Raw genomic sequence first — 57,671 nt, 5'->3', positions numbered from 1 at the left:
CGAATCCGAGCCCCCACAAATCGCAGTAGGACGATCCTCTAAATTCTTCAGCTTTTCAAAAGCCAAGGCAATATCCTGTTTGGAAGTATCCGTATTAAAAATATACCTCTCAGATACATTTAGTTTAAAATCCTCCACAGCCTTCTTGTAGCCAAGATAACGATTATGGAAGGTACTAACAGACAATGGACCACCAACCCACGCAATCCTTGTATGACCCAGCTCCACCATATGCTGGACTGCTAAATAACCAGCTTGAAAATTATCGATTTCCACAAAATACTCATTGTTTTTATGCTTGCGGTTATAGGTGATAAATGGAATATTCATCCGCTTGAGCTTATCAAAAATAGGGTCATCTAATAAAATACAAGATAAAATAATGCCGTCAATTTTATGCTCAAAGGCAGTCGCATACGCCTCACTAAGCTTTTCATCGTTTACAAACTGTACGCTTACACGATATCCCATTTCATTCGCATAATTGACAATAGCAGTAGTACTGTCCACAAAAAATGGGTTATGTAGCGGTCCAGATAGAAGGGCAATCGACCCTGTCTTATTTTGAACCAAAGAGCGCGCATGAAGATTCGGCATATAGTTTAACTCATCAATCGCCTTCATTACTTTTTCAAGTGTGGGCTTCTTAACTAACTCCGGTGTATTTAAAACACGAGATACTGTCGTTTGGGAAACACCAGCATGCTTTGCAACGTCTTTCGATGATACCAAGACAAAACCTCCTTTTAGGTCTATTCTATATCGTTTCTCCCAGAAAAAGAAGGATTATAAATAAGCTTGTGGAAATAAAGGAAGGAGGGGAGAGGAAGAAATGTTCCAAACTATAATAGAACCAAGAGTCTCAGAAACCGATGGAGTAGGGCATATCAACAACACCACCATTCCGATTTGGCTAGAGGGTGGCAGAAACCAATTATTTACCCTCTTCAACCCGGATTTAAGCTTTCAAAATTGGAAAATGATTATCCTAAAAACAACCGTAGAATATAAAGCACAAATCTATTACGGAAAACAAGTAGAAATCAAATGCTGGATCAAACGAATCGGCAACTCCAGCCTCGAGCTATACGAGGAAATCTGGCAGGAAGGAAAACTAACCGTAGAAGCCAGTACAATCTATGTAAACTATAATGTGCAGGAGAATAAAAGCGAGGCAATCCCAGACGAGATTCGAAGAGAGCTGGAGAAGCATTTGTATGTGGGAGATTGAAGAAAATTGATCGGCATCAAACTCTTTAAAATCTAATCGGTGCATTCGAGCAAGCTCGAATGGCATTTCAGTCGTTGTTTTTAAGGTATATCTGGGCACTCCATTTCGAATCCATGTAATATATTACATAAATATCCCTGCGATACTACTTAATAGATACATAGGAATGACCTAGTATTATCATAGTAGTCTTTGTGATATAATGTCTATATAGTTCGAATTTTGAAGGGAATGTTTTCATGTTTAAACCAAACCAACCAAAGACATCCAATAGATTAAAAACAATACTAGAGTTCAGTGACCTATGGGAATTAGATCAACAGGAGCGCTATGTTTTCCAATACTATCACAATAAGCTAAAGGGATTAGACCCAAACCAAATTAACATCCATGGTGTGGCATTGCATAAAAATGATAACGGGTTTATTATGACTGCAATCATTCGTCACTCCCTACAAAAAACATTGAATATGGAAGTCATTAGATTAGTAGTTAGAGATAAGGATGGCAACGATATAGCCCGTAAGGAGTTCAATATGGAGGTATTCGGTCTATTAAACTCTTTAAGAGCACGTCCTTGGATATTTGAATTCGACAAGGATTCCTTGCTAGTGCCAGAGGAAGAAATCAAAGACAAAATGGAATTCGAAGTACTGTTTGAATACCAGCAGCCAGTTGTATCTGATTTTACATTACAATTAGACGAGAACTGGTCTAATGGGCTATCTCCAGAGCAGATTGCTTCACTTGAGGCTTCTTTAACTGCCATGGAGGCAGTTGAAGAAAACTCCTTATCAGTTAATGCCTTTCATTTTGCAGAAGTAGAAGACGGCGTCGAGGTATACGTATTACTACGCAACGGATACAAAGAAGAAATCACAATCAGCAACCTACCAGTTCAACTATTAGACGCGGCAGGCGATGTAGTTGCAAAACTAGGCTTCCCACTAGAACAATTTGCTGTAGGATCTCATCAGGCTAGACCAGTAAGTCTTCACTTCCCGAAAAACGTATTCCAAAAAGAATCACCAGACTTCAGTAGCTGGAACGTTCAGCTAACACCACAAAACTAATTCAAAACTCCCTACCGTTCACTTGGTGGGGAGTTTTTTTGTGGGAAAGATATAACTGGCAACGAAATTTCATGATATAATCCCTTTATTGTAAGAATATTGTAAAATAACTAATATCAATCATACAGGGCGATGAGCTCATTTACTCAGCGAGCAAGATTTAGAACAATCAAAGTAAAATTTACGACAATCAAGGCAAAATTTACGACAATAGGCAGCTAGATTACTACAATGAGCGTCTATTTTACTACAATGCTAACCCAGCTCGACCTACCAAGCTAGATTTACGACAATCCCGGCATATTTTACGACAATAGGTAGCTAGATTACAACAATCAAACGATATTTTACTACAATCAAATCCCAGCTCTCCAAGTGGAGCCTGATTTACAATAATCTCGGCATATTTTACAACAATAGGCAGCTAGATTACTACAATGAGCGTCTACTTTATTACAATGGCAACCCAGATCTACCCGCCAAGCTAGATTTACGACAATCTCGGCATAGTTTACAACAATAGGCAGCTAGATTACAACAATCAAGCGATATTTTACTACAATCAAGTCCCAGCTCTCCAAGTGGACCCGAATTTACGACAATCAAGGCAAAATTTACGACAATGGCCAGTTAGATTACGATAATCAAGCGATATTTTACTACAATCAAATCCCAACTCTCCAAGTCGAGCCCGATTTACGACAATCCCGGCATATTTTACGACAATAGGCAGCTAAATTACTACAATCAGCGTCTACTTTACTACAATCCAGCATTACTTTACTACAATCACGAGCTAACACGAAAAGAAGCACTTCAACGAGAGTGCTACTACTAAAAGTGATGCTCTTCAAGAGACAATCCCAATGAGGAGGACGACCATGACACACATTTTATACATAGAAGATGAAATAGATATAGGTACCTGGGTGACGAAGGATTTAACGGAAAGAGGATATGAGGTGACGTGGCTGAAATCTGGGGAGGATGCGGAGAAGTATGTTTCGCAGGTGGATCTTGCTATTTTGGATGTGATGATTCCAGGGCTGGATGGCTTTTCGATTGGAAGGCGGATGAAGAAGGAGAAGGGGGACCTGCCCATTTTAATGCTTTCGGCGCGGACGGCGGTGGAGGATAAGATAGAGGGGCTTCATTTTGCGGATGATTATTTGACGAAGCCGTTTCATCCGGATGAGCTGGTTGCTCGTGTCGAGGTCCTTTTACGGAGATACCAAAAGAATGAAGATGTATTGAAGCTTCAGCATCTGACCATACATACTAAGGATATGCGCATAGTGGACAATGAGACGAATGAAGAAATCCAGTTAACCGGTAAGCAATATCACCTGCTACAATTTTTTATTCGGCATCTCAATCAAATCCTAACGAAGGAACAGCTGTATGAAGGGGTTTGGGGAGAACGATATATCGAGGGGGATAAGACGCTGATGGTTCATATACGTTATTTGCGCGAAAGAATTGAGCGGAACCCGGCGAAGCCGACCATCATTGAAACTATCCGTGGAATTGGATACAGGGTAAAACTATGAAGAGATTATTCCAATCCTTATTAGCGAAGTATATGCTACTGATTTTGTTAGCGATGTTTATCGTTCAGGCTGCTTACTTGATTATTGCCTTGTTTGTGTTTGGGGTTTCCTATAATTCTGGGGAAACGCAAAATAAAGGTGCGGTTGAGGAAAGTGCAGTAGAGGACAAATGGCATCAGGAAGCAAACGCAATGCAAAACGCCACAACCGAATCCGTTCAACAGGTTTTTGAACGTTGGAAGGAGCAGTATCCACGAGCATCCATGTTTTGGGTGGATGGACAAGGGAAACTCGCGAGCCAAAAGGATGCACAGGATGGGCTTCCTGCAGAGTGGTCGCCTGCCTATACGGCAAAGTTTATCAAACAGCGTTATGGAGGGAACCCTTTTACGGTTATTGCGTTTGTTGGACAAGATGAGACGAACGGCTTCGTTGTACTCGAGCTGCCAAGGTCCGAGTTTGATCCGCCACTTGCCAATATGTATGACAGATATGGACTCATTTTCATAACAGGTGTGATGGCTATCATTTTCCTGTTCCTATTCATGTCCTTTCTATTCTTTAGAAGCATTCGAAAGCGGTTATTGCATTTACAGGAGGCAATGGAAATACGGGATGTAGACGGGCTGCCAATTGGGATTCCGGTGAAAAAGAAGGACGAGATCGGACAGCTTGAAAAGACATTCAATCAAATGGTAGGTGAGCTGAGGGAGAGCAAGCAGCGCGAACAGAAAGAGGAGCAGCTACGTCGAGAGCTGATCGCCAATCTGTCTCATGATTTGCGAACTCCGTTAACGAAAATAAGAGCTCAAGCGTATTCGATTGCAAAAGAGGATTTATCTGACGAAGGAAAGAAAGCGATCCAATCGCTTGAGTCCTCGGTTGTGAATGTGGACAGACTCATTGAAAATCTGATGTCGTATACGCTACTCATGGCTAGTAAATACAAATTTGAGTCGAAGGAAATGGACGTTGTCCGCTATGTAAAGGAATGTCTAGCTTTATGGTATCCCGTATTCGAAAAGGAAGGGTTTGAAGTGGACGTCCACTTAGTTCCTTTTGAACAAAAGAACTGGAGGATCGACCCGATTTGGTTAGGGAGCATACTAGATAATTTATTGCAAAACGTGCTTCGACATGCAAAAAATGGGGCTTATGTTTACGTCAAAACGGAAACTACCGACCAATACGATGCTATTGTTATTTCCGACAGAGGAAAAGGCATGAAAAACGAATCCGATGAAGCTGGAGCAGGAATCGGCTTGTCCATCGTCGATATGATGGTGAAGGGCATGAAGCTGGACTGGGACATGGAGTCTAGTGAAAATGGAACGACTATCAAATTGAAAAAATACAAGTAATGGTGTAGGAGAATAACTGAATAAGTAACCGAAAAACGCATAGATCCTTACGTCTATGCGTTTTATTCTGCATATTTCACATTGTACAATCGGGATTCTTGTTAACACTCTAGGTACCAGAATCTACAAGGGTGATAAGCCTACCAAGGTGGCCTTTTTAATTGGAATCGGTCGGTTTTTGCTCATAATCGGTCGGTTCGGGTCAAAAATCGGTCGGTTTCCTCGAATAATCGGTCGGTTCGGATCAATAATCGGTCGGTTTTCTCGAATAATCGGTCGGTCGACGAAGATCAAATAAAAGAGAAAAAATATAACTGAATAAGTAACCGAAAAACGCATAGATTATTACGTCTATGCGTTTAAGTCGTGACCTTTGTTCAGATATAGCCAACCAATAGTATACAAAAGAATATACAATAGGCTCCAAGATCGACAAGGGTGATCATATATTGTCTTTCTTCTCGTTCGTATTTATATGATACAAAAGCCCGGAGACACAATAAAACAACGAGAACAGCCATTATTAAATAGACGAATACCCAATCCTCCATAATCCAAAAAAGAACAAAGAGAATGCAGCTTAAAACAAGTAAGATTATTTCTATCCATTTTTGTGTAGTATTCACAAATAACCTTTGATGAGTAGAAATGTTATATTTCTGTCTTATGAAGTACCGCAGCACCAAATAGATAACCATTAGTAAAAAAAGTAAAGCAATATACATATCGACAGTCATCATTCAACACCCCTTTCTACCAGTACCGTTCATTTCTATATAATATATTTTAACACAATAAATATTGGAATATTAAAATACTTCAAACATCATTGAACAGCACCCCATTCCACCATTTTTAAACAAAATTTAACCTTACCTCTTACGTTCTTTTAACCTTTCATCTTTAACATAGATAAAGAGGTGAGGGAAATGGAATATGTAGTACAAACAAACAATTTATCGAAAAGTTTTGGAAAGGAAGTAGCCGTAGAAGGGCTAAATATGAAAATACGTAAAGGAGAGATTTACGGGTTTTTAGGACCGAATGGAGCAGGGAAAACAACGACCATCCGTATGCTGTTAGGGCTGATGAAGGCGTCGTCCGGCACAATTCAAATCTTTGAAAAGGATTTACATAAAGAGCGTATCAATATTTTGAAAAGAGTGGGCTCCCTAGTAGAGAACCCATCCTATTATCCCCATTTAACGGCGTATGAAAACTTAGAAGCATTACGGAAGATCCTAGGGGTACCGACATCAAGAATCTATGAGGTATTAGAAATTGTCCGATTATCTGAAGTAGCCAATAAAAAGGTCAAAGGATTCTCGCTAGGAATGAAACAACGTTTAGGAATAGCGGCATCCCTATTGAACAGTCCGGAGCTTTTAATCCTAGATGAGCCAACAAACGGATTAGACCCATCCGGCATTATAGAAATTCGCAATCTGATCAAACAGCTTCCCGCTGAAACAGGGATGACTATTTTAATATCCAGTCATTTATTATCCGAGATCGACCAAATGGCGACGACCGTTGGAATCGTGACAAAAGGAAAAATGATTTACCAGGATTCCATCGAGGCTCTCCGCATGCATGCCAAGCAAAAGATTTTACTGAAGGTGAGCAACAGCGAGCAGGCATGGCGATCGTTATTAGGGAACGGGATAAAAGCAGAATGGCTGGAAGGGGTTATCCTACTGTCCGAGCATTCCGATGAAAAAGTAGCGAAGGCAATCCATACCCTCGTGCACGGTGGCTACTCCATTTACCGAGTGGAAGAGGAAAAAAGATCGTTAGAAGATACGTTCCTTCAAATGACCGCAGAGGTGAAGGTCGTATGATTGGAAAACTAATAAAGGCAGACTTTTTGAAGATAAAACGAAAAGGATTATGGTTTCTAGCATTTTTAGGGCCGTTCGGAGTGATTGCCCTGCAAATGGTCAACTACGGCGTTCGGAAAGATTATTTACTAAAGCAAAGTGATGATGATTGGGGCTATTATTTAGCAAACGTACACTCGTTTACCCCATTAGCACTTGTATTAGGAATCGCTATTTTAACTTCATTTATAGCAAGTATAGAAAATGAGACGAATGCTTGGAAGCAGCTGATTTCATTGCCGGTCTCCAAAATGGGCGTGTATTTATCGAAGTTCACGGTTCTCGCAAGCCTGCTATTTGTATCCTCCTTGCTTGTAGGCATATTTTCTTTAGTATATGGCATTTTTCTGAACTTGGGAGATGACATTCCTTACTTGGAGCTACTCAAATATAGCTTCTACCCTTATTTGGCAGCTCTGCCAGTACTAGCGCTACAGCTATGGATTGCGTCCGTCAGTCAAAACCAAGGTATTCCCATTACAACAGCAGTGCTAGGTGTCATTTTTACCTATTCGGCCTTCGTTTTACCAGACTGGATGATTTGGAAGTGGCCATCTTTGATGAACGAGTGGGATGAACCAATCATTAATGTCCTGCTTGGGGTAGGGGTAGGGCTTGTATTGTATATCGCAGGAATGCTCGACTTTATGAGAAGGGACGTGAAATAAATGCTGTCGATTTTACAATCAGAATGGTTTAAGTTTAGACATTCCAAAATTTTTTTCATCATTTTGACCGTGCCCCTTGTTGGTATATTTCTTGGAATGACTAACGGTTTTTCAGATGACCGTGTAAATGAATGGTATCTATCCTTACTAACGATGAATTTTACGTATGGCCTACTATTTTTACCTCTGTTAACTGGAGTTTTAGCAAGTGTGATTTGTAGATATGAGCATCAAGCAGGGGGCTGGAAGCAGCTGCTGGCATTGCCAGTGACAAGAGGAAAAGTATTTGCGGCGAAGTATATATTGTTACTATTGCTAGTGCTTGTCATTCAATTATTATTTTTCGCTTCCCTTTACGTAGTAGGTATCATGCAAGGGTTTACCGATCCATTTCCCATGCAAATTGTATGGAAAAGCTTAGTCGGGGGATGGGTGGCGACATTGCCGTTAGTCGCATTACAGCTATGGATGGCTATCATGTTCAAGAGCTTTGCGGCACCGTTCGCGGTTAATGTGATTTTAACATTGCCTACGATACTAGTTGTAAACTCTGAGCGTTTAGGGTCCTTCTATCCGTGGGCTCAGCCATTTTTGATGATGTATATCGGAGGGGACACGAGTGATACGTTCTTCGTTCCATGGGATCAATTATTAACGGTAGTGGGCGGAAGCTTTTTATTATTCTTCATTGGAGGATATATCTATTTTCAAAGGAAGGCGGTATAAAAAATGGAACGGAATTTTATAGTAGTTATGGTTATCTTGCTTGCAGTTTTATTGACAGGGTGCAGCAGTAAAGCAGCCGATAATGCAGAATCATTTATTTCAACCATAGAAGCGATGAATATTCCAGACGGTGTGAAGGTAATCGGCTTAGGGGAAGCGACACATGGGAATGTGGAGTTTCAAGAGCTGAAAAAAGATGTATTTGAATCGCTAATCAAACAAGAAAACGTTCGAGTATTTGTCATAGAGGGTGACTTTGGTGGCGGCCAGCAAATAAACGATTTCATCTTAAATGGAACGGGCACAGCCGAAGAAGCGGTAAACACGCTAGACTACACTATTTATAAAACAGAGCAAATGGTTGATCTCGTACAATGGATGCATGATTATAACGCAACCACAAGCGAGGAAGAGAAGATTTACTTTTACGGAAACGATATGCAGCGCTATGACTATAGCAAAAAAGGCGTGCTGGACTTTTACCAAACGGTTAACGAAAATGCGTTCATTGACTATGAATCAAAGCTCGAGCACGTTTCTAATGAGAACATGCGTGAGCTAACAACTGATCAATTAAATGATATCAATCAAACAATAGAAGAGATTATTCAAGATTTACAATCTAACGAAGCAGCTTATATAGAGAAATCAAATAAAGAAGCTCACACGCTTGCGCTACAATACGCTCAAATCATGAGGCAGCGTACTCAGCTATTCTTAAATGAAAAGGATTATATGCAGCTACGAGATGAATACCTGGCTCAAAATTTGCAATGGATCATGGAGTTCGAAACAGCCCGTGGCAACGAGAAGGTTTTCTTTAACGGACATAATGGACATGTGGAAAAAACGTCCGCATCGTTAGCCGGCTACAAGTCGATGGGACATTATTTAGACGAGCAATATGGAGAAGCGTACTTTGCAATTGGAACGGACTTCACCAAGAGCAAGTTTCAGTCCAAAAATGGCAGTGGAGAGCGTAAAACCTATAAAGTAAAAAACAACAATGACTTAACCGATGCCTTTAGCAAGGTAGAGTCCAACATTTTCTATGTGGATTTTGAAATAGCAGAAGAGTCGGAGGTATTAAAGGATATTATATCGAAGGAGCAAAAGATGGCTAATATCGGAGATGACTTCCGTTACTGGTACAAGTTTTTGAAGATGTTCTACACAATCGAAATGACGCCAAATGAAGCATATGATGGTGTCATTATCGTTAAAGAAGCAACACCGACAAGAGTGAATGAATAGAAATAGCAAGAATCCATTTTATTTTAGAATGGATTCTTTCTTTCTATTCCACGATAATCGAAAAAGCATAGTTCCCATCTCCATTGTTCCAGAAAGCTGTCAGATTGTAGAGATAGAGCCCTTTTTCTTTTGGAGCTACGAAGATATGATCATGAATCGGAATTTGAGTGACATTATTTTTGCCTTGCTCCACCTTCAGGGATTCCGCAACTGGTTTCATCCTAAATTCTATGTTAATTTCTTCTCCTGGCGAAACCGAGGTAGGAGAGTCTAACGGTCTGACTGGGTTAGCGCAGGCAGTAGACAGGATTCCACTCCAACAATAGTAACCTTGTGTAGTAGAGATATGTGTGTCGCCTGCCGTAATAGAAGGTAAGGGAGGCTCGGTACGAAAAGGCTCGAATACAAGCAACCCCATGATTATCAATCCAATTATACTAATGACAGTGAATATCTCTCTAATTGAAATCGCCTCTTTATCTACAGTAGAAGTTTATTTATCTATCACTTTAGTTTATTGGGCAATTACCTTTGCAGGCTCGATGTCTTCAAAATGTACTGCACCGCTTCTAGTTAGCTTGTTCCAATTGGTTCTGCTTCCGAAAAAGTATAAAATAGTGCCGTAAGTAAAGAAAAAGGTGTCCAGAAAGCGATAGGTGATAGATTCCCACATCGTGAATAGGATGATACGCAGCCAGTGTAAAACAGAAAATTTGTAGCCGTAATGTCCTGCACGTTGAACTGCCACTAAACGGAGTATAAATTCGCTTAACCAAGCGATAGCCATCAACAGGATCGTAATGCCAGATATGTTCCCGAGTATGATGGAAAGGGGAAGAATAATCATTGCCAGCATACCAATGACACTAAGAGTAACTGACTCAAATAAGAGAAAACCCGAAAACTTCTTGCCCAAGCTAGTGAAAAAGTCTTTCTTGTATAAATTAATACAATCGATAAATCCTTTTTGCCAGCGAATGCGCTGGTGCATAAGGGATGCAAAATTCTCTGGAACCTCTGTGTAACAGACAGCCTCCGGTATAAAAATCATTTTTTCTCCCATATTTCTTTTGTGCATATATTTTTGAAGACGGAAGGTGATTTCCATGTCCTCTCCAAGCGTATCTCGATAACCACCAATATGTTGAAGAACATCTCTTCTGAAAGCCCCGAAGGCCCCAGATACTACATTTAAAACATTTAGTTTCGCTTGAGTGACCTTCCTTACATAAAAGGAGGAGAGATAACCAGAAGTCTGATACTTAATAATCCAGTTTTTAGAGTAATTAATAAGGCCTTGCTTATTGATGAGCTGACCAACGTGGACCATGCCGCCTCCAGCTATCACCTTTGGATCCACAAATGCTTCATTAATCTTGTTTAAGCTATTTTTTTCTAATATTGAATCGGCATCCAAGGTGATGACAATCTCACCAGTGGCAATAGCAATCCCTGTATTTAAGGCTGCTGATTTTCCACCGTTATACTGATCTACAACTAGAATGTCAGGATATTTCTTACTTAGGTAAATATTTTTAATGCCCCTAGTATTTAAGAGGACAGTAGAGTCTCTAGTAGTCACCTCTAAATCAAGCATTTCCTGTAATACGTGTAAGGTAGCATCCGTCGAACCATCATTTATAAATATGGCCTCTTTATCCGTATAATCCAACCGAAACCAGCTATCTAAGCATTGTTTTAAAACGAGCTCCTCATTGTAGGCAGGTATCAATACAGAAATCTTTTTCTCTGGCAAAATTAGAAGCTTCGTTTTAGTGGTGTTCAGAGAGCTGTATATATACTTCAATTGTAGTAACAGATAAAGTGCAAAGATTATTGTTAAGCTAATTGATATTAAATCCAAATGAATCCTTCTTTCTCAAATTATTATTTTTGATATATCCTTACATAATCCACTTCCATACTAGAAGGGAATTCTGTTGAAGAGTCAGGGTCACCAACCCAAGTACCACCCACTGTTACATTCATGAGTAAATACATTTCTGTATGAGAAACATTACTTGTTCGGAAGGTTACTTCGTCATCTATATAAAAAATGAGCTCATCCTGTGACCAATTGAGCGTATACGTATGCCACTCGGAACCATTTATATGTTCATTCAAGTGAAATGCACGGTTACCTTCCTTCTGATGAGCGACATGCCAAAGCTCATTAGGCAATTGGCCAAGCATCTCCACTATGTCGATTTCCGGATAAGACGAATGGTCAGTAGGGAGCAGCCAAATAGCAGGGAATAGCCCCTGACCTTTTGGAAATTTAGCCCTTATTTCAAACTTTCCATACATTTGCTCGTGTAAGCCCTGTGTCGTAACGGCTCCGGAACGATAAGGGTAGCTTTGATAGGGGGTATCGCTAACCTCTAGCTTTAAAACACCAGAATCGGAGGTTACCTGTTCTGGTAAGTAGTGATGTAGTCTACCATGATCTTTGTAGCCGCTATTTAATAGGTTCCAGTTAGAAGAGGAGACCTGATCCAGGTCAAATTCATCCCGAAAGGTAAGCTTCCAGCCAGCTTCTGTGTGCTGATCCTCATATGGAACTTCTACTATTGCTGGCTCGGTTGGATGCTTGATGATCTCCACCTCTTCTTCTTGTGCTTTTTCTGTGTGTACTTGTTCCTCTTCTATAGTCACTGGAGTATCGCTTATAGGCACACTACATCCAGCTAAGAAAAATATAAATAGAATCATAAATACCCTCATGGTTAGCTCCTCCTTGCAAGAGAAGTATATTCATATAGTAGAAATTTAATACCTCAAATTAGGAATTTAAGCATATAAATTTTAATGCATAAAGTATTAAATATCAGAAAAGTTAATGTATTTAGTTTATTTCAATCTTTTTCACCTTCCTTTATCAGATCTACTTGCTAATGGTAGTTCCATTTACTTAATAAAAAATGATGATTGCTCAATAGGCAGGAAAGAACCAAAATCATTTGTATAAGGAGAACAACTCGAAACTAATATGAAATGACTCGTTATTTTAAATAAATAGTAAAAGCTGCATCCAAACTGTATTACTAATATTAAGATAATTTTATTTTTAGAAATACTGAGGAATGTTATGAGTTTTTTTTATAATATACTGAGGAATGTTAAGGAATTATAGAGGACTTTTGAAAAATAGCATAAAGTTTTTAGTGTAATTTTTTACTATTTTAATATAATTAAAATAGAGGTATTTAGTTGAAATTTGTCTTGTTTTGTTGAAAAATGGAGGCATTACATTTAGTTACGTAAAAAACCTCTCACAATTGAATTGTGAGAGGCTAAGTATTGTAATCTATTAGTCTAATTATCCTAAAACGAATTGCTCTGGTGGTTCAGTATCAGTCAAAAACTCGTACGTGAAATCGTCTTAGCTATATGAGTTCGAAACCATGTCAATTTGTATAATCTGACTCGATAATATAGGTACACGGTACAAAGTCAACTTGCCAAATGTTATTTTCTGAGAGAAAGAATTTATGTCCTTCATTGTGCATTTGTTGTGAAAGCACCCTTAAAACGACAGCTTTACCATGCCTACTCCCAACCTGTAATGCAGTTTCGGCATCTTCGGATAGATGGACATACAACCTATTCATTTTCTTGATCCCTTGTAACGTTATTTGGTTAAGTGAAGCTTTAGAAGTGCCATGATATAAAAACTCTGGTGGCTCAACTTCTTTCATAGGAACCTTCACACGAATAGAGTGACCTTGATTAGCTCGGATTAATGTGGAGGTTTCATCAAAGCTATATCTCTTTTTCCTATCGGTCCTTACAATCTCTTGTAATATATGAAAATCAATCAGCTTACCGCTGTTATTTATACCCTCTAGTAATTCCTCCACATTTGCATAACCAAATTCATCTAATGTAATACCTATTGTTTCTGGCTTATGCCTAAGAATTAAACTAATAAATACACTTAAATGATCATGTGTAGACATAAATTTACCCCGCCCTTCAATCTATTAATCCAAATATCTCCGAGCACCTGCATAATTCGTTTTAAAGGTCCCAGCATTCATCGACTCGATTCTTACTTTTAAGGAAGAGCTCGGTGCATGCAGCATTTTACCCTCGCCTACGTAAAGCCCTACGTGATATACCTTTCCTTTCCCACGGTTGCCAGCGAAGAATACTAGATCCCCCGGCTGGAGGTTGGCTTTCTTTACAGCAGTCCCTTTTGTCGCTTGAACGAAGGAATCCCTTGGAATGATGATTCCATGGTTTTTATAAACAGAATAGATGATACCTGAGCAATCATAGCCGTAAGAGGATGTTCCAGCCCATAAGTATGGGAGGTTAAGGAACATTTTAGCGCTGTTTACGATATCCTTTTGAGTCGGCTTCGGAATAGATTTGTAGTTTTTGAAAACCTTCGCGTCTTTCTTTTGCATATACTTTACACCGTTTTGCGGAGTCTGTACATGTAGCCAATCACCTTCCTCTTTAATTACTGGAAGGATAGTAGAATAGCTGATACTAATGTATTTATTCTTTTTCACCATATCACTGTAGAGTGTAGGGCTTTTCGCGTTTACTACGGCAATAGAGCAATCCGTATAGTCCTTTGTTGTTTCAAAAATATGTGATTTAGGAACCCAGCCTGGATAGCCTTCCTTTTGGTGAGGGACATACTGATCTTTGATGGCAATTTTGACCCAGCTGCCACTTGTCTTTAAAATGGTTACCTCGTCACCAAACAGTGCTTGGGTGTCGACTTTATTTACTAGCCACCATTTTTCCTTGATGCTCATATTTTTTGTCCATTTATGGATATCCACTGGAGCAGAAATCGACGGCTTATCTACTGCACGATACACGTTTGGTGTCTTCCAAAGGGAGGTGACCTGGACGTTTACCTTCACTATTTTCTTGTTGCTTGGCTTCTCGCAAGATTTTGCAGGAGGGACGGGTTGGGCTGGTGGAGCAGTGACCTTACGTAAACTTGGCTCCATACTGCGAGCTAACCAAACGACGAAATCTCCTTTTGTCACGTTTTCGAGTGGTCGAAATGTATTGTCGGTAGTCGAGCTTATAATGTTGTGAGAGTGAAGAGTTTTAATGGCATCCGATACCCAATACTCCGGTAATACGTCTTGAAAAGTCTTCGAAACCGTTCCAGTCAAACCAAAGCCTTGAACTAAAAAGGCGGCAGCCTCGCCACGAGAAAATGGCTGATCTCTATTAAACGCATGATCTCCATCGAGATTCATAATCCCTTTTTCAACTAAAGCAGCAACTATTGGGTAGCTTGGGTGGTCTCGATCAAAATCTGATATGAGTACATCAAATTGCTTTGACGTATCGATATCTAATGCTTCGACAAGTAGCTCGGCAGCCTCTAATCGAGTTATTTCCTTGGTGACTCCAAAATTACTAGTGGCGTTAGTGACAATAAGACCCTTTGTAGCTAGAAAATCGTAGGCGGCTTTGTCTGGATGGGAGTCATCCACATCCTTGAACAATGCAGAGGCAGAGGCAGTAGTGAAGGTAGATAATAGCAAAATAAACAAGGTGATGATCATGGTGAGTTTTTTCAAAAGTAAGGTTCCTCCTATAAATGAATTACCTCTAATATTACTATAAAATTATTACATAATGTAACCTAAAATGGTAAAAATTCACTTTTGATATATACATATAATGAAGTAGTAGTAAGTTCAATCTTAATAGCGACCCTCTTTTTTCAAGCAAGTCGTAATAACTTAATATAATTAGCTAAAAAACTATAAATTTCCCCAAAGTTCCCCATTTTTCTTTAAAACGATAATAAAAATCACATAATATGTAATTTTATAAGTATTTTTGTAATATATTATTATGTTATAAGTTGAATAGTTTTAAAATTAAGGGTATTATTGAAATGTGAACTTAGAGGTAATTTTTTCATAATTACCCAAAATTAAAAGGAGGAGTTTTATGAGTAAAAATTTCGTAAAAAAATCAGTAGCAGCAGCTTTATTAACTACATCGGTATTATCTTTTGCACCTGCTGCACTGGGGGCAACTTCGGTTGACCAAACAGTAAACAAAGTAAAAACAGAGTTGAACAAGGCAACTACACACTATGTCTATCCTTCTTTGGATCGTAAACTAGCACCGAGCAGTGCACTATATCCTGCGCTAAACAGTGCAAAGAAAAATTACCAAAACGCTAGAAAATCCATTCAAGGAGCTTCTGGACTTTCAACAGCTCAAAAGAATGCAAAGCTGGGTGAAATCGATTCCCTTTACAATGAAAAAATTTCTGGAGGATTAGTGCCATATATTGATGCACATAACTATGCAACGAAATACTTGGTGCCAATCATGAATGAATTAAACGAAGCGCAAGCAAGAAATGACTTTGCAGCAGTAGAAAAAGCGTACCATAAGCTTTCTTATCAGCTAAAAGGCAGAACTGCAATTCTATACCGTTTCTCTGGTAAAGCAGCTCGCGATCTATTGTTAGAGCAGTATAAAAAACCTGCAGATGCAAAACGTGATGAGTTAATGGTTCCTGTAACAATTTACATGGAACTAGTAAAAATTAATGATTTCTTAGCTACTAATAAATTGAGAGAAGCTAAAGCTTCTCTTGCAGAAATCGAAGCAATTTTACATCGTTTGCCAAGCCCATCTACTGATAAATTCGTGGCAGCGCTTATGGTAGAAGTAGAGAAGGCTAGAAAAGCTGTAAACGGCACAGTTACACCAGCTCCAACGCCACCAATCACTAACCCTGGCAATCCACCAGCTGATGGGGGAGGAGATACAACAACTCCAGCTCAACAGCAACAAATTTTAGATACAAAAGTTGCGTCTATTATTGCCACTTTAAATGCAACTCAATCTGATATTGCAACAGTGGAGAAAACTGGAGCAAATGCTTACACAGTAACTATTAAAGAAGATGTAAAGCCTGAAGCGATTAATAACTATTTAGGCAAAGGTCTTTTTGCACAGCTTGTTACTCAAGTGGGCGTAACACATGTGAATGGTCTAAATCCACTTTCATCAGAAGGTATTGATTACCTGAAAAAACAAATTCCTACAGATATTAAATCTGCAGATGAATTAAAAGGTAAAACATATTCTCTTCCTGTGACTGTGAACAACGGATCTGCAATTAACGTTACTTTCTCTGTAACTTTTAAATAAGTTATTTAAATACAAAAGCCCATTACTTGTATAAAGTATGGGCTTTTATACATATTTTTACTAAAAACGACACTATATAACTAAAATCCGTGTTAAACTGGTTTTACTTTTTACTAGGAAGGGAGATAACTTATGAAAAAGCTTAAAATATTTTCTATAATAGCTCTTGCCGTAATTATCGCCGGTGGTAGTTACTTATTGTATATGTTTAAATTTAAAGAATATGACGTAGCGGACGAGGAGGTGAAAGAGATTGTAGAGAAGGAGCCATACAAGGTGGAACTACCAGGTGGCATCACAATCTTAATGGATGAAAACGGAGATGTGATTGAAGAAACTACTGAGGGAACTGAACCAGGTGGAAATTCAGGAGCTTCTAATAGTAATACGCAAACGGTATCCGGTCCTACAAGTACAGCTTCCAATTCTAATAATGCATCGACACCCTCTCAGAGTACTCAGAGTACTGGGAAAGGAGCAAGCTCTGGAAATGCAAGCTCTCCAAAACCAAGTGGGAGTGGCACGGATTCTACCTTAAAAAGTGAGTCGGTAGTTACGATCATGGAAAAATATCGTCCAGCAATGGAAGGTCTCGAAAGCCAAGCAGACACCAAGATTAATGCACTAGTTGGACGAGCTAAAACGGAGTACAGTACGAAAAAAGCCAATGGGGAAAGTATCGACTACGGTTACTTCTACAATAAATATATGGCGGCTGCCAAGGACTTAGAGGGAAATACAGATAAAGTATTTAACGCCGTGTTAAAAGCTGTTGAAAAAGACCTCGCAGCAAATGGGCATGATCAATCACAGGCTAAAGCAATGAAAAAAGAGTATGAAGCGAAGAAGAAGGCACGCCGTGACGGTATTCTAAGTAAGGCAATGGGAAATTAATATCAGACGAAAAGGCTGCCAGTATCTACTGGCAGCCCTCTTTATTATTTCATCGCAAGCTCACTCTTCAATGAAGCTTGTATAGTGTTAAGCTCGTTATCATCCATCATGTAGTACCATACACCATCAATCATTTTTCCTTTTCCATTTTGGATATAGAGCTGGTTTACATTACCTACAGCTCCACGGTAATTGGACTGGATAGATACCATTTCATCAAAGGTTAAATTTGTTCGAATATTTTTCCCTAACGCTGCAAAGATGGTCTTATAATTCATGATACTTCCGACAGAAGCACCTTGCTTCAAGACTCCTTGGATCACTTGCTTTTGTCGGTCCTGGCGACCGAAGTCTCCCCGTGGATCCTCATAGCGCATGCGTATAAAGGATAATGCCTCTTCACCGTCTAGAGATAGCTCTCCTTTGGAAAACGTATGACCGCCTGCAGCAAAGTCGATGTCGTTATTCACGGTAATACCACCAACTGCATCTACGATGTCCTGAAAGCTTTCCATGTTCACTTGAACGACATAGTCAATCGGGATATCTAGTAAGTTTTCGGCTGTTGCCATGGACATTTCAATCCCGCCAAAGGCATACGCATGGTTAATCTTGTCTTGAATGCCTTTTCCTACGATTTCTGTATACGTATCGCGAGGGATGCTTACCATTGTAGTTGTATTTGTTAAGGGGTTAACGATCATGACAATCATTGTATCGGAACGCCCCTTGTCATTGTCTCGCTCATCTACACCAAGCACTAATACAGAAAAGGGGTCCTTTTCCTTGAATGTAATAGGCTCCGTACGTTTCTCAGAAACCTTTCTATCTATCGGCTCATGCATGTCTTTCACTGTATCAGTGACATCTTTATATAGGAAATACCCTAACAAAACAGTACCAACTACTAATATCCCACTAATTCCAAGTATCCACGACCATATTTTTCGCTTGTTTTTCACTGTTTTCCTCCATTATTGACTGGTAAAGTATGAACTCAGAAAACTACTCCACAAATTAGCACCATCACTATTTGGGCTGTTATCTTCCGTCAGAAATTCTGTGATTGCCACATCATCCGTCGCTGGCCAGTCAGTCCAGTGATTAATATAAGGGATATCATTGTCGTTTGCAAATGTTTCCAATGCTCTAACTTGTGTTAAATAGAACTGAGCTTGATAGAAGGGATGTGGGGGCTGTAACATCACTATTGTATCCTCAACTTCCTCTCTCGCTCTTTCCTGTACGGCTAAAATATGATCATGCTCATCTTCGATTGTCACTAGACCGTTATTGTTTAGTGTGAATGGTTCCATTAGCACTAAGTCATATTCAGTATCCCAAGCGATTTCTTCTATATGCGTTTCCACGAACTTTTCTGAGGTGACGTCCCAAGGTGAAAGTGTAATCTCAAACAAGCTGCCATATGTATTCGTTAGTGCCTCACTAAGCTGCTGACCATATCCTGGACTGCCATCATTCATAACCGTAGAACCAACAATAAGCATTTGGATATTCTCGCTCTGGTCATATCGATCTAATACTAGCTCCTGTATTTTGGCATCAGCATTAATAAGTGCCGCGACCACTTCTTCTCGTGTTAACTCCCACTCTTCAGGTAAAGGATCTTCATTAGCAGCTGTATCCTCTGTTTGAACCTTTTCAGTCTGAGCATTTGGTATCGTTTTTGACATATTATGAGCATTTTCTAGTTTATCAGTCCACGTAAAATAGCTCAATACTAAAATTATTATACAGAGAATCGAGATTAGTAGCATAAAAGACTTATGTATATTCAAGTAATAACCTCCGTTTGGTTAAATAGGTATTATTTTATTTCATATGGTTTTATTATACTGCCCTATGATAGAATAATAAAGATAATATATGTTATACTGAGTCGAAATTAGTAAAAGTTAGATAAAAGGAGTTATAAATTAATGGAAGAAACAATCAGTCTCCAGGATCTTTTTAAGACGTTAAAGAAGAGATTAGCGCTCATCATCGTAATGACTATTCTTGCAGTGACGATTAGTGGTGTAGTTAGCTTTCTATTACTGACACCAGTTTATCAATCTTCGACACAAATTTTAGTGAACCAAGAGAAGACAGACGCAACCAATTTTAACTCTCAGGAAATACAAGCAAACCTACAGCTGATCAATACATATAATGTAATTATAAAAAGTCCAGCTATTCTTACCTTAGTAATTGAGGAACTAGATTTAGATACTACTACTGGTGCCTTAACAGAGCAAATTACAGTAAATAATGCGGAAAATTCGCAGGTAGTAAATATAACGGTTCAGGATCCAGACCCCAAAAGAGCGGTTGATATAGCGAATATGACTGCAGAGGTTTTCCAAACAGAGATTAAAAACTTGATGAAGGTAGACAACGTGAGTGTGTTGACACCTGCCATTCTATCAGACAATCCTTCACCGGTGAAACCGAATCCAATGCTTAATATGGCAATAGGAGCAGTAATTGGTTTAATGCTAGGAGTAGGGATTGCCTTCTTGTTAGAATACTTGGATACTACTGTAAAAAACGAACAGAACGTAGAGGACGTATTAAACTTACCGGTATTAGGACTCATCAGTGTTATTTCGGATAAGGATCTTAAAAGCACGAAGCTAGAAGTAACAAGCAGACGAAAGAGGGCTTAACATGGCTAAGAAAAAAAATAAAATCATTCAAACGGCAGCGAGAAAGCTCATCGCAGCAGCTAACCCTAAATCGATTGTTTCTGAGCAGTTTCGAACACTTCGAACAAATATCAATTTTTCCATGCCGGACAAGCCGATTAAAACACTACTATATACTTCCGCCTCTCCAGGTGAAGGGAAATCGACGGTCGCTGCAAACACAGCGGTAGTATTTGCACAGGAAGGTAAGAAGGTGCTGTTAATAGACGCGGATATGCGTAAACCGACCGTGCACTACACATTCCACTTAACAAATACAGTAGGGCTATCCAATTTGTTAACTAGACAAGTATTACTAGAGGATGCGCTAAAGCAGACCGAAACGGAAAACTTACACATTATTACGTGTGGTCCTATCCCTCCAAATCCGGCAGAGCTATTAAGCTCCAATACAATGGGAAAAGTAATTGAGCAATTAAAAGAAGAATATGACCTAATCATTTTCGATGCACCGCCGATATTATCTGTGACAGATGCACAAATACTTTCGAACATATGCGATGGAACGATTTTAGTAATGAGTTCTGGAGAAACGGAAAAAGAAGCGGTCGTAAAGGCGAAGGAAGCATTAGTTTCTTCCCAAGCAAACATATTAGGAGTCGTTTTGAATAATTTCGTTCTTCAAAAGGATCATTATTATCAATATTATGGTTCGGGAGAGTGATTGGCATGAAAACCAATCACTCTTTTAATTTACAATAAAGGGGATAAAGGTTATAAAATGGTAGATATACATGCTCATATACTCTATGGAGTGGATGACGGGCCAGCTACATTAGAAGAAGCGTTAGGTCTTTTATATCAAGCAGAAAAAGAAAGGCTAACTGATATTATCGTAACACCCCACGGCTATCATCCGCATTTTGATGTTCAAAGAGAAATCGTTGTGGAAAGATTTAATGAAATTCAAGAGTCAGCAAAGGATAGAGGCATTTCTATTAATTTGAAGTTAGGTCAGGAAATTAGAATTGGTGAATCTACTATTCAACAAGTAGAAACTGGAGAGGCTTTTACATTAGGTAGCTCCAAATATGTTCTATTAGAATTACCTTCCACTAGTATACCTGCGTACACCGTTCCAGTTATCCAAGGAATCTTAAGCTTAAACAAAGTCCCTGTTATTGCTCATCCAGAGAGAAACAAAGCGATTGCAGAAAATCCAGGGAGACTGTTAAAGCTTATTAATCACGGAGCAATTTCTCAAATAACAGCAGGAAGTCTAGCAGGGCATTTTGGTAAAAAAATCCAAAAACAATCGCTACAGCTAGTTGATTGCAATTTAGTCCACACCTATGGATCGGACGTACATAATCTTAAAGCAAGACCATTTTTATTTGATGCAGGCTTAAGCTACCTGGAAAAACATAAAAGGTTAAATGCAGTTGACATCTTCCTAGAAAACAATGCTCGAATTATGGAAAATGGGGAAGTAATCATTTTAGAGCCTGGGAATCCAAATACCAAAAATTGGTGGAACTTATTTTAATGTAAATGTAATATTCGTAAAATAATAAAAGAGAGAAGTGATGAGGCTAATCGGTTCATCACTTTTTTACTGCAAAAATATATATTTATGTTATAACAATAGATTGAAAGACCTTTTCAACAAACAAATAAAGGAAAAAATAAAATAAGTTCAAATGACCTATAAAAATAACATCTTTAACAAATAAATAATTTAAGAGTGCTGATTTACATATTTTTGATATATCTATTGATAAAAAATGTTAGTATAATAATTCATATTAGTAATAGAGGTAGTGAAAAAGTCATTGTTATGACAAGATGTTTCATTTGCATGACACTGAAACGACTAACTTCTTCTATCAAAAGTGCTATAATAATGTGTAACTGGAAAGTTGTAGATACACACTGGTACTAGAATGGGAGAGTGCTCCATGTCATTAAAAAGAAGAATGTCGATGTTAATTTTTGTAGATTCCTGTATAGTTTTGTTTTCCATCTATATAGGTTATTTTTTATTGCATCCAATCGACAACCCGTTTACAGATGTATTGCTGTTAGTTAGCTCCCTTTCCATATTTGTCGCCCACCATAGCTTTGCAATGTTTTATGGCCTTTATCGCAAGGTATGGGAATATGCCTCTATTAGAGAGCTTCTTTCCATTTTCAAGGCAGTAAGCTTCTCTATTCTCACAGTTGCAGTCATTCAATGGCTAGCAATGGGAGATGTTCTGTTTAGAGCTTTATTCATCACTTGGATGCTGCATTTACTGCTGATTGGTGGTACAAGGCTTTCGTGGAGAGTGTTCCGAGATACATTTATAACTGGGCAAAAAGCAAACGATACGAAAAAAAGAACACTAATCATTGGAGCCGGGGCGGCTGGAACTATGATTGCCCGACAGCTATTAAAAAATGTGAACTCTCCACTTAGACCGATCGCTTTTTTAGACGACGATGTGGCAAAAAAGGGATTAGACATTTTTAACATGCGTGTGCATGGTGGAACGGACGATGTGGAAGACATTGTGCTCGAGCATAACATAGAGCATATTATCATCGCCATACCGTCGATGGAAAAAACGCGTCGTGCCATGCTCCTACAGCGATGCTTAGACACAGGCATTCGAACACAAACGATGCCGCTGATCGAGGACCTACTAACTGGCAAGGTTTCGATTAATGAAATACGAGATGTAAAAATTGAAGATTTACTAGGTCGCGACGAGGTACAACTAGACTTGGCTACTATTTCGTCTAAACTGACTAATAAAAAAATCCTTGTCACGGGAGCGGGTGGCTCCATAGGCTCAGAGATTTGTAGACAGGTAGCTAGATTTAACCCTAGTCAAATCATTCTTCTCGGTCACGGAGAAAATTCTATCTATACAATAGACATGGAATTACGTCAAAAGGTTGCAGCTGAAACGAAAATAATTCCAATTATTGCAGATGTTCAGGATCGAAACCGCATATTCGACATTGTTTCGGAATACAAGCCGGACGTCATTTATCATGCCGCAGCGCATAAGCATGTCCCATTGATGGAATACAATCCTATGGAAGCAGTGAAAAACAATATTTTTGGAACGAAGAATATTGCGGAGGCCGCAGATGTGTTTGGAGTGGAATATTTCGTTATGGTTTCCACAGATAAAGCAGTGAACCCACCAAACGTCATGGGCGCAACAAAACGCTTTGCCGAAATGATCGTTCAAAACCTCGCAAAGGAAAGCAATACTAAGTTTGCCGCTGTACGCTTTGGTAATGTACTAGGATCTCGAGGTAGTGTCGTACCATTATTTAAAAAGCAAATTGCAGCTGGTGGACCAATAACAGTAACAGACCCTGAAATGACAAGATACTTTATGACGATACCCGAGGCATCGCGTTTAGTATTACAAGCGGGAAGTCTAGCAAGTGGTGGAGAAGTATTTGTGTTAGATATGGGAGAGCCAGTTAAAATTGTAGACTTAGCGAAAAACCTAATCAAGCTTTCTGGCTTTAGAGAAGGAGAAATTGGTATCGAATACTCCGGCATTAGACCAGGAGAAAAATTATTCGAGGAGCTTTTAAACGACAACGAGATTCAAAGTAGATTCGTCTTCCCAAAAATTCATGTAGGAAAAGCTAATCCAATAAGTGAAGCAGAGCTGAAATACGTGATGGAAAAGCTTCCGGAAATGGATAAAGCAACATTAAAAGAAACGTTAATAGGACTAGCAAATCATAAATTCGTAGATTCTCCTATTAAGGAACATGTCTAATATCAATTATCTGATAAATGAAGGAGATATCCGATGAAAAAAGTAAGAAAAGCTATCATTCCAGCAGCAGGTTTAGGGACTCGTTTCCTACCTGCTACAAAGGCAATGCCAAAGGAAATGCTACCTATTGTAGACAGACCTACTATTGAATATATCGTAGAAGAAGCTATCGCTTCTGGAATTGAAGATATTATTATAGTAACAGGTAAAGGCAAACGCTCTATTGAGGATCATTTTGACCGTAACTTTGAATTGGAGGAAAACCTTCGAGAAAAAGGAAAATACGAGCTACTAGATAAAATCAATCAATCATCTAAAGTAGAAATCCATTATATACGCCAAAAAGAACCCAAGGGATTGGGACATGCGGTATGGTGCGCTCGTAACTTTATAGGCGATGAACCATTCGCTGTTTTACTTGGAGATGACATTGTCCAAGCAGATAAACCATGTCTTCAACAACTAATGGAACAGTATGACGAAACTGGCTCATCTGTTATTGGAGTTCAACAAGTGGCCGAGGAAAATACTCATCGCTATGGAATCATTGACCCAAGTGGTCAAGAAGGTAGACGTTATCGGGTTAGTAATTTTGTTGAAAAACCAGACCAAGGAACAGCGCCTTCTAATCTAGCAATTATGGGTCGCTACGTTTTAACACCTGAAATTTTCAGGTTTTTAGATAAGCAGCAGGCTGGTGCGGGTGGAGAAATACAGTTAACGGATGCTATTCAAGAGTTAAATCAAGTTCAAGATGTGTATGCTTATGACTTTGAAGGTAAGCGATATGATGTCGGAGAAAAGTTAGGGTTTATACAGACTACGATTGAGTTTGCTCTACAACATGAAGAACTTAGAGATGACTTACTTCTATACTTGGATAGTTTAATGGCAAATAAAAAATTAAACAAATAAATAAAGGTAAGAATTGAAATATGTACATCCCTTAGAACGAAAGGAATTAATCTAATGAAAGAAAGAATTTTCTTATCTTCACCACATATGAGTGAAGAGGCTTACGAAATGCATTATGTACAAGAAGCATTTGATACAAACTGGATTGCACCTCTTGGAGAGAATGTTAACCAATTTGAAAAAGAACTAGCAGATAAGGTCGGTTCCAAAGCGGCAGCTGCACTTTCTTCTGGAACAGCTGCCATCCATTTAGCATTAAAAGCAGCAGGAGTTGGAAAAGGAGATATTGTATTCTGTCCAACTCTTACCTTCTCTGCAACTGCTAACCCTATTATTTATCAAAATGCAATACCAGTTTTTATAGATAGTGATTATAAAACATGGAATATGTGTCCCAAAGCTTTAGAAGAAGCATTTGTAAAATACCCAGGGGTTAAGGCTGTTATTGTAGTACATTTATATGGTTTAGCTGCAGATATGGATAAGATCATAGCACTATGTAAGGAACATAATGTTGCTTTAATTGAAGATGCAGCAGAATCTTTAGGCACGTATTATAGGGGACAACATACTGGAACATTTGGTGATTATGGCATTTTCTCATTTAACGGAAATAAAATAATTACTACTTCAGGTGGAGGTATGCTCGTATCGAATAACGAAGAGCGAATTGCGAAAGCACGATACTGGGCAACTCAATCGAGGGATCAAGCAAGACACTATCAGCATAGCGAACTAGGTTTTAACTATCGTATGAGTAATGTAGTTGCTGGAATTGGTAGAGGACAGCTAAAAGTTTTGGAAGACCGAGTTGCTAAAAAAAATTATATTTTTGCATTTTATAAAGAAGAACTTAGTGGGTTGGATGATATTGAGTTCATGCCTTACAATGAGTGGAATGAACCTAACTATTGGTTGAGTAGTATGACTCTATTAGGCAAGGTTAGGCCACTTAATGTAATGGAAGCTCTTGAAAAAGAGAATATTGAGTCCAGACCTATTTGGAAGCCAATGCATTTGCAGCCTTACTTTGAAAAGTATGATTTTGTTGGGACAGATGTATCGGAGAAATTATTTGAGAATGGCATTTGTTTGCCGAGTGATACGAAAATGACGGATGAGGATTTGGAAAGAGTCTGTAAAATTATTAAAGGTTTGTGGGTATAAAATAGTAGAGGTGGAATATTCAAATGACTGAGATAAATGTACTCATTTTAAGTGCCGGGAGAAGAGTAGAACTAATTCAAGCATTTCAAAAGGCAGGACAAAAACTAAATATTAAAAGTAATGTAGTTGCCGGTGACTGCTCTGATACGGCCCCAGCTTTATATTTTGCTGATAGAACCTATAAATTACCATTCATCCATGATCCTAATTATATTAATTCTATCATCAATGTTTGTAATAATGAAGATATTTCATTAATTATACCAACTATAGACACTGATTTATTATTACTTGCAGAGAATAAAATATATATTGAGAAAAAAACAAATGCAAAGGTTTTAATTTCAGATTTGGAAGTTATAGAAATATGTAGAGATAAAGTTAATACACAAAAGTTTTTAGAAAAAAATAATTTTAGTATTCCTAAAATGTATAACGATAGCGAATTACTCAGTGACAATGTAAAATACCCTTTATTTATTAAGCCTATTTCGGGTAGCTCAAGTATTAATACATTTAAAGTAAATAATAAAAAAGAACTAAATATTTATAGAGATATTATTAATAAGTCTATTATTCAGGATTACATTGAGGGAGAAGAATATACAGTTGATGTCTTTTTGGATTTTGAAAGTAATATAATTTCTATTGTTCCACGTCTAAGAATGGCAATTAGGAGTGGAGAAATATCAAAAGGGAAGATTCTTAAAGACAGGGAGATTATAGATAATATTACTCAACTTATGAAAATATTAAAGCCGATTGGCCATATAACAGTCCAACTTATGAAAACAAAAAATGGCATTCAATATATTGAAATAAATCCTAGATTTGGAGGAGGAGCTCCTATGAGTATTCAGAGTGGAGCGGACTCTTGCGAGAACCTATTTAGATTATTAATGGGGGAAAAATTAGAGTATAACGAAAATTATAAGGATAATATCACTTTTTTGAGATTTGATCAAAGTGTCTGCCTTGATGAAAATATGGAGTTATTGTGATGGTGAAGGCAGTTATATTTGATTTAGATGATACCTTAATTTCTGAAAGAGAATATATTGAGAGTGGCTATAGACATATATCAAAATTATTATGTGAAAAATTAAACATAGATGAGCTAGATATATATCTACTACTTATGGAGTTATTTAAAGAGAGTTCTGTTAAAGTGTTTAATAGATTTTTCGATAAATTGGAAGTTTCTTACTCAAGAAAAGATATTACAGAACTAGTGGAAGAGTATCGCAATCATTTACCTAATATTATGTTTAACGATGAAGTATTAGCATGCTTGGAATTCTTGAAAAGAAAGGGAATAAAAGTGGGTATTATTACGGATGGTTATGCAAATGCTCAAAGGCAAAAGCTGAAAGCAATTGGAGCGATTAATTACTTTGATCATATTATAGTTACAGATGAGTTGGGAAGGGATTATTGGAAGCCACATCCTAAAGCTTTCGAAATTATGAAAGAAGCTCTAGACATTGAGTATCGTGAAATTATTTATGTTGGGGATAATCCTAAAAAGGATTTTTATATAAGTAGTATATACCCTATTAAAACTATAAGAATTAAGAGAGAAAATGGCATTTATACTATAAATGAATATTTTCAAGGTATAAAAGAAAATATCACAATTTCTTCTTTTAAAGAAATTGTTGATTTGCTTAATTTAAAAACTCTTTAATGATTGGAGAACATTATGAATACAATTTCTAAAACAATTGCAATTACTGGACCATTTGCAGATGTTAACTTCGGTGACTATGCGATGCTTATTAATAATATTTACGACATAGATATTAAAGACGTAACATTATTTTCATATGATAATGATTTCCTGAGAACTATAAAGAAAGATTATTTAAATGATTACAATGTAGATATAGTTGAGGTCAAACTTACAGATGAAAATAGTAATTGTATGAAGAATAATTATACCTTGACACCAATAGAAATACAGTCACTGATTAGCAATTACAATGAGCTAGTAGCGAAAATAAAAAAAATTGATGTTTTAATAGTAAATGGTGGAGGTTATTTTAACGGACTTTGGAGTATGCCTCATAGAATAGTAAGATTAATTAAAATTATTGCACCAATACTTATTGCAAACCAATTAAATAAAAAAATCATGTTTACTGGTAATAGTTATGGACCTTTTGCAAAAGACTCAGACTTTTTTGCTTCTTTATTTAATGCTTTAACAAATGTAACTTTTGGATGTCGAGATAATTTATACTCACCAATGTGGGCGAGACAAATAGGAGTAAAAGACATTGATATAAAAAATATTCCGGATGACTTATTTATAATTAACAATAGAATCCTAAAGCAACAAATTACTACAACAGTAAAAAGTAATAATTATATCGTAATGGAAACTTATTTACCCTTAGATTTTATTAAAGAAAATATCAATTACTTTAAAGAATTTTCAAATAAAATGTATAAACGTTACGGTCTAGAAATAGTTTTCCTGCCGCTTAATATAGAGCATGGTGGAATGCAACAAGCAGTATATCTTAATGAAATCCTTGAAAACTTTGAGTATGTGGATATTTCAAAGAAGGGCTACCTTCCAATCCAAGATGCTGTAGATATAATTAGGAATGCAAAGTTAGTGGTTAGTTCTAGGTATCATGCTTTGGTAGTTGCATTAGGAACAGAAACGCCAACCATTAGCGTGTTGAAAGATGTCATGGGCGATAAAAGATACTATTATAACAAGAATAGTGGGATGTTAAGGCATGCTTTAAATGGTATTAACTTTGATGAAAAATATTACTTAAGAATTGATTATCTAGAAACTTTAGATTTCATTACAAATAATTTCTTGGAAATTGTTGAAGAACAGAAGAAAAACTATAATTCACAGTATATCTTAAATAAAGAATTTCTTAAGAGTATAAGAGAAGATTATCTATATGAAATAATTAATTAAAATCGATTCCTATAACTAGTTAGTGAGGTAGAATAGATGATTTATAGAAAATATCTTAAAAGAGCATTAGATATTATTTGCAGTGGATTAGCATTGTTAATTCTATCTCCAGTATTTTTAATAATTGCTTTAGCAATAAAGCTAGATACTAAAGGACCTGTAATTTTTACTCAGAAGAGAGTTGGAAAAGATAAGGAACCATTCAAAATTTACAAATTCAGAACAATGTTGACATTGGAAGATAGTTTTTATAATGATGGAACACCAATTGAGAACTATGACCGAATAACAAAAGTTGGGAATTTATTAAGGAAAACAAGTATGGATGAACTTCCCCAGCTAATCAATATTTTCTTAGGAGATATGTCAATTGTAGGACCTAGACCAACGTTGTCATATCAGGTTGAAAAATATAATGCAAATCAAGTAAAACGTTTAGAAGTAAAACCTGGCTTAACGGGGCATGCTCAAGTAAGTGGACGTAATAGCCTTAGTTGGGATGAAAAAATTCAATGTGATATAGATTATGTAGACCGTATCACCTTTTTAAGAGATGTAAAAATAATTTTAAAGACTGTATTGGTAGTATTAAAAACTGAAAAGGTTGAGTTTACAAAACCGGATGAAATAAGTAAGCACTCAGGTGATGTAAGGAAAGACATTTAGAATCGGAGGAGGTCAATTAACTTGTGAAAAAAGTTTTGGTATTAGCAAATCATATATTGGGAATTTATAGTTTTCGTAGAGAACTTATTCTAAACATGATTGACGAAGGGTATGAAGTAACGATTGCAGCACCTGCACATGAAAAGGTATCTTATTTTACTAACAAAGGGTGTAAATTCATTGAAACTCCAATTAATAGACGAGGGACTAATCCTATAGTAGATTTAAAATTAATAGCTAAGTATTTTAAAATAGTTAAAAAAAATAGTCCAGATATTATTTTAACATATACAATAAAACCTAATATATATGGCGGTATCATATCTAGGTTTATGAAGATTCCATATATAGCAAACATAACTGGTCTGGGAACTGTAGTAGAAAACAAAGGAATACTACAAAACCTTACGGTGTTGTTATATCGTATTTCTTTAAAAAACGTAAGTTGTTTATTTTTTCAGAATGAAGAAAACGAAAGATTTTTTAAAAATCAAAATATCGCATTAGATAGACATAGGTTAATTCCAGGGTCAGGAGTAAATCTTAATTACTTTGGCCTATTAGATTATCCAGATGATGAAAATGTAGAATTTTTATTTATCGCAAGAATCATGCAAGAAAAAGGGATTGATCAATACTTAGAGGCTGCTGAGTATATTAAAATTAAGTATCCTAAGACAGTGTTCCATATCCTTGGTAATTGTGAAGAAGCATATGTGGATAAATTAAAGAGAATGCAAGAAAAAGGTATAATAAAATATCATGGCAGACAAGATGACGTTCGAGAGTTTCATAAAATTTCCCATTGCACAATACATCCAACTTATTATCCAGAAGGGATGTCGAATGTTTTACTTGAAAGCGCTGCTTGTGGAAGACCTGTTATTACAACTAATAGGGCAGGGTGTAGAGAAATTGTAGATGACGGAATGAATGGATACATTATTGAACCTAAAAATACTCAACAGTTGATTGAAAAAATCGAATTATTTCTAACATTGAATCAAGATGCTAAGTCGAGAATGGGGAAATACAGTAGAAATAAGGTAGTACGAGAGTTTGATAGACAAATTGTAGTAAAAGCATATATAGAAGAAATGAATAACATTACAAACAAGATTTAAAAAACTTATTATTTCCTCAGAAAAAAAGGTGGTAATTATGAAAAGGAAAAGGGACAAAATTAAGAAATTATCAGGAACAATAGATATTGTAATAAAAATATCAAAAATTCTGCCTAAAAGTTTTTATATCTCTTTGCTAAAATTTGTAAGACATCATGACAACTATCTAGCGATGTTCATTCGATACATTTGCTTAAAGAATTGTGCTAAAAGTTGTGGGAATAACGTTGCAGTTTTCCCAGGGGTCTATTTACATAGGATTCACTTTTTAGATATAGGTGACAATGTTAGTATACATCCAATGTGTTATATAGATGCTTCTGGTGGGGTGGAAATTGGAAATGATGTTTCTATAGCTCACAATAGCACTATAATATCTGAAGAACACAGATATTCAAATTTAGATTTGAATATCAGAGATCAAGGATGTATATTGAAACCAACAACAATTCATAATAATGTTTGGATAGGTGCTGGGTGTAGAATATTAGCGGGAAGTATAATTAACTCTGGAAGTATTGTTGCTGCTGGAGCTGTTGTGAAAAATGAGATTCAAAGTAATTTGATTGTTGGGGGTATACCAGCTAAAACTATAAAGGAAAGGAAAATGTTATGAAGCTAATATTTGCACATGACCATATATTCTATAAGTTTAGTAATCAATTTTATAGTACAGGTGGACTCTCCAAAGAAATGTTAGAGCGATATACAGCGGTATTTGATGAGGTAATTGTTCTAAGCAGACAAAAACATATAAATACATACAACGATAAGCTTACTCTTGCCTCGACAGACAGAGTTAAATTTGTAGAAATCCCTGAATTTAAATCAATTTCTAAGTTGACTAGAATTTTTGAGGTCAAAAAAATTATAAACGCTGAGATAAAATTAGGGGACTCGGTAATAGCAAGATTACCAAGCTCTATAGGTTCTTTAGCAGTTAGTGCAGCTATAAAAAATAAGATACCATATCTACTAGAGGTTGTCGCTTGTCCATGGGATGCACTTTGGAATCATAGTTTTAAAGGAAAACTAGTTGCCCCTTATAAGTTTTTTAAAATGAAAAATCAAGTTTGGAATTCTAAATATTCTATATATGTAACTAATAAATTTTTACAAGAAAGATACCCTACAAAGGGTAAATCGGTAAATTGTTCAAATGTTGCTCTACAAGAATTTGATAACAATATTCTTGAAAAAAGGATAGAAAAGATATTAAATAAACTAGATACAAAATTAATTATTGGAACTACAGCAGCAATAGACGTAAAGTATAAAGGTCAACAGTATATTATCGAAGCATTAGGACAATTGAAAAAACAAGGAATTGCTAATTTTGAATATCAGTTAGTTGGTGGAGGCGATACGAAATATTTAAAATCAATAGCAGAGAAATACGATGTGAGTAATCAGGTAAAATTTTTAGGTACTCTTCCACATAATAAAATCTTTGAGTGGTTAGATGAAATTGATATCTATGCCCAACCTAGTAGACAGGAAGGTTTACCTCGTGCATTAATCGAAGCGATGAGCAGGGGGTTACCAGCAATGGGATCAAATACTGCAGGGATTCCTGAACTGTTAGAGAAGAATTTTATATTTACTAATTCTAGAGAGAATATTAAGGAAATAATAGAAATTTTAGGGCAATTCCAAAAAGAAAATAGAATTTTACAGGCCAAGAGAAATTATATTGAATCAAAAAAGTATGATAAACAAGTAATAGAGAATAGGAGGAATAAGTTTTTAAATCAATTTAAAGTAGAAAAAAGTATTTAAACTTTGATGGGCAGGGTTTAGAGTTAAAGGAGTGTATAGGAACACATAATGGATATTCATTATAAGAATAGAAAAATGATAAATGCAATTTATTTTTATATAATACTGACAGCATTACCTTTGCTATTGGAAAATTATTCTTTTAATACCTTTCTTACTCCAGGTTCTAGTTTGTATAGTATGTATATTAATCTATTGTACTTATTATTACCCATAATTCTTTTAAAGGTAAATAATTTTGAGTTGACTATTAATAAAAATCAGGTTTTTTTAATAGTTATATTATTAATATTAAGTTTAATATCCTTTTTTTTCGGTCTCCAAATATACACGGATTATAAACTATTTATTAACACAATTTTATTATCTGTAGGTGTTTTTACTATAATTTGTTTGTCAAATTCTTTTATACTCTCCGAAGAGGAATTAAATTTGTTCATGGTAAAAATGTTACACTTTGTTATATTTGCATGTTTATATAATGTAATAATTAATATTGATTTATTGTTGTTTGGAAGTTCCACGCTACATGTAAAAAGACAATTTGCATCGTTTTTTAGTAATAAAAATACTTTTGGTATTTTACTGGTGATTGGAATAATTGTTTGTACCTATTTATATATGCTTAATAAAAAGAGTAAATTTTTCTTTGTTTTTTTATTCTTTATTTTAAATTTAATTTGGACAGAATCGACTAATTCTTTAATTAGTGTAATTATATTTCTAGCTACTTTCTTTTTTATGTTTTATAAAATAAATTACATAAAAAGAACTCTAATAATTTTTGCTGGAGTTTCAATATCTTTCTTTTTATTGAGAAGTAATTTTTTTGAAGGTGTTGTAAATTTTATGAGGTTTGGGGATATTAGTGAGTTAAGTGGTAGAACCAATCTATGGTTAGCTGGTTTAAAAGTATTTTCAGAAAATATTATTTTCGGGATAGGATTAGGACACTCTCCTCGTATTCTGTCAAATTCCGGATATGAAAATGATCAATTCCATAATGGTTATATAGAAATTTTAGTTTCTGGAGGTATAGTCCTTTTTATTATTTATTTCCTATTAGCATCAATTTTTATATATAAATTAAGAATCCTTCGCCTAAAAAATAACTTAATGGGAAGTATTTATTTAGCCGGGTTCCTTTCATTATTATTTAGTACTTTCTTTGAATCTCTACTACTGTTTAGAGGAGGGTATTTTAGCGGGATAATTACCTTGTTTTATATTTTTATGCCTTTGACGTTAATAAACAGTATAAAAAGATTATAAAAAAATTAAGTAGACAAAGATTCATTCAAAAACATTAATGAATGGTTAGGAGATATAATGGATAGTCAATTAATTAGTGCTATTATTACAACATATAAAAGGGATAAAAAATACTTGAAAAGGGCTATTCTAAGCGTATTGAATCAGACTTATACAAATTTTGAATTAATAATTGTTGATGACAATGGCCAAAATGAATTTCAATATATAGTTGAAGAAACAATAAAGGAAATTAATCCTAATGTGCATATAAAGGTAATTAAACACGAGCAGAATATGGGAGCACAGGTTGCGAGAAATAATGGTATTAGGAGTGCAAATGGAAAATTTATAGCTTTTCTAGATGATGACGATGAATGGATTGAGAACAAATTAGATTTACAACTAAAAAAATTTAATACGAACAATAAATTAGGATTAGTATATTGTTGGTATAATATATGCAAAAATAATGAAAAGACAAAAAAAATAAGAAAACCTAGTAAGAATTTAAGAAAGGGTATAAGAGATTTATTAAGAACGAATTTTATTGGATCTACATCATTTCCTCTAATAAAGAAAGAGTGTTTTGACAAAGTTGGATTATTTGATGAGACACTAAAAGCTAAACAAGATTATGATATGTGGTTAAGGATATGTAAAGAATATCAAATTGATTTCGTTGAAGTACCTTTATGTAATTATTATATTCATTCAGATGAGAGAATAACAAGTAATGTGCAAAATAAACTTGAGAGTGAAGAGATATTTTTAAAGAAACATATTAATGACATAAATAAAGATAAAAAAGCACTGTCGTTTAAATATAGATTAATTGGTTCATATTATTTAAAGTTAAAGAATATCCATGCTGGTAGAAGATGTATATTGAAAAGTATTTTGATCTATCCCTTTAGTTATAAAACTTATATAAATTATCTGTTGTCTTTTCTGAAAAAAGAACATCAAAAATAAACTAGTGGAATTACTTTTGTATAATATTCTTACTAAAATGTATTGATTACAGAGAGGAAAAAAAAGTGAGAATGAAAAGTAAAATAGTAAAATTATTAAAAAGGCCATTTGTCAGGAATGTCATAATTATATCGACAGGAACTTTGGCAGCTCAAGCTATTACATTATTTTTAACCCCAGTTATTACTCGTTTATATGGACCAGAAGCTTATGGTTTGATGGGAGTTTTTGTATCTCTTTTAGGTATAGTAACGCCAATAGCTGCACTTACCTATCCTATTGCTATTGTGTTACCTAAAAAAGAGGAAGAAGCTCAAGGAATAATCCGACTATCTTTTTATATATCATTAATAACTTCTATGGTAGCTGTGTTAATTATTATCTTTTTAAGTGAACATATAGTTAAGTTATTTAATATTGAAGAAATTGAATCATATTTATTTTTGATACCAGTTGCTATTCTTCTTGCTGGATTTTCACAAATTATGCAACAATGGCTAATACGGACTAAACAATTCAGAATTACTGCCAAGACAACCTTTGTACAAGCTTTAGTGATGAATTCTGGAAAAGTTGGTGTAGGTGTTTTCTACCCTGTTGCACCGGTACTAATCTCTTTATCAGCAATAGCGCCGGGATTTAATGCTTTCCTGATGTATCTATTTCTGAAAAAGTCTAATGAGAAACAGGTCTTTTATTATAATAAATCTATTTCAATAAAGAAACTTGCTACTAATTATAAAGACTTTCCATTATTTAGAGCTCCTCAAGTATTCATAAATGCTATTTCAGATAATCTACCGGTAGTTTTGTTAACATCCTTCTTTGGTCCTGCATCTGTTGGGTTTTATTCTTTAGGAAGAACTGCATTAAGTATTCCAACAACACTTATCGGCAAATCAATTGGTGATGTATTTTATCCACGAATATCTGATGCTGGAAAGAATGGTGAAAATTTAACGAATTTAATAAAAAAAACAATGTTTTTACTTGGTATTATCGCAGTAATACCATTTGGGTTAATTATAATATTTGGACCTGGGTTGTTTAGTTTTGTTTTTGGAGCTGAATGGAGAGGAGCAGGTGAATATGCCAGATGGATAGCATTATGGCTTTTCTTTAAATTTATTTATCAACCATGTATTATAGCATTACCAGTACTATCGGCACAGGCTTTTCATCTTAAATTTACAATAATAAATTTGATGGTACGTTTATTATCATTAATAATAGGATTTTATGTGTTTTCAGATGATTTAATGGCTATAGCGTTATTTGGAATATCTGCAGCTATTTTAAGTATATGCTTAATATTTATTACACTTCAAATTAGTAAACGTTTTGATAATCGCTTAAATTAGAAGTGAAAAAAATTCTTACCATACTAGAGTAAAAGGAAGTCGATATTATGTACAAAATAGCAGTAGCCGGAACAGGATATGTAGGTTTAGTAGCAGGTGTATGTTTTGCAGAAATAGGTCATCAAGTAACTTGTGTTGATATTGATCAAGCTAAAGTAGAACTTATGAAAACTGGTAATTCTCCTATTTATGAAACAGGATTAGAAGAATTGATGCGAAAAAACTATGCTGCTGGAAGAATAAATTATTCTACAGATTATCAAGCAGCTTATAAAGACGCTGATGCAATATTTATAGGTGTGGGCACACCAGAACAGCCTGATGGATCTGCAAACCTTTCCTATATAGCAACAGTAGCAAGACAAATCGCAGAATCTATTGAGAAAGATTGCTTAGTTGTGGTTAAGTCAACAGTACCTGTTGGTACGAATGATAAAGTTGAACAGTTTATCCAAGACTTCTTAGTGAATGATGTTCGTGTAGAAGTAGCTTCCAATCCGGAGTTCTTAGCGCAAGGATCTGCTGTACATGATACATTACACGCAGAACGAATTATCATTGGTACTGAAAGCAAATGGGCTGAAGAAGTTTTGACTGATATATATAAACCTTTTAACTTACCAATCGTTTCTGTAAATAGAAGATCAGCAGAAATGATTAAATATGCTTCTAATGACTTCTTAGCACTTAAAATTTCGTATATGAATGATATTGCAAATCTTTGTGAATTGGTTGGTGCTGATATTCAAGATGTTGCCAAAGGGATGAGTTTTGATACTCGTATTGGAAGTAAGTTTTTAAATGCAGGTATTGGCTATGGGGGATCTTGTTTCCCAAAAGATACAAAGGCGTTAGAGAATTTAGCAAAACAAAATGGTTATGATTTAAAAACCGTTTCTGCGGCAATTGATATTAATAAAGAACAAAAAACTAAGTTATACAAAAAGGCTAGTAAAAGACTTATTACTTTCAACGGCTTAAAAGTAGCAGTATTAGGCTTAACCTTTAAACCTGGTACAGATGACTTACGAGAAGCTGCTTCCTTAGAAAATATCCCTCTTTTATTGGAACAAGGTGCGGATATTTATGCTTTTGATCCTGTAGGTGCAGAGAACTTTGCAAAAGTTCATCCAGAAGGCAAAAATGGTAAAGGCACTATTACATATGTATCTAACATAGAGCATGCCTTAGTAGATGCAAATGTTTGCTTTATCTTTACGGAGTGGGGAGAAGTAAAAGCTATCACTCCTGATAAATATAAAGAATTGATGAGAACTCCTTTAGTCTATGACGGAAGAAATATTTATCCAGTTGAAGACATGGAAACAGCGGGAGTAGAGTACTACTCTATTGGTAGAAAACCAGTAACTAGAGATGTATTAGAGCTACAAAAGGAGGCAAAGCTTAATGGGTCACCAACCACTCGACGTAAATAAAACCTATCTGGTCACAGGAGCAGCTGGTTTTATTGGCTACTATCTATCTAAAAAGCTTTTAGATGAAGGGTGCCAAGTCATTGGTTATGATAATATAAATGATTACTATGACGTCAACTTAAAATACACTCGTTTGGAAAAGCTTGAACCTTATGATAATTTTACTTTTATCAAAGGAGATCTTGCAGATAAGGACGCAATTACTAGCCTATTTGAAAAATATTCTCCTAATGTAGTAGTTAATCTAGCAGCTCAAGCTGGAGTTCGCTATTCCATAGAAAATCCAGATGTATATATACAAAGTAATATCATTGGTTTCTATAATATATTAGAAGCTTGCAGACATTATCCAGTTGACCATCTTGTATATGCATCCTCTAGCTCTGTATATGGTGCTAATAAAAAAGTGCCATTTGAGGAATCTGATTTCGTAGACAACCCCTTGTCTCTTTACGCTTCTACCAAGAAGTCTAATGAGTTAATGGCCCATACATATAGTCACCTTTACAAGATTCCAGCTACTGGTTTGCGTTTCTTCACTGTATATGGACCTATGGGTCGTCCCGATATGGCGTACTTCGGATTTACTAATAAGTTATTTGCCGGTGAACCTATCCAAATATTCAACAATGGAGACTTTGACAATGATTTATACAGAGACTTCACATACGTTGACGATATTGTAGAAGGCATTGAACGCCTATTAAATAATCCACCAGCTACTGACGGTGTACAACACGATGTGTTCAATATAGGAAATAACAATCCTGAAAAACTAATGGTCTTTATAGAATCATTAGAAAAAGCATTAAGTAATGCAGTTGGAAAAGAAATAACCTTTGTAAAAGAATTTCAGCCTTTAGTAGCTGGAGATGTACCTGCTACCTATGCTTCAACAGATCGCCTACAAGAAAAAGTAGGCTTTAAACCTAAAACTTCTATTCAAGAGGGCCTGCAGAAGTTCGCTGACTGGTATGTAGACTATTATCAAATTAATAAATAATAAGCAAGCAACTGAGAATTTTTCAGTTGCTTTTTTATTTGCCCGACAAAAATATCTAAAAACAATATTTATTCCATAAAATGTATTGACAGCGCTTTCATTATGTTTATAATCAAACATAAGATGTTGTTTATGAACATCTAGTGTTCGCGAAAAAAGAATATAGGGGGATTTTTTGTGAGAAAGTTGTTCGTGTTAATGATGGCGCTAGTTTTAATGTTAGTTGCATGTTCGGAAGATAACAACGGGGGGCAGGCATCCGGTGAAAAGCTGGAAGGGGTTCCCGATGGTGTTCAAGGTGGCATAAAGATAGCAATAATTCGTAACTTGCCATCCGATGATCACACTAAGCAATTCTTAGATGGTGCACGTCAAGAAGGGGAAGCGTTTGGTTTTAAAGTAGACACTATGATTGCAGATAATAATGATGCTCGTTTTCAAGAGCTAGTAGCTCAAGCTATTCAACAGGACTACGATGGGCTGATCATTTCGCATGGAAAAGCAGATTATTCTTATGACATGCTTAAGCCAGCACTTGATAAAGGTATGAAGGTAGTTACATTTGACACAGTAGCAGAAAAAGATGGAAAGACTTTAGAGGGTGTTACTTCCACCGTACAAGACGATCATAAATTAGCTGAGCTATCTTTAGATGAGGTTGCATCATTAGGGAAGCCAGTAAATGTGATTAAAGTTTGGTATGGACCAGGAATACCTCCGTTAGATTCTCGTCAAGAAATCTATAAAAAGTATGAAGAAGAAGGAAAGATTAATACCCTTGAAACAGTCGGACCTACTAACTTTCAAGATATTCAAGGAGATATAGCAACAAAAATGAATGCAATCTTAGCTAAATATCCAGAAGGTACAGTGGATGCCGTTTGGGGTTCATGGGATGAAATGGCTAAAGGTGCATATAAGGCAATGAAAGACAATAAACGCGATGATATTAAGTTAATATCTATAGATGTTTCTAACCAAGATATTAACCTAATGAGAGAAGAAGGTTCTAATTGGGTATCAACAGCAGCTGTAGATCCATACTTAATCGGCCAGATGAATATGAGAATTCTTGCTAAAAAGTTAGCTGGAGAAGAAACTCCAGAAACATATAGCTTAGAGGCGAAGTTAATTAAACAATCGGATTTAAAAGAAGACACTACAATGTTTAACTTAGATGAAATTGTTGAAGGCTGGGGCAAGTCAGACGACTTTAATGAGAGCTGGATGGAAACACTTCGCGATAACTATAAAAAGTAGTATATGGGAGAGCTAAGTCTCTCTCTTTTCTTTCTAAAGGGGGATAGTGCATGACACTATTGGAAATGAAAAACATATCAATTGAATTTCCAGGGGTAAGAGCGCTTCAAAATGTGTCTTTTTCTATGAATTCAGGAGAAATTCGAGCATTGATAGGGGCAAATGGGGCCGGTAAATCTACATTGATGAAGGTTCTCTCTGGTGCTTATGATCATTATACGGGAGATATTTATATAGACGGTGTCCTTCATCAGATTTCTTCTCCTTTATACGCTAAAGAGTTAGGCATCGATATTGTCTATCAAGAGGTTGATACCGCCTTAATATCGTATTTGGATGTAGCAGAAAATATTATGCTAGATGAAATGGTAACCAATATGAAGGGCAAAAGTTTTATATCATGGAAGTCCATTCATACAAAAGCCAAGGAAATATTAAAAAGATTAAATATTACGATTGATACTAAAAAAAGAGCAAATGAGCTTACACTTGCAGAGAAACAGATGGTTCTTATCGCTAGAGCAATCGTTCAGGACAGGAAATTTTTAATACTCGATGAGCCAACTGCACCTTTAAGTAATCGTGAGACAGCTGAGCTTTTTAGGATTGTTAGAGAGCAGAGTAGAGAACACGGGCTTGGAATAATTTTTATATCACATCGTCTTCCAGAGTTATTTGAAATATGCCAGTCTATATCAATTATGAAAGATGGAAAAATGGTGACGACTACACCGATCGAGGATATTACACAAAAACAAGTAATCGAGCTAATGTTAGGTAAAACTTTCAACGAAGAACATGCAAGACACGAGAAACTACCAGGGGAAATTATGCTTCAAGTAGAGAGTTTAACAGATCACCGTAATTTCCTAAAAGATATATCCTTTCATATTAAACAACATGAAATTGTAGGGATTGCGGGTTTAGTTGGAGCAGGAAAAACAGAGCTCTGTAAAGCAATATTTGGGGATATGTCAATTGCTCAAGGGACTATTAAACTAAATGATAAATTAGTAGAAAACAAAACTCCGTCTAGGGCTGTTAAAAATGGTTTTGCGTTGGTTCCGGAAGAACGAAGAAAAGAAGGGGTATTTGTAGAGGAATCTGTATATACCAATTTGACGGTAGCTAACCTGAAAAAGCATTCGCTCCCTTTAGGGGTGTTGCGGCCAGAGGGTGAAAAGAAAGTAGCAAAAGAAGTTATAAAAGCTTTAGGTATTAAAACCCCAACGGAAACACAAAAGGTAAGTCTTCTAAGCGGAGGTAATCAACAAAAAGTAGCAGTTGGGAAATGGATGCTAACAGATTCGGAGATTCTAATGTTCGATGAGCCGACAAAAGGAGTGGATGTCGGTGCAAAGGGAGACATTTTTGATATTATCACTTCCTTTGCAGAACAGGGAAAAGGGATTCTTTATGCCAGTAGTGAACTGAATGAGATTTTAAATATTACGGATCGTGTGTATGTCATGTATGACGGCGAAATTGTAAAAGAGCTAGTGACTACTGAAACAACAGAGGAAGAGATTTTGTACTATTCAACAGGGGGGCTTTAAGTAATGCAACAAGTATTAGAAGTTAAAAAAGAGTCAATGTGGAGAAAGTCCCTAACCTTTTTAAATAACTGGGGAACTGTTTTAGCTATCATTTTTCTAGTTATTTTCTTCGCACTAGCAATACCGCAATTTTTTACAGGGTCTAATATTGTAAATATTATGCGGAGTATCTCTATCGTAACTATTATCGCCATTGGATTAACTGTATCGTTAACTGTCAATGGGTTTGATTTGTCTATCGGGTCCACGGCTACTCTTGCCAACTCTTTAGTTGTATCTTTTTTTGTATGGTTTACATTGCCAACAGGGGTTTCCATTGCCCTTGCTTTAATATTAGCGTTAGGAGTCGCTCTTTTTAACGCATTTCTTATTGTAAAGTTAAAGATTCCAGATTTATTTGCTACTCTTGCTACGATGTTTATCGTGGAAGGTGTGGCAATGACGTATACAGGTGGGGGATCTATCAGTGTCGGAATGCCAAGGCTTGATGGGACGCCTACAACTGGTAAAATTCCTGCTATCTTTACAATGATCAGCCAAACACCATATATCATTATTCTAATGCTTGTTGTAGTCGCATTAGTTTATTTCTTTCTAAAACATACAAAACACGGGCGCTATTTGTATATGGTGGGCGGGAACCCAGAAGCAGCAAGGCTGTCTGGTATATCTGTTAACAAATACAAAACCTTAGCCTATGTAATTTCAGCACTTTTAGCTGCTCTAGGTGGAATTGTGCTTGCATCTCAAATTGGTTCTGCTCAAATTAATGCGGGAGCAGGTTATCTAATGCCTGCTGTAGCAGCAGCCTTCATCGGATCCTCTTTTGCAGGACAAGGAAAACCAAATGCAATAGGAACATTAGTAGGAGCTACATTAGTAGGGGTACTAGAAAATGGGTTAGTTATGATGTCGGTACCGTATTACTCACTAAATATTATTAAAGGTGCAGTTTTAGCCTTAGCGCTTGCATCCACTTACTATACTCGTCGTAAATACTAAAAGGAGGAACATTCAGTGGAAAAATTCTCAACGTATTTTCTAATGGATTTAGCTGATGTAAAAGAGTACGCTACAAAGCGACTAGACTTTTTAAAGGATTCTGAGAATCTAGAAGTGACGGAAATAGGTGATGGAAACTTAAACTATGTTTTTCGTGTGAAAGATTCTGTAAGCGGTAAATCAGTAATTATAAAGCAAGCGGGACCAACAGCAAGGATTTCAGAGGATATTATCTTATCGACAGATAGAAATCGAATAGAAACAAAAGCTTTAGAGATCCAAAATCAATATACGCCTGGACTAGTACCTCATATTTACTTTTCGGATGAGGTGATGAGTGCTTGTGCAATGGAGGACTTAGGTAACTTTAAAATAATGAGACAGTCATTAATGGAACATGAAATTTTTCCATTATTTCCAGAACATATCACTACTTTTATGGTAGAATCACTGTTACGTACCAGTGATATTATGATGAATCATAAGGGAAAAAAAGCACTTCAAGGTCTCTTTATTAATCCAGAGCTTTGTGAAATCTCTGAGGAGCTAGTTTTTACAGAGCCCTACTATAACAACAATAATAGAAATGAAATTATAGAGGAAAATACAGAATTCGTACAAGAACATTTATATGATAATCTAGAGCTCCATAGAGAAGTGGCCAAGCTTAAGTATTTATTTCTAACAAAAACGGAGAGCCTGCTTCATGGTGACCTTCATACAGGCTCTGTATTTATAACTCCAACAGAAACTAAAGTAATTGACCCAGAGTTTGCGTTCTATGGACCGATGGGTTATGACGTAGGGAATGTGATTGCCAATTTGACGTTTGCCTGGGTAAACGGAGTAATGACTGAAGATGAAAGGTTCACTAATTGGGTAGAACAATCCATTGAAGATACTCTAGATTTATTTAAACAAAAGTTTGTGAAGTTATGGAAGGAATCAGCTGAAGAGCCATTTGCTAAAAATGAGTCTACTATTGTAGAAGATTATTTATCTCAAGTCTTGAAGGATACTGCAGGTATGGCAGGTCTTGAGTTGAACCGAAGAATTGTAGGGCTTGCAAAGGTGAAGGATATTACGAGTCTAGCTAGTGAACAGCGAGTTATTGCTGAAAGATTATGTATGTTAACTGCAAATGAATTCATTTTAAATCAATCAGCTTATCAAAGTGGAGCTAAATATATCGATACTTTAAAAGCTGTAAAGGAGAGTTTAATATGTCAGAAGAGTTAATATCGATAAAGTGGGAAAATGATGGCCTTATATTGCTTGACCAAACGATTCTTCCAAATGAAATAGTGTATGACCGTTACGAAACGATTGAAAGTGTATGGGATGCAATAGTGGTGATGAAGGTAAGGGGGGCACCTGCAATTGGAGTGGCTGCTGCTTATGGAATGTATCTTGGAATTCGAGATTGTAAAGGCTCCTATGAAGAGTTTATGGATTTATTGCAAAAAAGTAGAGATTACTTATCTACATCCAGACCTACTGCTGTAAATTTGTTTTGGGCTATTGACCGTATGGTTGGGAAGGCAATGGATTCTAACTTACAAGACGTAGAAGAACTCAAACAAATTTTACTAGAAGAAGCCATCTCCATTCACAAGGAAGATGAAGAAATAAATCGTAATATTGGCGAACATCTATTGACTCTATTAGAGGATGGTCAAGGTTTTTTAACCCATTGTAATGCTGGAGCTTTAGCTACCACTAGATACGGAACAGCTACTTCACCATTCTATCTTGCAAAAGAGAAGGGTTGGGATTTCAAGGTTTATGCTGACGAAACTAGACCAAGGCTACAGGGTTCGACTTTAACTGCATTAGAATTACAACGTGCAGGAATAGATGTTACTGTAATTACTGATAATATGGCTTCCATGGTTATGTCTCAGGGGAAGGTTCAGGCTGTAATTGTAGGCTGTGACCGGGTTGCTGCAAATGGAGATACAGCTAATAAAATTGGTACAATGGGAGTAGCTATTTTAGCGAAACACTTTGGTATTCCATTTTATGTCGCAGCACCAACTCCGACTATTGATCTTGCTACACCAAATGGAAGTGGTATCCCTATTGAGGAAAGAGATACGGAGGAAGTGACTAATCGCTTTGGGCAATGGTCTGCTCCAAAAGATGTGAAGGTATATAATCCTGCTTTTGATGTGACGCCTGCAGATCTAATAACTGCTATCGTAACAGAGAAAGGAATTGTAAGAGGACCATACGAAGAAAATCTAAAAAAATTGTTTTTATAAAGGTAGGTAATCACTTGTGTCTGTCCCAATAGATCGTAGAAATGCAATATTAACTATATTAGAAAATATGGATTATGCTGAAGTCAGCTACTTAAGTAAGAAGTTCAATGTTTCTGAAATGACCATTCGAAGAGACTTAGAGAAACTTGAAAAGGATGGGGAACTTATTCGCTTATTTGGTGGTGCTAAGCTAAAAACCAAAAGGGTCTATGAAGGGACTATAGAAGAACGTTTATCCACCAATCTACTAGAGAAACAAAAAATAGCAGAAGAAGCAATTAAGCTTATTAGTGATGGAGATGTCATTGCATTTGATGCAAGTACCTCTGCATTAGAGGTAAGTAAAAGGCTACGTGGTTTCGAATCACTGACAGTTGTTACTAACAATTTATCAATAGCTGTAGAGCTTTCCAATGTTAAAGGGGTTGCAACAATTTTATTAGGCGGATATGTGCGAGGTAAATCCTTGTCGACTATTGGAGCTTCTCTACATCAATATATGAATTCTATATTCATAGATAAATGCTTTATATCAAGTAAGTCGCTAAGCTTTGAAAACGGCTTAACTGACTCAACGATAGATGAAGGAGAAGCAAAACAAGCTATGATTCATAAATCTAATCAAGTAATCGTACTTGCTGATCAAAAAAAGATTGAAACTGTAGCTTTTTTTCAAGTATGTGAATCAAATGAAATCCATACATTGATCACTAATGAAGATATAGATATGCTTCCTGAAATTGAAGAAAGCCTAGAAAACTTTCGGTCAAATGGCACAAATGTGATTATTGCGAGATAGGGAGAGAATTATGCTACTAAAAAAACAACGACAAGAGATAGTGGATTATTTAAATAAACTAATACCTAGTGGCCTTACGAAGGGTACGGGTGGGAACATAAGTGTCTTTGATAGAGAAAGCGGCTTAGTAGCTATTAGTCCAAGCGGATTGGAATATCATACACTAACAGCTGAGGATATAGTAGTCACAGATTTAGAAGGAAATATAGTAGATGGAAAACAAAAGCCTTCTAGCGAATGGTCCATGCACACAATATTTTATCGCCAAAGAGAGGACATTAATGCTGTTGTACATACACATAGTCCTTATGCTAAAACACTTGCGAGTCTAAGATGGGATCTTCCAGCTATTTCTTATCTAGTAGCTTACGCGGGTTCAAATGTAAGATGTTCAGAGTACGCATCATTTGGCACACCAGAGCTAGCCACAACAGCATTTGAAGCTATGAAAGATCGACAAGCTGCTTTACTCGCAAACCATGGTTTAATTGCAGGAGCGAACAACCTTGTTAACGCTTTTAATATCGCTGAAGAGATTGAGCTTTGTTGTGAAATCTATTATAGAGCTAAGTCAATTGGTGAACCGGTTGTCTTATCGGATGAAGAGATGGAAATAATGGCAGTGAAGTTTAAGGAGTATGGTCAGAAGTAGTTGTACATCTAAATGCGTCCCTGTAAATGCGTCCCTGTGTTAGAAACAATTCTACACTATTCTGACAATAGAATACAATTGAGTAGTAATCATAAAAGGGCTTGAACATTATAATAAAAGATGTTTAAACATTTTTTAGTGGGGTATATAAATAGTACAAGGCGGAACTACCGTAGGAAAGGACTGGTAAACATGAGTTTACAAGAAAATCCGATGGATGAAATGCACAGCCTTGGCGGAAAATTTGCTTTACTGACGAAAGGTACTCTCGTCGGGAACCGATATATTTAGGTTTCGATTCAGTGTATTGTTTTTGCAAGTGAAAGAAAAGTTTTTTGTTTAAGTGCAACCTAAATGTCTGATGGTTCGATCACAGACGAATGTCAGTTAGATTTACTAAGAAATATCAACAAATTTTCCGAGTGTATTCCCGGTTGTATAGGGAAAGAAGAAGCGTAATCCGAATTTGGGTTACGCTTTTTTATTTGCTTATTTTTGTATTTAAGTATGTCTATAGAACTGTTTTGATGTATGATAACTAGTATAAAGTTATCACCTGTTTAAGGGTAGATTAAAGTTTTTGGGGGTTTGTTTGATGGGGGTATTCCGTGGTACTGGGAACATTGCAACTACAGTTCTTGGGGGAGCAGCTAAAGGCGGGGTTCTGCTAGTTAGCAAAGCAATATCTACGAAGAATGAAAAAGTAGGTCGCTATGTAGGAGAATTAGGCGACAGTGTTATTGAGGCATCCAAGTATGCCGTGGATTCTGTGGGACAGTTTGCAGATGGTACCGTCCAAGGGGTTTACGGGGTTGTCAAAAAGGATAGTTACCATAAACAACAAGGCTGGGGAGATATAAAGGATTCCACAAGTCGTACTATAAGAGGCATTGGATCAAGTTTAAAATACACCATTAAAAGTACGGGGATTACGGTGAATGGCATTCGTAACAATGACAGACAAGAAATTCTCCGTGGTGTAGGGAACTTAGGGAAGGTTGTAGTAGTCAGCACTTTTGCCGTTGGAATTATTGATATCGTCGATGGGGCAGACGTCGCGCAAGCTGAATCCTTAGAAACACGGAATGATCATTTACTCGGGTTAGAGCATCCCGAAACTGGGGTTAAATTCATAAATAGTACAATTGAATTGCCCACTGGGGAACTGACAGAAGGAACCTTTCCTGTATTCGATTCTCCATTTAGTGTCCTATTAGTGGAAGAAATATATTTAGAAAATGACAGCACACATTTCTTAATAGCAAATGAAACTCTTTACCATGCAATTCAAGAGTCACCAAATGTGGCGAATGATTTGGGGTTATCCCAATTGGATATACAGGCATTAGCTAATGGAATCACGCCGGAAGGCTACGACTGGCACCACAATGAGCAACCAGGAGTTCTCCAGCTTGTTAATGAAGAGACACATCAAAACACTGGTCACACAGGCGGTAGAGAAATCTGGGGTGGGGGAAGTGAGTATCGTTAGTTAAAGAGATACGATAAAGCAATTATGGAAGAGTCACTCTTAAGAGATGGCTCTTTTTTGCGTAAAATTTAAATAATTAGTTTGAAAAATAAAGGTATTTTTATAGTTATATAGAAATAGATATATGTAACTATTTTAGTTGGGGGAGGAATACAGTGATAAGTGGAAAGGTATTAAATGAGCAATTTATCGTCATGGCTAGATTTGGGTACAAGCAGTTTGAATTGCATCAGGTTCTAATTAGGCCAGAGGCTAGAATTATAAGGAAGGGTGCAGCAATACCTGAAGATTTATCTAATAGAAAAGCTGATGCATTAATCGTTATGCAAAACCCAGGGAGTTGTCTGCCGAGAGAAGAATTAAAAGATGGATGGCAGGAAAGTATTCCAGATAAGACTCAATACCAGCTTATGCGGTTAATGGAGCGAATGAATTGGGATGAACTAATTATAGTGAATCTATCCGATATGTGTGAGGGAGACTCCTTTGAGTTCAAGCGATTGCTTAAAATTTGTGAGCTACAGAATGTACCGAACTCATGCTATGCCAATAACATTGAGGAATTTATAGAGATGACTAATCTAGTGGATCATGTGCTGTATGGATGGGGGTCAAAACCTGAAGCAAAGAGACTTGCAATGGAGCATGGGTTTTTACCGATTGAAGGTGTGAAGTTAAATGGAAAAGAACCAAAGGCATACTGGAACAAAGCAAGAGATTATCCAAGACATCCATTTCCTTATTTGCCTAATAAGTGTGAGGAGTGGGTCGATGAAATGGCTGCTGTTTTAAAGGAACTACCAGAAGTGAGTCTAGGAGAGGCTTAAACTTATAGTGAAACAAAGGAGCAGTTGTTTTAATGGCGGATTAAACTGCTTCCTTTAGATTGGGTTTTAGTACTATCAACAAACCTTTTTATAAAATTGCACCCCTCACAAGCCATACCGATCTGTTTATTCGTTTCCGGATCCACATAATAAATCTCATCGAATCCACAAACTTCACATTCTTTAATATGCAATATCCGCCTAGGACCTAATTCCTTGTCTAGCTTGCCGTGAAAGTCAGATAACATCTTTTACACCCCCATTTTGAAAATTCTTACACAAGTATATTTCGGTCAAATATTTACTTTATTAATAGAAATGTTTTAAAAATAAAGAAATTTTATAGGTTTTTAGTAACTATTTATAAATTGATGAATTATTTTATTTTTATTCCTAAATTTAACATTAAAATGAGTTTAATGGTTATTAGGGGTAGGGTTAATGAAAAGTGTAATATCATATAATAAGTCTTCAATATTAAAGGGGGGGATATATAGATGGATAAGAAATATCCGGAGTTAGATGAGTCGTTACATGGGGCATTTGTAGGAGCTAGCAAATGGGAGTATTATTCCCGAAAGTGGAATCAGGGGCTATCATGGAATTGGGCAGCTTTTTTCCTTTCGTTCTTTTGGCTAGGCTATCGGAAAATGTATGCGTATATTTTAATCATACTAGGTCTTTTTCTTTTATATGATCTGATCATTGTCTTGAGTGGGGTCGATTTTGGGGTAGATTCGACCATAGGAATTACAGTAGGGGTCATCTGTGGTTTTTTAGGAAACTATTTATATTTGATGCATGCGAATAAGGAGATTAAGAGAGTCACGGAGCAGCAACATGGCAGCGAGGAATTCATGCAGTCAGAGCTTCAACTGCGTGGGGGTACTAGCTGGCTTGGAGTGTTGGCTGCCTTTGGGTTGCTGATTGTTTATGGGGTTCTTGCTGGGATGATTTATGGGTTTGGGGGATAAATAGGAAGTCACTCAATTTAATGAGTGGCTTTTTTTATATTTAACTGAAAATTTTATAAATTCATTTAAATTATAGTGAAATTATGATAGCCTTTTGATATAGATAGATTGATAAGGAGGAAGACTATGAACGTTCAAACAGCAAAAGTCCATCATTTTCCGGAGGATATTGTGCACTACGCATGGGAGAAGGATCCAAAGCCGGTCCTGACGATTGAAAGTGGGGACACGGTCATATTTAAGACAAGAGAGGTAACGGACAACCAGTTTTCGATTGATTCTACTACGAAATCTATTGCTAGCTTAGATTGGGATATGGTGTATCCGCTTGCAGGTCCAGTGGCGATTGAAGGGGCAGAACCTGGAGATACGCTTGAGGTGGAAATTGTTAATTTGGAGACAGGAAGCTGGGGATGGACGGCTATTTTGCCTGGACTAGGGTTGCTACCAGAGGAGTTTCCAGATGCGTATTTAAGAACCTTTGATTTGACCGATGGGGAGTTTATACATTTCCGCGAGGATATTAAAATTCCTATCGAGCCTTTTTTAGGGACGATGGGAGTTAGTCCTAAGGATGCAAGTGGACAGCCGATTATGCCTCCAGGAACGTTTGGAGGAAATATGGATGTTCGCCAGCTGACGATTGGGACAAAGTTGTATTTACCTGTCCAGGTGGCTGGGGCATTGTTTAGCTGCGGAGATGCTCATGCAGCTCAAGGAGACGGGGAGGTTTGTGTTTCCGCATTAGAGTGCCCGATGACCGCTACCTTAAAGTTCAACCTTATTAAAGGTAAAACGATTCCTTCACCTCAGTTTTTAACGAGTGGTGAGCTTACTCCTAAGGTGAACCATAAGGGGTTCTTTGGGACCACTGGTGTTGGTCCAGATTTGATGAAGGCTTCGCAGGATGCACTTCGGGCGATGGTAGATCACATTTCAACTACATATGAAATGGAGCCAAAGGATGCCTATTTGTTGTCTAGCCTTTGCGTGGATTTAAAAATCTCAGAGATTGTAGACGCGGGACAATATATCGTTAGTGCAGTATTGCCGCTGGCAGTGTTTGAGGATTAATGACTTCAGTTAATAGGTATTGAAATATAGACAGTAAAACCGTAGGGACGAGATACTTGTTCCTACGGTTTTTTTGAGTTTAGGGGGATGATAATTTTATTAGATTATGTGTTAATAAAAGTCATTCTCAACGAATACATTATAGGAAGGAAGTAGCTTTGGTAATTTCCTCAATCTTATAAAAGGGGGACAAGCGTTGAAGAAGAATATCATGTTGGCCATTATTACGGTTTTTGTCTTGAGTATATTAGCAGGCTGCGGGTCTGGAGAAGGTAAAGTGCTAGAGCGTATGGAGAAAAAGAAGGTACTGAATGTCGCTTTTGAGGGAACGTATCCACCGTTTAACTATTTAGATGATCAAGGTGAATTAACTGGCTTTGATGTAGATGTTTCCAACGAGCTAGCAAAAAGATTGGGCGTGAAAGCCAACTTTATCACTTCTAAGTGGGAGGGTTTGATTGGCGGTCTGAAGGCAGATAAGTTCGATATTATTATCGGGCAGATGACTGTAACAGAGGAAAGGAAAAAAAGTGTGGATTTCACGGATCCCTATGTTATTACAGGCTCGGTGTTAATCACTCGTGAGGAAACGAATGATATTAGTAAGCTCGAGGATATAAAAGGTAAAAAAGTCGGTGTTGGCGGTGGAACTACATTTGAAGAAATCGCAAATAGTGTAGATGGTGCGGATGTGAAGCTATATAAAGCATTTACGGATTATTTAGAGGATCTGAAAAATGAACGATTAGATGTCATCATTAACGACCAGTTGTTAATGAGCTATAACATAAAAGAAAATAAGCTGCCAATCAAGGTTGCAAGCGACATTCTGAAGGTGGACGAGGTTGGAATGGCAGTGAATAAAGGGAACGAAGATTTTATCGAGAAGGTGAATAAGGCTTTACGTGACATGAAAGAGGATGGGACGTATAACGAGATTTATAAAAAGTGGTTTGGCTCAGATCCTGTGGAGCAATAAAACGATGGGAGGAAATAAAACTTGCATATTGTAGTTTTAGGTACGGGAATGATTGGGACGACCGTCGTGAGCGAGCTTGCTAAATTCCCTGAAATAGATGTCATCACCGCGGTGGATGTTAGACAGGAAAGTATTGATAAATGCTTAGAAATCGCTAATAGTCCCAAAGTGACTGGTAAGGTTGCCTCCTTAGAGACAATAGAGGATATCGCTGGGGTGTTAAAAGGTGGGGATGTTGCGGTTGCCTGCCTGCCACATTCCTTGAGTCTAGTTGCTATAAAAGCAGCTATAGAATCTAGCTGTCATTTGGTAGATTTAGTTGGGTCTTTATTCAAAGAGAAAATAGAATTACAGGAAGCGGCGAGAAACGCAGGGGTGATTATCGTTCCAGGCTGTGGTGTAGCTCCTGGAATAACGAACTTTTTGGCAGCTCAAGGAATCGAGATGCTAGACGAAGCAGAAGAAGCGATCATGATCTGTGGAGGGATTCCGAGGCATCCCGTGCCACCTTTATGGTATCAGGTCGTTTTTCGCTTAGAGAGTGTGCTAGGTCTCTATACAAAACCTGCTATTGCGGTTGAAAACGGACAACTAGTAGAATTAGCTCCTTTGTCTGGTTTAGAAAAGATGACGTTTCCCCAGCCCGTTGGTGACTGTGAGGCAGTGATTACGGATGCGCATAGCACTGCTTTTATATTGAAGGACAAGGTGAAAAACCTATACGAAAAAACGGTTAGGTATCCTGGTCATTGGGACAAGATGAACGTTTTGGGGGAGCTAGGGTTTCTAGACAATAAACCTATAACAGTTGCAGGAGTAACTACAACTCCTCGAGCAGTTGCAGAACAGATTTTAGCGCCTAAAATGGTTGGTGCCTCACATGAGGATATCACGGTGCTAAGGGTCGAGGTTAGTGGAATGAAGGAAGGCCAAGCTACTAAATTTACATGGGAAATGGTTGATATATACGATCATGAACGAAACATTACGTCCATGGCTAAAACAACTGCCATTCCTGCAGCAATTCTAGCAAAATGGATTGCGTCTGGAAGGATTGAAGAGACAGGGGTTGTACCGGTAGAGAGCCTTATTGTTAGGGAAAGATTCGACCCATTTATGGAGGAGCTACAGAATTTAGGAATTCATATAGGTTTTAAAGAAGACGTTGTAATCTAATCCAATCATTTGTCGGAAGGAGGTCGATCTATGGATGTTACGATAATTATTGATTCCCTGCCATCCCTACTGAAGGCAACGCTCATGACTATCTTTTTGGCAGCCATATCCATTATCATAGCGCTCATTATTGGATTTTTCGCCGCAATCATTAGAATTCTAAAAGTAAAGGTTTTAAACGGCATTGCCACAGGCTATGTTTCTATAATTCGTGGAACTCCTTTACTTGTTCAAATATTCGTTATTTACTATGGCTTACCTCAGATCGGTATTTCATTAGATCCCATATCGTCGGGGATCGTAGCATTGAGCTTAAACGCTGGCGCTTATTTATCAGAATCATTTAGAGCCTCCATACTTGCAGTGGACAATGGCCAAATGGAAGCTTCATTATCCATGGGAATGACGTATTCACAGGCGTTAAGGAGAATTATTCTCCCGCAAAGTCTTCGTATATCTATTCCTACGTTATCAAACACATTTATCGTACTTATAAAAGATACCTCCTTGGTCTCGGTTATTACCGTTACGGAACTATTACAAATGTCGAGCTTAATCATTGCCAAAACATTCGAGCCACTTACCATCTATTTAATAGCTGCGGCTATCTATTGGGTATTAATAACCTTCTTCACAACTATTTTAGACAAATTAGAAGTTCGTACATCCAAATACTTGGTCCGATAAATACGAATGATAGGGGATGGCTATGAGTATCATTCAGGTTAATCAGTTGAAGAAAAGCTTTGGAACAAATGAAGTATTAAAAGGTATCGATTTGACGGTTGAGAAAAGTGAAGTAGTTGTCATTATGGGCCCTAGCGGTTCAGGAAAATCCACGTTATTGCGCTGTTTAAATTTCTTAGAGGAGCCAACGGAGGGTGTCATTCGCATTGGTGATTTCCAGGTAGATACCGGTGGCAAGTCAAATCGTAGACGTAAAAAAGAAATAAGAGAGCTACGAAAGAAAACTGGATTCGTCTTTCAATCATTCAATCTGTTTCCGCATAAAACAGCCATCGAAAATGTGATGGAGGGACCAATCATCATACATGGGACCAAGCTAGAAGAGGCAAGAATAGTAGCGAAGGCACTTCTTACAAAGGTAGGGCTAGGGGACAGATGTGATTACTACCCAGCGCAGTTGTCAGGCGGTCAGCAGCAAAGAGTAGCCATCGCACGCTCATTGGCATTAAACCCAATGGTCATGCTCTATGACGAGCCGACCTCTGCATTAGACCCAGAGCTTGTAAAAGAAGTGCTCCAGGTGATCAAGGACCTGGCGCGTGAAGGAATGACGATGATTATCGTGACTCATGAAATGAGCTTTGCCAAAGACGTAGCGGACCGTGTCATTTTCATGGACAAGGGTGTAATCGTGGAAGAGGGAACATCAGAGGAAATCTTTCTTCAACCGAAGGAAGAGAGGACTAGACAGTTTTTGTCGATCGTGGAGTAGTTTGGGTTTGTGTGCGTCCCTGTGTCACACACAATTCACTACAATTTAGAAGGTATGCCTGTGTCAGTAGCGTTTGGAGGCTGACACAGGTATTTTTGTTTGTATGTTTGTCCCTGTGTAAGACACAATTTACTACAATTCGTCGGGTTACCGTGTGTGTCCCTGTCAGGCACAATCCTTTACAATTCACCGTTTTCTACTTTAGTACTAGGCAATAAAAATGGAAAACGGTCTTGACTAAAGAAATATTCTTAATTACTATTAATATAATAATCAGAATATATTATTATTTCGTAATATTATGTCTAATTATAGCGAGTAGGAGGTCTACATGAAAAATACAGTAGTAGAAGAGAATGTTTTACTTAAAGAAGCGCTTGAGATTAAGGAGAATTTAATACAGTGGCGGAGACATCTTCACGTGAATCCTGAACTATCATTTGAAGAATATGAAACCTCCAAGTTTGTTTTAGAAAATTTAAAGGATCTTGGTTTTGAAATTCAAGCACCGGTTGCCAAAACTGGAATTGTGGCTCTTTTAAGAGGCACTGAGCCAGGTCCGACAGTTGCATTAAGGGCAGATATGGACGCTCTTCCTATACAGGATGAGAAGTCGGTTTCATACGCCTCGTCGGTTCCTGGAGTAGCCCATTTATGCGGACATGATGCCCATACTTCGATGCTGCTGGGAGCAGCTAAAATACTAAGCAAGCATAGACCGACAAAGGGAAATATCAAGTTGATATTTCAGCCAGCAGAGGAAGGGTTAGCAGGGGCCTTACATATGGTTCAGGAAGGGGTTCTTCAAAATCCCGATGTGGATGTTATTGCCGGTTTGCATGTACATCCTACAGCACATACAGGGTTTATAACGGTTGCGAAAGATGTCGCAATGGCATGTGCGGATTCTTTTGATATCGAAGTGATCGGAGAGGGGGGACATGCGGCTCATCCACATATGTCTATTGACTCGATAACGGTGGCGGCGGAAGTAATCTCTTCCTTACAACAAATTGTGAGCCGGTCGATTGATCCTCTAAAGCCAGCTGTTTTGACAATAGGAAAAATTGAAGGTGGCTTTAAGCGAAATGTCATCGCACCGTCCGTTCGATTAGAAGGAACAGTTAGAGTGTTAGATCCTTCGTTGCGCGAGGTCATTTCCAAAAGAATGGAGCAATATATTAAAGGCGTTTGCGAAGGAATGGGGGCTACTTATAAGTTCGATTATCAATTTGGCTATCCTTCCGTGAAAAATGATAATCGATTGATTCCATTATTAGATGCAGTCTCTGAAAAAATATTGGGAGCCAATACTTTATCGATTATTAATCCGAGCATGGGAGGAGAGGATTTTGCTTACTATGCTGAAAAGGTGCCTGGGATCTTCTTCAGATTAGGTACTTACAATGAAACGAAGGATTGTATCTATCCCAATCACCATCCGAAATTCGATATTGATGAAGATGCGCTGCCGTATGGCTCGGCTTTATTGGCCCAGTTTGCTCTTGATTACATAGAGAGTAATACGAACGAATAATAAGTATAGGTTCAATGAAATTATATATAAAGGGGAAATGAGTATGAGGAAATGGGTAGGATTAGCAAGTTCTGTACTTTTGACAGTAGGATTGCTGGTAGCTTGTAGTGGAGATGATTCTTCTACTTCTACAACCAAAAAAGAGGACGACAGGACATTGACAATTGCGATGGGAACGGACATGGTAACATTTGACGTTCATAACCATGTTAATACTTCTACAGAAGCAATTCACGTTAATATGTTTAACTATTTGTTTAAACGAGACAATGAAACTGGTGAGATTTTACCAGACTTAGCAGAGGGGTACGAAAAAATAGACGATAAGACGTGGGAAGTGAAACTAAAAGAAGGAGTTAAGTTCCATAACGGCGAGGCATTAGATTCGGAGGATGTTAAATTCTCACTGGAACGTGTTGCGCATGATTCCACACTGCTTGATCACATTAACTATAACTCTATTAAAGAGGTACAAGTTGTGGATGAGTTAACGTTACGTATCATTACAAATGAGCCAGACCCGGCTTTATTAAATAGAATTTCAAGGATTGCTTCTAGTATCCTTCCTTCTGAATATATTGAAGAAAACGGAATGGATCACTTCTTGGAAAATCCAGTTGGGACAGGACCATTTAAATTTTCTAAGTGGGTACGTGACGATCGTATCGTGCTAGAAGTCTATGATGATTATTTTGATGGTAAAAATGAAGAATGGGATGAGGTAGTGTTCCGTGTCATTCCAGAAAACTCTACACGTGTTTCTGAGCTGCTAACAGGTGGAGTTGATATTGCGACAAACATGCCACCAAGTGAGTGGAAGCGTATTGATGACAACGATGGAACGCATTTATCGCAAGGTACCTCTAACCGAACTATGATGATATTTGTCCGTTCAACAGAAGGATATCCAACCTCTGATCCTAGAGTTAGAAAAGCTTTGGACTTGGCTATTGATAACAAGGCAATAACGGATAACCTGTTAAATGGAGCAGGTATACCAACAATTACTCGTGTCGCACCAGGAAACTTTGGTTTTGCAGAGGATCTTTATGACACGTATAACTATGACGTGGAAGAAGCAAAGAAATTATTGGCTGAAGCAGGCTATCCAGATGGATTTGAGATGACATTCCATTCTCCAAAAGGGCGTTATTTACAAGATGCTGAAATAGCGGAGATGGTTGCTGGCATGTGGACTGCAATTGGAGTAAAAGCAAATGTTGAATTCATGGAGTGGAGCAGCTTCGTTGAACTTCGTAACTCAGGCAAAAACAAAGATGCTTATTTACTAGCTTTAGGTAACTCTATGTTTGATGCGGCAAATGCATTAGATTGGTATAACTACGAAAGATTCAAAGGTCAAATTGATTATCATAACGAAGAGGTAGAAGAATTATTGGCAGCAGCTGCTCAAAATATGGATCCAGAAGAAAGAGCAGAACAATATATTAAAGCACAGCATTTATTAGCTGAAGACACGGCTCATATTGTATTACACCAAGAATCTATTAACGTAGGGGTAAGTGATGCAATTGATTATACTCCGACAATGGATGAAATCATTTACGTGGATTCTATTAATAAAAAGTAAATACGGTGATCGGTAGGGAGAGCTTGCTCTTCCTTCCTTTACTATTAGGTAGAAAGTTTAGTAGGTTTGTTCAAGTTTATAGAAGATTGTAGCGGAAGGTGACGACTCCAGCGGGATGGGTGAGACAGATAAGACATCACAACCACGCGCGAAAGCGATGGGTGATGGCTTATC

55 protein-coding genes (1 of these 55 running past the window's edge) are annotated in these 57,671 nt (G+C 37.0%); 45 read left to right on the top strand and 10 right to left on the bottom strand.

Annotation, left to right across the window (positions count from 1 at the left end):
* On the bottom strand, nucleotides 1-732 hold the 5' portion of the coding sequence (locus Q0371_RS13920) for a LacI family DNA-binding transcriptional regulator (protein ID WP_298472064.1). Its footprint begins 270 nt before the window's first position; the window shows 732 of its 1,002 coding nt (coding positions 1-732); it begins with the start codon at nucleotides 730-732; the stop codon falls past the left edge of the window.
* A gap of 100 nt (nucleotides 733-832) precedes the next feature.
* On the opposite strand from Q0371_RS13920, the gene Q0371_RS13915 reads away from it, so the two are divergent.
* From Q0371_RS13915 to Q0371_RS13900, 4 genes are all read left to right on the top strand, one after another.
* Complete coding sequence (locus tag Q0371_RS13915; RefSeq protein WP_298472062.1) at nucleotides 833-1,231, top strand: thioesterase family protein; 399 nt, start codon at nucleotides 833-835, stop codon at nucleotides 1,229-1,231.
* Between the two features lie 239 nt (nucleotides 1,232-1,470).
* Nucleotides 1,471-2,304 (top strand): SLAP domain-containing protein, encoded by an 834-nt coding sequence (locus tag Q0371_RS13910; protein WP_298472060.1) that lies wholly within the window; start codon nucleotides 1,471-1,473, stop codon nucleotides 2,302-2,304.
* 881 nt (nucleotides 2,305-3,185) lie between these two features.
* Nucleotides 3,186-3,854: a response regulator transcription factor gene (locus Q0371_RS13905; protein WP_298472150.1), complete on the top strand. Its 669-nt coding sequence runs from the start codon at nucleotides 3,186-3,188 to the stop codon at nucleotides 3,852-3,854.
* Nucleotides 3,851-5,215, top strand: a complete 1,365-nt coding sequence (locus Q0371_RS13900; protein WP_298472058.1) for a HAMP domain-containing sensor histidine kinase — start codon at nucleotides 3,851-3,853, stop codon at nucleotides 5,213-5,215. The genes Q0371_RS13905 and Q0371_RS13900 overlap by 4 nt, the downstream gene beginning before the upstream one ends.
* Nucleotides 5,216-5,592: 377 nt before the next feature.
* Here the strand turns inward: Q0371_RS13900 and Q0371_RS19215 are convergent, their stop codons facing one another.
* Nucleotides 5,593-5,913 (bottom strand): DUF4181 domain-containing protein, encoded by a 321-nt coding sequence (locus tag Q0371_RS19215; protein ID WP_366518597.1) that lies wholly within the window; start codon nucleotides 5,911-5,913, stop codon nucleotides 5,593-5,595.
* Between the two features lie 231 nt (nucleotides 5,914-6,144).
* Between Q0371_RS19215 and Q0371_RS13895 the strand changes: the two genes are divergently transcribed.
* Genes Q0371_RS13895 through Q0371_RS13880 form a run of 4 tightly spaced genes read left to right on the top strand, consistent with a single transcriptional unit; the run spans nucleotide 6,145 to nucleotide 9,743 of the window.
* A complete protein-coding gene (locus Q0371_RS13895; RefSeq protein ID WP_298472056.1) occupies nucleotides 6,145-7,056 on the top strand; it encodes an ABC transporter ATP-binding protein in 912 nt (303 codons plus the stop codon).
* On the top strand, nucleotides 7,053-7,763 hold the full coding sequence (locus Q0371_RS13890; RefSeq protein ID WP_298472053.1) for an ABC transporter permease: 711 nt from the start codon (nucleotides 7,053-7,055) through the stop codon (nucleotides 7,761-7,763). The genes Q0371_RS13895 and Q0371_RS13890 overlap by 4 nt, the downstream gene beginning before the upstream one ends.
* Nucleotides 7,764-8,489 (top strand): ABC transporter permease, encoded by a 726-nt coding sequence (locus Q0371_RS13885; protein WP_298472051.1) that lies wholly within the window; start codon nucleotides 7,764-7,766, stop codon nucleotides 8,487-8,489. It abuts the gene before it with no gap.
* 3 nt (nucleotides 8,490-8,492) lie between these two features.
* Entirely contained in the window at nucleotides 8,493-9,743 is a 1,251-nt protein-coding gene (locus tag Q0371_RS13880) for an erythromycin esterase family protein (RefSeq protein ID WP_298472049.1), read from the top strand.
* A 43-nt stretch (nucleotides 9,744-9,786) separates the two neighbouring features.
* Here Q0371_RS13880 and Q0371_RS13875 read toward each other — a convergent pair whose 3' ends face one another.
* The 5 genes from Q0371_RS13875 to Q0371_RS13855 form a co-directional block, all read right to left on the bottom strand.
* Complete coding sequence (locus Q0371_RS13875; RefSeq protein ID WP_251552589.1) at nucleotides 9,787-10,161, bottom strand: hypothetical protein; 375 nt, start codon at nucleotides 10,159-10,161, stop codon at nucleotides 9,787-9,789.
* Between the two features lie 96 nt (nucleotides 10,162-10,257).
* On the bottom strand, nucleotides 10,258-11,607 hold the full coding sequence (locus Q0371_RS13870; protein ID WP_298472046.1) for a glycosyltransferase: 1,350 nt from the start codon (nucleotides 11,605-11,607) through the stop codon (nucleotides 10,258-10,260).
* A gap of 23 nt (nucleotides 11,608-11,630) precedes the next feature.
* Complete coding sequence (locus Q0371_RS13865) at nucleotides 11,631-12,467, bottom strand: glycoside hydrolase family 16 protein (protein WP_298472044.1); 837 nt, start codon at nucleotides 12,465-12,467, stop codon at nucleotides 11,631-11,633.
* A 683-nt stretch (nucleotides 12,468-13,150) separates the two neighbouring features.
* The gene (locus tag Q0371_RS13860; protein WP_298472042.1) at nucleotides 13,151-13,702 is read right to left on the bottom strand and encodes an RNA 2'-phosphotransferase; all 552 of its coding nucleotides are present in this window, start codon (nucleotides 13,700-13,702) and stop codon (nucleotides 13,151-13,153) included.
* 24 nt (nucleotides 13,703-13,726) lie between these two features.
* Complete coding sequence (locus tag Q0371_RS13855; protein ID WP_298472040.1) at nucleotides 13,727-15,301, bottom strand: NlpC/P60 family protein; 1,575 nt, start codon at nucleotides 15,299-15,301, stop codon at nucleotides 13,727-13,729.
* Between the two features lie 379 nt (nucleotides 15,302-15,680).
* On the opposite strand from Q0371_RS13855, the gene Q0371_RS13850 reads away from it, so the two are divergent.
* Both Q0371_RS13850 and Q0371_RS13845 read left to right on the top strand, forming a co-directional pair.
* Nucleotides 15,681-16,901: a hypothetical protein gene (locus Q0371_RS13850; RefSeq protein WP_298472038.1), complete on the top strand. Its 1,221-nt coding sequence runs from the start codon at nucleotides 15,681-15,683 to the stop codon at nucleotides 16,899-16,901.
* A 132-nt stretch (nucleotides 16,902-17,033) separates the two neighbouring features.
* On the top strand, nucleotides 17,034-17,795 hold the full coding sequence (locus Q0371_RS13845; RefSeq protein WP_298472036.1) for a hypothetical protein: 762 nt from the start codon (nucleotides 17,034-17,036) through the stop codon (nucleotides 17,793-17,795).
* Nucleotides 17,796-17,839: 44 nt separating this feature from the next.
* Here the strand turns inward: Q0371_RS13845 and Q0371_RS13840 are convergent, their stop codons facing one another.
* Nucleotides 17,840-18,757 (bottom strand): LytR family transcriptional regulator, encoded by a 918-nt coding sequence (locus Q0371_RS13840; protein ID WP_298472034.1) that lies wholly within the window; start codon nucleotides 18,755-18,757, stop codon nucleotides 17,840-17,842.
* Nucleotides 18,758-18,769: 12 nt separating this feature from the next.
* Nucleotides 18,770-19,594, bottom strand: a complete 825-nt coding sequence (locus tag Q0371_RS13835) for a hypothetical protein (RefSeq protein WP_298472032.1) — start codon at nucleotides 19,592-19,594, stop codon at nucleotides 18,770-18,772.
* Nucleotides 19,595-19,735: 141 nt separating this feature from the next.
* On the opposite strand from Q0371_RS13835, the gene Q0371_RS13830 reads away from it, so the two are divergent.
* The 27 genes from Q0371_RS13830 to Q0371_RS13700 all read left to right on the top strand — a co-directional run bounded on the left by Q0371_RS13830 (nucleotide 19,736) and on the right by Q0371_RS13700 (nucleotide 48,707).
* Entirely contained in the window at nucleotides 19,736-20,464 is a 729-nt protein-coding gene (locus Q0371_RS13830; RefSeq protein WP_298472030.1) for a Wzz/FepE/Etk N-terminal domain-containing protein, read from the top strand.
* A gap of 1 nt (nucleotide 20,465) precedes the next feature.
* The gene (locus Q0371_RS13825; RefSeq protein ID WP_298472028.1) at nucleotides 20,466-21,167 is read left to right on the top strand and encodes a CpsD/CapB family tyrosine-protein kinase; all 702 of its coding nucleotides are present in this window, start codon (nucleotides 20,466-20,468) and stop codon (nucleotides 21,165-21,167) included.
* 57 nt (nucleotides 21,168-21,224) lie between these two features.
* Nucleotides 21,225-21,989: a CpsB/CapC family capsule biosynthesis tyrosine phosphatase gene (locus Q0371_RS13820; RefSeq protein WP_298472026.1), complete on the top strand. Its 765-nt coding sequence runs from the start codon at nucleotides 21,225-21,227 to the stop codon at nucleotides 21,987-21,989.
* A 412-nt stretch (nucleotides 21,990-22,401) separates the two neighbouring features.
* Nucleotides 22,402-24,234: a nucleoside-diphosphate sugar epimerase/dehydratase gene (locus Q0371_RS13815; protein WP_298472024.1), complete on the top strand. Its 1,833-nt coding sequence runs from the start codon at nucleotides 22,402-22,404 to the stop codon at nucleotides 24,232-24,234.
* A gap of 33 nt (nucleotides 24,235-24,267) precedes the next feature.
* Complete coding sequence (gene galU, locus Q0371_RS13810) at nucleotides 24,268-25,149, top strand: UTP--glucose-1-phosphate uridylyltransferase GalU (RefSeq protein WP_298472022.1); 882 nt, start codon at nucleotides 24,268-24,270, stop codon at nucleotides 25,147-25,149.
* Between the two features lie 54 nt (nucleotides 25,150-25,203).
* Nucleotides 25,204-26,316: an aminotransferase class I/II-fold pyridoxal phosphate-dependent enzyme gene (locus Q0371_RS13805; RefSeq protein WP_298472021.1), complete on the top strand. Its 1,113-nt coding sequence runs from the start codon at nucleotides 25,204-25,206 to the stop codon at nucleotides 26,314-26,316.
* Between the two features lie 23 nt (nucleotides 26,317-26,339).
* Nucleotides 26,340-27,317 (top strand): ATP-grasp domain-containing protein, encoded by a 978-nt coding sequence (locus Q0371_RS13800; RefSeq protein ID WP_298472019.1) that lies wholly within the window; start codon nucleotides 26,340-26,342, stop codon nucleotides 27,315-27,317.
* Nucleotides 27,317-28,003, top strand: a complete 687-nt coding sequence (locus tag Q0371_RS13795; RefSeq protein ID WP_298472017.1) for an HAD-IA family hydrolase — start codon at nucleotides 27,317-27,319, stop codon at nucleotides 28,001-28,003. The genes Q0371_RS13800 and Q0371_RS13795 overlap by 1 nt, the downstream gene beginning before the upstream one ends.
* Before the next feature lie 15 nt (nucleotides 28,004-28,018).
* Complete coding sequence (locus Q0371_RS13790) at nucleotides 28,019-29,260, top strand: polysaccharide pyruvyl transferase family protein (RefSeq protein ID WP_298472015.1); 1,242 nt, start codon at nucleotides 28,019-28,021, stop codon at nucleotides 29,258-29,260.
* A 36-nt stretch (nucleotides 29,261-29,296) separates the two neighbouring features.
* Complete coding sequence (locus tag Q0371_RS13785) at nucleotides 29,297-29,926, top strand: sugar transferase (RefSeq protein ID WP_298472013.1); 630 nt, start codon at nucleotides 29,297-29,299, stop codon at nucleotides 29,924-29,926.
* A 23-nt stretch (nucleotides 29,927-29,949) separates the two neighbouring features.
* Nucleotides 29,950-31,050, top strand: coding sequence for a glycosyltransferase family 4 protein (locus Q0371_RS13780; RefSeq protein ID WP_298472011.1), 1,101 nt, complete (start codon nucleotides 29,950-29,952; stop codon nucleotides 31,048-31,050).
* A gap of 37 nt (nucleotides 31,051-31,087) precedes the next feature.
* The gene (locus Q0371_RS13775; RefSeq protein WP_298472009.1) at nucleotides 31,088-31,666 is read left to right on the top strand and encodes an acyltransferase; all 579 of its coding nucleotides are present in this window, start codon (nucleotides 31,088-31,090) and stop codon (nucleotides 31,664-31,666) included.
* Complete coding sequence (locus Q0371_RS13770) at nucleotides 31,663-32,829, top strand: glycosyltransferase (RefSeq protein ID WP_298472007.1); 1,167 nt, start codon at nucleotides 31,663-31,665, stop codon at nucleotides 32,827-32,829. Before Q0371_RS13775 ends, Q0371_RS13770 begins: the two co-directional genes overlap by 4 nt.
* A gap of 438 nt (nucleotides 32,830-33,267) precedes the next feature.
* On the top strand, nucleotides 33,268-34,101 hold the full coding sequence (locus Q0371_RS13765; protein WP_298472148.1) for an O-antigen ligase family protein: 834 nt from the start codon (nucleotides 33,268-33,270) through the stop codon (nucleotides 34,099-34,101).
* 57 nt (nucleotides 34,102-34,158) lie between these two features.
* A complete protein-coding gene (locus Q0371_RS13760) occupies nucleotides 34,159-35,055 on the top strand; it encodes a glycosyltransferase (RefSeq protein WP_298472006.1) in 897 nt (298 codons plus the stop codon).
* Between the two features lie 71 nt (nucleotides 35,056-35,126).
* A complete protein-coding gene (locus Q0371_RS13755; protein WP_298472146.1) occupies nucleotides 35,127-36,416 on the top strand; it encodes an oligosaccharide flippase family protein in 1,290 nt (429 codons plus the stop codon).
* Nucleotides 36,417-36,463: 47 nt separating this feature from the next.
* Entirely contained in the window at nucleotides 36,464-37,852 is a 1,389-nt protein-coding gene (locus tag Q0371_RS13750; protein WP_298472004.1) for a UDP-glucose/GDP-mannose dehydrogenase family protein, read from the top strand.
* Nucleotides 37,824-38,855 carry a GDP-mannose 4,6-dehydratase gene (locus Q0371_RS13745; protein WP_298472001.1) on the top strand — a complete coding sequence of 344 codons (1,032 nt, stop codon included), beginning with the start codon at nucleotides 37,824-37,826 and terminating at the stop codon, nucleotides 38,853-38,855. The genes Q0371_RS13750 and Q0371_RS13745 overlap by 29 nt, the downstream gene beginning before the upstream one ends.
* Nucleotides 38,856-39,032: 177 nt before the next feature.
* Nucleotides 39,033-40,115: a sugar ABC transporter substrate-binding protein gene (locus Q0371_RS13740; RefSeq protein ID WP_298471999.1), complete on the top strand. Its 1,083-nt coding sequence runs from the start codon at nucleotides 39,033-39,035 to the stop codon at nucleotides 40,113-40,115.
* Between the two features lie 50 nt (nucleotides 40,116-40,165).
* Nucleotides 40,166-41,671 carry a sugar ABC transporter ATP-binding protein gene (locus tag Q0371_RS13735; protein ID WP_298471997.1) on the top strand — a complete coding sequence of 502 codons (1,506 nt, stop codon included), beginning with the start codon at nucleotides 40,166-40,168 and terminating at the stop codon, nucleotides 41,669-41,671.
* A gap of 36 nt (nucleotides 41,672-41,707) precedes the next feature.
* Nucleotides 41,708-42,673 (top strand): ABC transporter permease, encoded by a 966-nt coding sequence (locus Q0371_RS13730; protein WP_298472144.1) that lies wholly within the window; start codon nucleotides 41,708-41,710, stop codon nucleotides 42,671-42,673.
* A 15-nt stretch (nucleotides 42,674-42,688) separates the two neighbouring features.
* Nucleotides 42,689-43,912: an S-methyl-5-thioribose kinase gene (gene mtnK / locus Q0371_RS13725; protein ID WP_298471995.1), complete on the top strand. Its 1,224-nt coding sequence runs from the start codon at nucleotides 42,689-42,691 to the stop codon at nucleotides 43,910-43,912.
* A complete protein-coding gene (gene mtnA / locus Q0371_RS13720) occupies nucleotides 43,897-44,937 on the top strand; it encodes an S-methyl-5-thioribose-1-phosphate isomerase (RefSeq protein ID WP_298471993.1) in 1,041 nt (346 codons plus the stop codon). The genes mtnK and mtnA overlap by 16 nt, the downstream gene beginning before the upstream one ends.
* A 16-nt stretch (nucleotides 44,938-44,953) precedes the next feature.
* Nucleotides 44,954-45,736, top strand: a complete 783-nt coding sequence (locus Q0371_RS13715) for a DeoR/GlpR family DNA-binding transcription regulator (protein ID WP_298471991.1) — start codon at nucleotides 44,954-44,956, stop codon at nucleotides 45,734-45,736.
* A 10-nt stretch (nucleotides 45,737-45,746) separates the two neighbouring features.
* Entirely contained in the window at nucleotides 45,747-46,388 is a 642-nt protein-coding gene (locus Q0371_RS13710; RefSeq protein ID WP_298471989.1) for an L-fuculose-phosphate aldolase, read from the top strand.
* Between the two features lie 595 nt (nucleotides 46,389-46,983).
* Nucleotides 46,984-47,880 (top strand): HNH endonuclease, encoded by an 897-nt coding sequence (locus Q0371_RS13705; protein ID WP_298471987.1) that lies wholly within the window; start codon nucleotides 46,984-46,986, stop codon nucleotides 47,878-47,880.
* Nucleotides 47,881-48,035: 155 nt separating this feature from the next.
* Nucleotides 48,036-48,707: a DUF1643 domain-containing protein gene (locus Q0371_RS13700; RefSeq protein ID WP_298471986.1), complete on the top strand. Its 672-nt coding sequence runs from the start codon at nucleotides 48,036-48,038 to the stop codon at nucleotides 48,705-48,707.
* 29 nt (nucleotides 48,708-48,736) lie between these two features.
* On the opposite strand, the gene Q0371_RS13695 is transcribed toward Q0371_RS13700, so the two are convergent.
* Nucleotides 48,737-48,955 carry an acyltransferase gene (locus Q0371_RS13695; RefSeq protein WP_298471984.1) on the bottom strand — a complete coding sequence of 73 codons (219 nt, stop codon included), beginning with the start codon at nucleotides 48,953-48,955 and terminating at the stop codon, nucleotides 48,737-48,739.
* Nucleotides 48,956-49,204: 249 nt separating this feature from the next.
* Here Q0371_RS13695 and Q0371_RS13690 point away from each other — a divergent pair, with 249 nt between their 5' ends.
* The 8 genes from Q0371_RS13690 to Q0371_RS13655 all read left to right on the top strand — a co-directional run bounded on the left by Q0371_RS13690 (nucleotide 49,205) and on the right by Q0371_RS13655 (nucleotide 57,497).
* Entirely contained in the window at nucleotides 49,205-49,681 is a 477-nt protein-coding gene (locus Q0371_RS13690; protein ID WP_298471982.1) for a DUF2628 domain-containing protein, read from the top strand.
* Between the two features lie 126 nt (nucleotides 49,682-49,807).
* A complete protein-coding gene (locus Q0371_RS13685) occupies nucleotides 49,808-50,755 on the top strand; it encodes an acetamidase/formamidase family protein (protein WP_298471981.1) in 948 nt (315 codons plus the stop codon).
* Nucleotides 50,756-50,951: 196 nt separating this feature from the next.
* Complete coding sequence (locus Q0371_RS13680; protein WP_298471979.1) at nucleotides 50,952-51,734, top strand: transporter substrate-binding domain-containing protein; 783 nt, start codon at nucleotides 50,952-50,954, stop codon at nucleotides 51,732-51,734.
* 21 nt (nucleotides 51,735-51,755) lie between these two features.
* Nucleotides 51,756-52,910: a saccharopine dehydrogenase C-terminal domain-containing protein gene (locus Q0371_RS13675; RefSeq protein WP_298471976.1), complete on the top strand. Its 1,155-nt coding sequence runs from the start codon at nucleotides 51,756-51,758 to the stop codon at nucleotides 52,908-52,910.
* A gap of 30 nt (nucleotides 52,911-52,940) precedes the next feature.
* Nucleotides 52,941-53,597 (top strand): amino acid ABC transporter permease, encoded by a 657-nt coding sequence (locus Q0371_RS13670; protein WP_251552627.1) that lies wholly within the window; start codon nucleotides 52,941-52,943, stop codon nucleotides 53,595-53,597.
* A gap of 22 nt (nucleotides 53,598-53,619) precedes the next feature.
* A complete protein-coding gene (locus Q0371_RS13665; protein WP_298471974.1) occupies nucleotides 53,620-54,369 on the top strand; it encodes an amino acid ABC transporter ATP-binding protein in 750 nt (249 codons plus the stop codon).
* A gap of 331 nt (nucleotides 54,370-54,700) precedes the next feature.
* A complete protein-coding gene (locus tag Q0371_RS13660; RefSeq protein ID WP_251552628.1) occupies nucleotides 54,701-55,906 on the top strand; it encodes an amidohydrolase in 1,206 nt (401 codons plus the stop codon).
* A gap of 43 nt (nucleotides 55,907-55,949) precedes the next feature.
* Nucleotides 55,950-57,497 carry an ABC transporter substrate-binding protein gene (locus Q0371_RS13655; protein WP_298471971.1) on the top strand — a complete coding sequence of 516 codons (1,548 nt, stop codon included), beginning with the start codon at nucleotides 55,950-55,952 and terminating at the stop codon, nucleotides 57,495-57,497.
* The last annotated feature ends 174 nt before the right edge of the window (nucleotides 57,498-57,671 follow it).

It is taken from the genome of uncultured Psychrobacillus sp., from assembly GCF_938022135.1.
Taxonomy (GTDB): domain Bacteria; phylum Bacillota; class Bacilli; order Bacillales_A; family Planococcaceae; genus Psychrobacillus.
The sequence above is the reverse complement of the archived record's forward strand: the minus strand, read 5'-3'. Positions and strand labels throughout refer to the sequence as shown.

Excerpts from the sequence above, each read along its gene's own strand:
- Q0371_RS13660 (WP_251552628.1), top strand. The coding sequence starts at position 54,701 with ATGAAAAATACAGTAGTAGAAGAGAATGTTTTACTTAAAGAAGCGCTT.
- Q0371_RS13735 (WP_298471997.1), top strand. The coding sequence starts at position 40,166 with ATGACACTATTGGAAATGAAAAACATATCAATTGAATTTCCAGGGGTA.
- Q0371_RS13860 (WP_298472042.1), bottom strand. The coding sequence starts at position 13,702 with ATGTCTACACATGATCATTTAAGTGTATTTATTAGTTTAATTCTTAGG.
- Q0371_RS13770 (WP_298472007.1), top strand. The coding sequence starts at position 31,663 with ATGAAGCTAATATTTGCACATGACCATATATTCTATAAGTTTAGTAAT.
- Q0371_RS13800 (WP_298472019.1), top strand. The coding sequence starts at position 26,340 with ATGACTGAGATAAATGTACTCATTTTAAGTGCCGGGAGAAGAGTAGAA.
- Q0371_RS13905 (WP_298472150.1), top strand. The coding sequence starts at position 3,186 with ATGACACACATTTTATACATAGAAGATGAAATAGATATAGGTACCTGG.
- Q0371_RS13690 (WP_298471982.1), top strand. The coding sequence starts at position 49,205 with ATGGATAAGAAATATCCGGAGTTAGATGAGTCGTTACATGGGGCATTT.
- Q0371_RS13880 (WP_298472049.1), top strand. The coding sequence starts at position 8,493 with ATGGAACGGAATTTTATAGTAGTTATGGTTATCTTGCTTGCAGTTTTA.
- Q0371_RS13710 (WP_298471989.1), top strand. The coding sequence starts at position 45,747 with ATGCTACTAAAAAAACAACGACAAGAGATAGTGGATTATTTAAATAAA.
- Q0371_RS13755 (WP_298472146.1), top strand. The coding sequence starts at position 35,127 with ATGAAAAGTAAAATAGTAAAATTATTAAAAAGGCCATTTGTCAGGAAT.
- Q0371_RS13665 (WP_298471974.1), top strand. The coding sequence starts at position 53,620 with ATGAGTATCATTCAGGTTAATCAGTTGAAGAAAAGCTTTGGAACAAAT.
- Q0371_RS13790 (WP_298472015.1), top strand. The coding sequence starts at position 28,019 with ATGAATACAATTTCTAAAACAATTGCAATTACTGGACCATTTGCAGAT.
- Q0371_RS13895 (WP_298472056.1), top strand. The coding sequence starts at position 6,145 with ATGGAATATGTAGTACAAACAAACAATTTATCGAAAAGTTTTGGAAAG.
- Q0371_RS13885 (WP_298472051.1), top strand. The coding sequence starts at position 7,764 with ATGCTGTCGATTTTACAATCAGAATGGTTTAAGTTTAGACATTCCAAA.
- Q0371_RS13805 (WP_298472021.1), top strand. The coding sequence starts at position 25,204 with ATGAAAGAAAGAATTTTCTTATCTTCACCACATATGAGTGAAGAGGCT.
- Q0371_RS13815 (WP_298472024.1), top strand. The coding sequence starts at position 22,402 with ATGTCATTAAAAAGAAGAATGTCGATGTTAATTTTTGTAGATTCCTGT.
- Q0371_RS13910 (WP_298472060.1), top strand. The coding sequence starts at position 1,471 with ATGTTTAAACCAAACCAACCAAAGACATCCAATAGATTAAAAACAATA.
- mtnA (WP_298471993.1), top strand. The coding sequence starts at position 43,897 with ATGTCAGAAGAGTTAATATCGATAAAGTGGGAAAATGATGGCCTTATA.
- Q0371_RS13915 (WP_298472062.1), top strand. The coding sequence starts at position 833 with ATGTTCCAAACTATAATAGAACCAAGAGTCTCAGAAACCGATGGAGTA.
- Q0371_RS13750 (WP_298472004.1), top strand. The coding sequence starts at position 36,464 with ATGTACAAAATAGCAGTAGCCGGAACAGGATATGTAGGTTTAGTAGCA.
- Q0371_RS13760 (WP_298472006.1), top strand. The coding sequence starts at position 34,159 with ATGGATAGTCAATTAATTAGTGCTATTATTACAACATATAAAAGGGAT.
- Q0371_RS13820 (WP_298472026.1), top strand. The coding sequence starts at position 21,225 with ATGGTAGATATACATGCTCATATACTCTATGGAGTGGATGACGGGCCA.
- Q0371_RS13685 (WP_298471981.1), top strand. The coding sequence starts at position 49,808 with ATGAACGTTCAAACAGCAAAAGTCCATCATTTTCCGGAGGATATTGTG.
- galU (WP_298472022.1), top strand. The coding sequence starts at position 24,268 with ATGAAAAAAGTAAGAAAAGCTATCATTCCAGCAGCAGGTTTAGGGACT.
- Q0371_RS19215 (WP_366518597.1), bottom strand. The coding sequence starts at position 5,913 with ATGGTTATCTATTTGGTGCTGCGGTACTTCATAAGACAGAAATATAAC.
- Q0371_RS13825 (WP_298472028.1), top strand. The coding sequence starts at position 20,466 with ATGGCTAAGAAAAAAAATAAAATCATTCAAACGGCAGCGAGAAAGCTC.
- Q0371_RS13695 (WP_298471984.1), bottom strand. The coding sequence starts at position 48,955 with ATGTTATCTGACTTTCACGGCAAGCTAGACAAGGAATTAGGTCCTAGG.
- Q0371_RS13875 (WP_251552589.1), bottom strand. The coding sequence starts at position 10,161 with ATGGGGTTGCTTGTATTCGAGCCTTTTCGTACCGAGCCTCCCTTACCT.
- Q0371_RS13670 (WP_251552627.1), top strand. The coding sequence starts at position 52,941 with ATGGATGTTACGATAATTATTGATTCCCTGCCATCCCTACTGAAGGCA.
- Q0371_RS13745 (WP_298472001.1), top strand. The coding sequence starts at position 37,824 with ATGGGTCACCAACCACTCGACGTAAATAAAACCTATCTGGTCACAGGA.
- Q0371_RS13830 (WP_298472030.1), top strand. The coding sequence starts at position 19,736 with ATGGAAGAAACAATCAGTCTCCAGGATCTTTTTAAGACGTTAAAGAAG.
- Q0371_RS13765 (WP_298472148.1), top strand. The coding sequence starts at position 33,268 with ATGGTAAAAATGTTACACTTTGTTATATTTGCATGTTTATATAATGTA.
- Q0371_RS13865 (WP_298472044.1), bottom strand. The coding sequence starts at position 12,467 with ATGAGGGTATTTATGATTCTATTTATATTTTTCTTAGCTGGATGTAGT.
- Q0371_RS13705 (WP_298471987.1), top strand. The coding sequence starts at position 46,984 with ATGGGGGTATTCCGTGGTACTGGGAACATTGCAACTACAGTTCTTGGG.
- Q0371_RS13850 (WP_298472038.1), top strand. The coding sequence starts at position 15,681 with ATGAGTAAAAATTTCGTAAAAAAATCAGTAGCAGCAGCTTTATTAACT.
- Q0371_RS13655 (WP_298471971.1), top strand. The coding sequence starts at position 55,950 with ATGAGGAAATGGGTAGGATTAGCAAGTTCTGTACTTTTGACAGTAGGA.
- Q0371_RS13890 (WP_298472053.1), top strand. The coding sequence starts at position 7,053 with ATGATTGGAAAACTAATAAAGGCAGACTTTTTGAAGATAAAACGAAAA.
- Q0371_RS13845 (WP_298472036.1), top strand. The coding sequence starts at position 17,034 with ATGAAAAAGCTTAAAATATTTTCTATAATAGCTCTTGCCGTAATTATC.
- Q0371_RS13900 (WP_298472058.1), top strand. The coding sequence starts at position 3,851 with ATGAAGAGATTATTCCAATCCTTATTAGCGAAGTATATGCTACTGATT.
- Q0371_RS13795 (WP_298472017.1), top strand. The coding sequence starts at position 27,317 with ATGGTGAAGGCAGTTATATTTGATTTAGATGATACCTTAATTTCTGAA.
- Q0371_RS13775 (WP_298472009.1), top strand. The coding sequence starts at position 31,088 with ATGAAAAGGAAAAGGGACAAAATTAAGAAATTATCAGGAACAATAGAT.
- Q0371_RS13785 (WP_298472013.1), top strand. The coding sequence starts at position 29,297 with ATGATTTATAGAAAATATCTTAAAAGAGCATTAGATATTATTTGCAGT.
- Q0371_RS13730 (WP_298472144.1), top strand. The coding sequence starts at position 41,708 with ATGTGGAGAAAGTCCCTAACCTTTTTAAATAACTGGGGAACTGTTTTA.